General features: G+C 72.9%; 56 protein-coding genes (2 of these 56 only partly in view). 13 read left to right on the top strand and 43 right to left on the bottom strand.

Annotation, left to right across the window (positions count from 1 at the left end):
- The 4 genes in view from AB0H12_RS28405 to rpe are tightly spaced (at most 14 nt apart) and all read right to left on the bottom strand, a layout consistent with a single transcriptional unit that may run on beyond the window.
- Nucleotides 1-1,093 carry the 5' portion of a bifunctional 3,4-dihydroxy-2-butanone-4-phosphate synthase/GTP cyclohydrolase II gene (locus AB0H12_RS28405; protein WP_499626856.1) on the bottom strand. It extends 182 nt beyond the left edge of the window, so the window shows 1,093 of its 1,275 coding nt (coding positions 1-1,093); it begins with the start codon at nucleotides 1,091-1,093; the stop codon falls past the left edge of the window.
- Nucleotides 1,090-1,728, bottom strand: coding sequence for a riboflavin synthase (locus tag AB0H12_RS28400; protein ID WP_230569176.1), 639 nt, complete (start codon nucleotides 1,726-1,728; stop codon nucleotides 1,090-1,092). The genes AB0H12_RS28405 and AB0H12_RS28400 overlap by 4 nt, the downstream gene beginning before the upstream one ends.
- Before the next feature lie 9 nt (nucleotides 1,729-1,737).
- On the bottom strand, nucleotides 1,738-2,733 hold the full coding sequence (gene ribD, locus AB0H12_RS28395; protein ID WP_499626961.1) for a bifunctional diaminohydroxyphosphoribosylaminopyrimidine deaminase/5-amino-6-(5-phosphoribosylamino)uracil reductase RibD: 996 nt from the start codon (nucleotides 2,731-2,733) through the stop codon (nucleotides 1,738-1,740).
- Nucleotides 2,734-2,747: 14 nt separating this feature from the next.
- Nucleotides 2,748-3,398, bottom strand: coding sequence for a ribulose-phosphate 3-epimerase (rpe, locus tag AB0H12_RS28390; protein ID WP_499626960.1), 651 nt, complete (start codon nucleotides 3,396-3,398; stop codon nucleotides 2,748-2,750).
- A 167-nt stretch (nucleotides 3,399-3,565) separates the two neighbouring features.
- Between rpe and AB0H12_RS28385 the strand changes: the two genes are divergently transcribed.
- Nucleotides 3,566-4,204, top strand: coding sequence for an SDR family NAD(P)-dependent oxidoreductase (locus tag AB0H12_RS28385; protein WP_499626854.1), 639 nt, complete (start codon nucleotides 3,566-3,568; stop codon nucleotides 4,202-4,204).
- Between the two features lie 172 nt (nucleotides 4,205-4,376).
- Here the strand turns inward: AB0H12_RS28385 and AB0H12_RS28380 are convergent, their stop codons facing one another.
- The 6 genes from AB0H12_RS28380 to AB0H12_RS28355 all read right to left on the bottom strand — a co-directional run bounded on the left by AB0H12_RS28380 (nucleotide 4,377) and on the right by AB0H12_RS28355 (nucleotide 10,932).
- Nucleotides 4,377-6,848 (bottom strand): helix-turn-helix transcriptional regulator, encoded by a 2,472-nt coding sequence (locus tag AB0H12_RS28380; RefSeq protein WP_499626852.1) that lies wholly within the window; start codon nucleotides 6,846-6,848, stop codon nucleotides 4,377-4,379.
- A 150-nt stretch (nucleotides 6,849-6,998) separates the two neighbouring features.
- Nucleotides 6,999-7,535 (bottom strand): flavoprotein, encoded by a 537-nt coding sequence (locus AB0H12_RS28375; protein WP_499626850.1) that lies wholly within the window; start codon nucleotides 7,533-7,535, stop codon nucleotides 6,999-7,001.
- 131 nt (nucleotides 7,536-7,666) lie between these two features.
- Entirely contained in the window at nucleotides 7,667-9,094 is a 1,428-nt protein-coding gene (locus tag AB0H12_RS28370) for an RsmB/NOP family class I SAM-dependent RNA methyltransferase (protein ID WP_499626848.1), read from the bottom strand.
- Nucleotides 9,091-10,020: a methionyl-tRNA formyltransferase gene (fmt, locus tag AB0H12_RS28365; RefSeq protein WP_499626846.1), complete on the bottom strand. Its 930-nt coding sequence runs from the start codon at nucleotides 10,018-10,020 to the stop codon at nucleotides 9,091-9,093. The genes AB0H12_RS28370 and fmt overlap by 4 nt, the downstream gene beginning before the upstream one ends.
- A gap of 167 nt (nucleotides 10,021-10,187) precedes the next feature.
- Nucleotides 10,188-10,730: a peptide deformylase gene (def, locus tag AB0H12_RS28360; protein WP_499626844.1), complete on the bottom strand. Its 543-nt coding sequence runs from the start codon at nucleotides 10,728-10,730 to the stop codon at nucleotides 10,188-10,190.
- 46 nt (nucleotides 10,731-10,776) lie between these two features.
- Nucleotides 10,777-10,932: a hypothetical protein gene (locus tag AB0H12_RS28355; protein ID WP_499626842.1), complete on the bottom strand. Its 156-nt coding sequence runs from the start codon at nucleotides 10,930-10,932 to the stop codon at nucleotides 10,777-10,779.
- Nucleotides 10,933-11,079: 147 nt separating this feature from the next.
- On the opposite strand from AB0H12_RS28355, the gene AB0H12_RS28350 reads away from it, so the two are divergent.
- Complete coding sequence (locus AB0H12_RS28350; protein ID WP_499626840.1) at nucleotides 11,080-11,655, top strand: RNA polymerase sigma factor; 576 nt, start codon at nucleotides 11,080-11,082, stop codon at nucleotides 11,653-11,655.
- Nucleotides 11,652-12,851, top strand: a complete 1,200-nt coding sequence (locus AB0H12_RS28345) for a hypothetical protein (protein WP_499626838.1) — start codon at nucleotides 11,652-11,654, stop codon at nucleotides 12,849-12,851. The genes AB0H12_RS28350 and AB0H12_RS28345 overlap by 4 nt, the downstream gene beginning before the upstream one ends.
- A 51-nt stretch (nucleotides 12,852-12,902) precedes the next feature.
- On the opposite strand, the gene ggt is transcribed toward AB0H12_RS28345, so the two are convergent.
- From ggt to pyrR, 15 genes are all read right to left on the bottom strand, one after another.
- Nucleotides 12,903-14,684 carry a gamma-glutamyltransferase gene (gene ggt, locus AB0H12_RS28340; protein ID WP_499626836.1) on the bottom strand — a complete coding sequence of 594 codons (1,782 nt, stop codon included), beginning with the start codon at nucleotides 14,682-14,684 and terminating at the stop codon, nucleotides 12,903-12,905.
- A gap of 97 nt (nucleotides 14,685-14,781) precedes the next feature.
- Nucleotides 14,782-16,767, bottom strand: a complete 1,986-nt coding sequence (locus AB0H12_RS28335) for a primosomal protein N' (protein ID WP_499626834.1) — start codon at nucleotides 16,765-16,767, stop codon at nucleotides 14,782-14,784.
- Nucleotides 16,768-16,874: 107 nt separating this feature from the next.
- Nucleotides 16,875-18,344: an alkaline phosphatase family protein gene (locus tag AB0H12_RS28330; protein WP_499626832.1), complete on the bottom strand. Its 1,470-nt coding sequence runs from the start codon at nucleotides 18,342-18,344 to the stop codon at nucleotides 16,875-16,877.
- 198 nt (nucleotides 18,345-18,542) lie between these two features.
- Nucleotides 18,543-19,745: a methionine adenosyltransferase gene (gene metK / locus AB0H12_RS28325; protein ID WP_230569190.1), complete on the bottom strand. Its 1,203-nt coding sequence runs from the start codon at nucleotides 19,743-19,745 to the stop codon at nucleotides 18,543-18,545.
- A 39-nt stretch (nucleotides 19,746-19,784) separates the two neighbouring features.
- Nucleotides 19,785-21,044 carry a bifunctional phosphopantothenoylcysteine decarboxylase/phosphopantothenate--cysteine ligase CoaBC gene (coaBC, locus tag AB0H12_RS28320; protein ID WP_499626830.1) on the bottom strand — a complete coding sequence of 420 codons (1,260 nt, stop codon included), beginning with the start codon at nucleotides 21,042-21,044 and terminating at the stop codon, nucleotides 19,785-19,787.
- A complete protein-coding gene (gene rpoZ, locus AB0H12_RS28315) occupies nucleotides 21,041-21,319 on the bottom strand; it encodes a DNA-directed RNA polymerase subunit omega (RefSeq protein WP_053721631.1) in 279 nt (92 codons plus the stop codon). The genes coaBC and rpoZ overlap by 4 nt, the downstream gene beginning before the upstream one ends.
- A gap of 83 nt (nucleotides 21,320-21,402) precedes the next feature.
- A complete protein-coding gene (gene gmk / locus AB0H12_RS28310) occupies nucleotides 21,403-22,002 on the bottom strand; it encodes a guanylate kinase (protein WP_499626829.1) in 600 nt (199 codons plus the stop codon).
- Entirely contained in the window at nucleotides 21,999-22,316 is a 318-nt protein-coding gene (gene mihF, locus AB0H12_RS28305) for an integration host factor, actinobacterial type (protein WP_077005726.1), read from the bottom strand. The genes gmk and mihF overlap by 4 nt, the downstream gene beginning before the upstream one ends.
- Before the next feature lie 301 nt (nucleotides 22,317-22,617).
- Complete coding sequence (gene pyrF / locus AB0H12_RS28300) at nucleotides 22,618-23,448, bottom strand: orotidine-5'-phosphate decarboxylase (RefSeq protein WP_499626827.1); 831 nt, start codon at nucleotides 23,446-23,448, stop codon at nucleotides 22,618-22,620.
- The gene (gene carB / locus AB0H12_RS28295; RefSeq protein ID WP_499626825.1) at nucleotides 23,448-26,747 is read right to left on the bottom strand and encodes a carbamoyl-phosphate synthase large subunit; all 3,300 of its coding nucleotides are present in this window, start codon (nucleotides 26,745-26,747) and stop codon (nucleotides 23,448-23,450) included. The genes pyrF and carB overlap by 1 nt, the downstream gene beginning before the upstream one ends.
- A 2-nt stretch (nucleotides 26,748-26,749) precedes the next feature.
- On the bottom strand, nucleotides 26,750-27,862 hold the full coding sequence (gene carA, locus AB0H12_RS28290; RefSeq protein WP_499626823.1) for a glutamine-hydrolyzing carbamoyl-phosphate synthase small subunit: 1,113 nt from the start codon (nucleotides 27,860-27,862) through the stop codon (nucleotides 26,750-26,752).
- A complete protein-coding gene (locus tag AB0H12_RS28285; protein WP_499626821.1) occupies nucleotides 27,859-28,344 on the bottom strand; it encodes a PH-like domain-containing protein in 486 nt (161 codons plus the stop codon). Before AB0H12_RS28285 ends, carA begins: the two co-directional genes overlap by 4 nt.
- Complete coding sequence (locus AB0H12_RS28280) at nucleotides 28,341-29,624, bottom strand: dihydroorotase (protein ID WP_499626819.1); 1,284 nt, start codon at nucleotides 29,622-29,624, stop codon at nucleotides 28,341-28,343. Before AB0H12_RS28280 ends, AB0H12_RS28285 begins: the two co-directional genes overlap by 4 nt.
- Complete coding sequence (locus AB0H12_RS28275) at nucleotides 29,621-30,583, bottom strand: aspartate carbamoyltransferase catalytic subunit (protein ID WP_499626817.1); 963 nt, start codon at nucleotides 30,581-30,583, stop codon at nucleotides 29,621-29,623. Before AB0H12_RS28275 ends, AB0H12_RS28280 begins: the two co-directional genes overlap by 4 nt.
- Nucleotides 30,580-31,152: a bifunctional pyr operon transcriptional regulator/uracil phosphoribosyltransferase PyrR gene (gene pyrR / locus AB0H12_RS28270; protein ID WP_308257257.1), complete on the bottom strand. Its 573-nt coding sequence runs from the start codon at nucleotides 31,150-31,152 to the stop codon at nucleotides 30,580-30,582. Before pyrR ends, AB0H12_RS28275 begins: the two co-directional genes overlap by 4 nt.
- A gap of 258 nt (nucleotides 31,153-31,410) precedes the next feature.
- Between pyrR and bldD the strand changes: the two genes are divergently transcribed.
- Nucleotides 31,411-31,899, top strand: coding sequence for a transcriptional regulator BldD (bldD, locus tag AB0H12_RS28265; RefSeq protein WP_015103676.1), 489 nt, complete (start codon nucleotides 31,411-31,413; stop codon nucleotides 31,897-31,899).
- Nucleotides 31,900-32,003: 104 nt separating this feature from the next.
- On the opposite strand, the gene nusB is transcribed toward bldD, so the two are convergent.
- From nusB to AB0H12_RS28250, 3 genes are all read right to left on the bottom strand, one after another.
- Nucleotides 32,004-32,423: a transcription antitermination factor NusB gene (gene nusB, locus AB0H12_RS28260; protein ID WP_053721638.1), complete on the bottom strand. Its 420-nt coding sequence runs from the start codon at nucleotides 32,421-32,423 to the stop codon at nucleotides 32,004-32,006.
- 1 nt (nucleotide 32,424) lies between these two features.
- On the bottom strand, nucleotides 32,425-32,988 hold the full coding sequence (gene efp / locus AB0H12_RS28255) for an elongation factor P (protein ID WP_498779860.1): 564 nt from the start codon (nucleotides 32,986-32,988) through the stop codon (nucleotides 32,425-32,427).
- A 77-nt stretch (nucleotides 32,989-33,065) separates the two neighbouring features.
- Nucleotides 33,066-34,151, bottom strand: a complete 1,086-nt coding sequence (locus AB0H12_RS28250) for a M24 family metallopeptidase (RefSeq protein ID WP_499626815.1) — start codon at nucleotides 34,149-34,151, stop codon at nucleotides 33,066-33,068.
- Between the two features lie 144 nt (nucleotides 34,152-34,295).
- Here AB0H12_RS28250 and AB0H12_RS28245 point away from each other — a divergent pair, with 144 nt between their 5' ends.
- Complete coding sequence (locus AB0H12_RS28245; protein ID WP_499626813.1) at nucleotides 34,296-34,715, top strand: B-4DMT family transporter; 420 nt, start codon at nucleotides 34,296-34,298, stop codon at nucleotides 34,713-34,715.
- 63 nt (nucleotides 34,716-34,778) lie between these two features.
- On the opposite strand, the gene AB0H12_RS28240 is transcribed toward AB0H12_RS28245, so the two are convergent.
- The 9 genes from AB0H12_RS28240 to AB0H12_RS28200 all read right to left on the bottom strand — a co-directional run bounded on the left by AB0H12_RS28240 (nucleotide 34,779) and on the right by AB0H12_RS28200 (nucleotide 43,120).
- Nucleotides 34,779-36,314 carry a glycoside hydrolase family protein gene (locus tag AB0H12_RS28240; protein WP_499626812.1) on the bottom strand — a complete coding sequence of 512 codons (1,536 nt, stop codon included), beginning with the start codon at nucleotides 36,312-36,314 and terminating at the stop codon, nucleotides 34,779-34,781.
- Between the two features lie 99 nt (nucleotides 36,315-36,413).
- On the bottom strand, nucleotides 36,414-36,791 hold the full coding sequence (locus AB0H12_RS28235; RefSeq protein ID WP_499626959.1) for a VOC family protein: 378 nt from the start codon (nucleotides 36,789-36,791) through the stop codon (nucleotides 36,414-36,416).
- A 339-nt stretch (nucleotides 36,792-37,130) separates the two neighbouring features.
- Nucleotides 37,131-38,237, bottom strand: coding sequence for a 3-dehydroquinate synthase (aroB, locus tag AB0H12_RS28230; protein WP_499626811.1), 1,107 nt, complete (start codon nucleotides 38,235-38,237; stop codon nucleotides 37,131-37,133).
- A gap of 19 nt (nucleotides 38,238-38,256) precedes the next feature.
- Complete coding sequence (locus tag AB0H12_RS28225) at nucleotides 38,257-39,285, bottom strand: DNA glycosylase AlkZ-like family protein (RefSeq protein ID WP_499626810.1); 1,029 nt, start codon at nucleotides 39,283-39,285, stop codon at nucleotides 38,257-38,259.
- Nucleotides 39,286-39,804, bottom strand: a complete 519-nt coding sequence (locus AB0H12_RS28220) for a shikimate kinase (RefSeq protein ID WP_499626808.1) — start codon at nucleotides 39,802-39,804, stop codon at nucleotides 39,286-39,288.
- Nucleotides 39,801-41,000, bottom strand: coding sequence for a chorismate synthase (aroC, locus tag AB0H12_RS28215; protein ID WP_499626806.1), 1,200 nt, complete (start codon nucleotides 40,998-41,000; stop codon nucleotides 39,801-39,803). Before aroC ends, AB0H12_RS28220 begins: the two co-directional genes overlap by 4 nt.
- A 780-nt stretch (nucleotides 41,001-41,780) precedes the next feature.
- Entirely contained in the window at nucleotides 41,781-42,338 is a 558-nt protein-coding gene (locus AB0H12_RS28210; RefSeq protein ID WP_499626804.1) for a prepilin peptidase, read from the bottom strand.
- A gap of 96 nt (nucleotides 42,339-42,434) precedes the next feature.
- Nucleotides 42,435-42,887 (bottom strand): PTS sugar transporter subunit IIA, encoded by a 453-nt coding sequence (locus AB0H12_RS28205; protein WP_499626802.1) that lies wholly within the window; start codon nucleotides 42,885-42,887, stop codon nucleotides 42,435-42,437.
- Entirely contained in the window at nucleotides 42,884-43,120 is a 237-nt protein-coding gene (locus AB0H12_RS28200) for a PTS sugar transporter subunit IIB (RefSeq protein ID WP_230569212.1), read from the bottom strand. The genes AB0H12_RS28205 and AB0H12_RS28200 overlap by 4 nt, the downstream gene beginning before the upstream one ends.
- A 166-nt stretch (nucleotides 43,121-43,286) precedes the next feature.
- Here AB0H12_RS28200 and AB0H12_RS28195 point away from each other — a divergent pair, with 166 nt between their 5' ends.
- From AB0H12_RS28195 to AB0H12_RS28185, 3 genes are read left to right on the top strand one after another with little or no spacing between them, the layout of a single operon-like run.
- Nucleotides 43,287-44,057 carry a GntR family transcriptional regulator gene (locus AB0H12_RS28195; RefSeq protein ID WP_499626801.1) on the top strand — a complete coding sequence of 257 codons (771 nt, stop codon included), beginning with the start codon at nucleotides 43,287-43,289 and terminating at the stop codon, nucleotides 44,055-44,057.
- Nucleotides 44,054-45,358: a PTS transporter subunit EIIC gene (locus tag AB0H12_RS28190; protein ID WP_499626799.1), complete on the top strand. Its 1,305-nt coding sequence runs from the start codon at nucleotides 44,054-44,056 to the stop codon at nucleotides 45,356-45,358. Before AB0H12_RS28195 ends, AB0H12_RS28190 begins: the two co-directional genes overlap by 4 nt.
- A gap of 30 nt (nucleotides 45,359-45,388) precedes the next feature.
- The gene (locus AB0H12_RS28185) at nucleotides 45,389-45,658 is read left to right on the top strand and encodes an HPr family phosphocarrier protein (protein ID WP_499626797.1); all 270 of its coding nucleotides are present in this window, start codon (nucleotides 45,389-45,391) and stop codon (nucleotides 45,656-45,658) included.
- A 128-nt stretch (nucleotides 45,659-45,786) separates the two neighbouring features.
- Here AB0H12_RS28185 and AB0H12_RS28180 read toward each other — a convergent pair whose 3' ends face one another.
- From AB0H12_RS28180 to AB0H12_RS28155, 6 genes are read right to left on the bottom strand one after another with little or no spacing between them, the layout of a single operon-like run.
- On the bottom strand, nucleotides 45,787-46,638 hold the full coding sequence (locus AB0H12_RS28180; RefSeq protein ID WP_499626957.1) for a shikimate dehydrogenase: 852 nt from the start codon (nucleotides 46,636-46,638) through the stop codon (nucleotides 45,787-45,789).
- The gene (gene mltG, locus AB0H12_RS28175; RefSeq protein WP_499626795.1) at nucleotides 46,635-47,855 is read right to left on the bottom strand and encodes an endolytic transglycosylase MltG; all 1,221 of its coding nucleotides are present in this window, start codon (nucleotides 47,853-47,855) and stop codon (nucleotides 46,635-46,637) included. Before mltG ends, AB0H12_RS28180 begins: the two co-directional genes overlap by 4 nt.
- Entirely contained in the window at nucleotides 47,852-48,364 is a 513-nt protein-coding gene (gene ruvX / locus AB0H12_RS28170; protein WP_499626793.1) for a Holliday junction resolvase RuvX, read from the bottom strand. Before ruvX ends, mltG begins: the two co-directional genes overlap by 4 nt.
- On the bottom strand, nucleotides 48,351-51,023 hold the full coding sequence (gene alaS / locus AB0H12_RS28165) for an alanine--tRNA ligase (protein ID WP_499626792.1): 2,673 nt from the start codon (nucleotides 51,021-51,023) through the stop codon (nucleotides 48,351-48,353). The genes ruvX and alaS overlap by 14 nt, the downstream gene beginning before the upstream one ends.
- Before the next feature lie 53 nt (nucleotides 51,024-51,076).
- Nucleotides 51,077-51,346 (bottom strand): hypothetical protein, encoded by a 270-nt coding sequence (locus AB0H12_RS28160; RefSeq protein WP_499626790.1) that lies wholly within the window; start codon nucleotides 51,344-51,346, stop codon nucleotides 51,077-51,079.
- Nucleotides 51,343-51,738 (bottom strand): DUF948 domain-containing protein, encoded by a 396-nt coding sequence (locus AB0H12_RS28155; RefSeq protein WP_053721663.1) that lies wholly within the window; start codon nucleotides 51,736-51,738, stop codon nucleotides 51,343-51,345. The genes AB0H12_RS28160 and AB0H12_RS28155 overlap by 4 nt, the downstream gene beginning before the upstream one ends.
- Before the next feature lie 269 nt (nucleotides 51,739-52,007).
- On the opposite strand from AB0H12_RS28155, the gene AB0H12_RS28150 reads away from it, so the two are divergent.
- The 5 genes from AB0H12_RS28150 to AB0H12_RS28130 all read left to right on the top strand — a co-directional run.
- The gene (locus AB0H12_RS28150) at nucleotides 52,008-53,390 is read left to right on the top strand and encodes a pyridoxal phosphate-dependent decarboxylase family protein (RefSeq protein WP_499626788.1); all 1,383 of its coding nucleotides are present in this window, start codon (nucleotides 52,008-52,010) and stop codon (nucleotides 53,388-53,390) included.
- 156 nt (nucleotides 53,391-53,546) lie between these two features.
- Nucleotides 53,547-53,768: a hypothetical protein gene (locus AB0H12_RS28145; protein ID WP_499626786.1), complete on the top strand. Its 222-nt coding sequence runs from the start codon at nucleotides 53,547-53,549 to the stop codon at nucleotides 53,766-53,768.
- Between the two features lie 31 nt (nucleotides 53,769-53,799).
- Nucleotides 53,800-55,449, top strand: coding sequence for an IucA/IucC family protein (locus tag AB0H12_RS28140; protein WP_499626784.1), 1,650 nt, complete (start codon nucleotides 53,800-53,802; stop codon nucleotides 55,447-55,449).
- Nucleotides 55,446-56,024, top strand: a complete 579-nt coding sequence (locus AB0H12_RS28135; RefSeq protein WP_499626782.1) for a GNAT family N-acetyltransferase — start codon at nucleotides 55,446-55,448, stop codon at nucleotides 56,022-56,024. The genes AB0H12_RS28140 and AB0H12_RS28135 overlap by 4 nt, the downstream gene beginning before the upstream one ends.
- On the top strand, nucleotides 56,021-56,494 hold the 5' end (the start) of the coding sequence (locus AB0H12_RS28130) for a lysine N(6)-hydroxylase/L-ornithine N(5)-oxygenase family protein (protein WP_499626781.1). Its footprint extends 828 nt past the window's final position; the window shows 474 of its 1,302 coding nt (coding positions 1-474); it begins with the start codon at nucleotides 56,021-56,023; the stop codon falls past the right edge of the window. Before AB0H12_RS28135 ends, AB0H12_RS28130 begins: the two co-directional genes overlap by 4 nt.

The following is a 56,494-nucleotide window of genomic DNA, read 5'->3' as shown; positions in this document are numbered from 1 at the left end:
GCCCCACCCGCTTGGCCGGGTTGTTGGTCAGCAGCCGCATCGACTTGATCCCCAGCGAGGACAGGATCTGCGCGCCGGTGCCGTAGTCGCGCGCGTCGGCGGGCAGCCCGAGCCCGAGGTTCGCGTCCACCGTGTCCGCGCCCCGGTCCTGCAGCTGGTACGCCTGCAGCTTGTGCATCAGGCCGATGCCGCGGCCCTCGTGCCCGCGCATGTAGAGCACGACGCCGCGCCCCTGCGCGGCCACCGCCTCCAGCGCCGCGTCCAGCTGCGGGCCGCAGTCACAGCGCAGCGAGCCGAACACGTCGCCGGTCAGGCACTCCGAGTGCACCCGGACCAGCACGTCCTCGCCGTCGCCGATCTCGCCGTAGACCATCGCGATGTGCTCGATGCCGTCGAGCTTGCTGTCGTAGCCGACCGCCGTGAACGTGCCGTGCGCGGTCGGGATGCGCGCCTCGGCGACCCGCTCGACCTGGACCTCCATCCGCCGCCGGTAGGCGATCAGGTCGGCGATCGTGACGAGCGCCAGGTCGTGGTCGGAGGCGAACACCGCCAGCTCGTCGCGGCGGGCCATGTCGCCCTCGTCCTTCTGCGACACGATCTCGCAGAGCACGCCCACGGGCGACAGCCCGGCCATCCGGGCCAGGTCGACGGCGGCCTCGGTGTGCCCGGCACGGCGCAGCACGCCACCGTCACGCGCGCGCAGCGGCACCACGTGACCCGGCCGGTTGAAGTCCTTGGCCGTGGCGTCCGGGTCGGCCAGCAACCGGATCGTGTGCGCCCGGTCCGCCGCCGAGATGCCGGTGGAGATGCCCTCCCGGGCGTCCACGGTCACGGTGTACGCGGTGCCGCGCTGGTCCTGGTTCGTGTGGTACATCGGCGGCAGGTCCAGCCGGTCGCAGTCGCTCTCGGTCAGCGACACGCACACGTACCCGGACGTGTAGCGGACCATGAACGCCAGCAGCTCCGGCGTGGCCTTCTCCGCCGCGAAGATGAGGTCGCCCTCGTTCTCGCGGTCCTCGTCGTCCACGACGACGACGGGCCTGCCCGCGGCCATGTCCGCGATGGCCCGCTCGATGTCGGCGAAGTCGTTCACCGGGCCTCCTCGGCGCGCAGGTGGGGCAGCGCGAGCCGCTCGACGTACTTCGCGATCACGTCCACCTCCAGGTTGACGTGGTCGCCCGGCGCCCGCCGGCCGAGGGTGGTGAGCTCCAACGTGGTCGGGATCAGGCTCACCGTGAACTCGTGGCTGAACCCGGCGGTCGCCTCGTCGACGGCGGAGACCGACACCACGGTCAGCGACACGCCGTCGACGGTGATCGAGCCCTTCTCCACCACGTAGCGGGCCAGGGCGGGCGGCAGGCCGATGTGCACGACCTCCCAGTGCTCGGCCTTCTCCCTGGCCAGCACCACCCCGGTGCCGTCGACGTGGCCCTGCACGATGTGGCCGCCCAGGCGCTGGCCGACGGCGGCGGCGCGCTCCAGGTTGACCCGGTCGCCCCCGGCGATCTTGGCCAGGCTGCTGCGGGTCAGCGTCTCGCGCATCACGTCCGCGGTGAACGCGCCGTCGGCGACGTCCACCACGGTGAGGCACACACCGTTGACCGCTATCGAATCGCCGTGCTTCGCGTCGCTGGTCACCAACGGACCCGCGATGGTGACGCGGGCCGCGTCCGGCAGGTCGGCGACGGCGACGACCTCACCCAACTCCTCGACGATCCCGGTGAACACCGTTCCTCCTCAACGCGCGGGGACTGCGGAGACCCGCACGTCCGGCCCGCACATACTGACCTGCTCCACGACCAATCCCACAGCGTCGGTGACGGTCGACACCCCCGCGTCCCGCAGCGCCTGCGGACCGTCGCCCAGGAACTTCGGGGCGAGGTAGGCGAGCACGCGGTCGACGCGGTCGGCCGCCACGAACGCACCCGCCAGCGTAGGCCCGCCCTCCAGCAGCACGTCGACCACGCCCCGCGCTGCCAACGCGCCGAGCACAACGTCCGGGTCGTGCGTCCGCAGGTGCATCGTCTCCGCCTCGTCGTCCAGCACACGGGCCCCCGGCGGCAGGTCGCCCTTCCCGACGACGACCCGCAACGGCTGCCCGACCCCATCCTGCCCCGGACGCGCGGTCCGCGCGGTCAATCTCGGGTCATCGGTGCGGACCGTGCCGGTACCCACCACGATCGCGTCCACCACCGCCCGGAACTCGTGCACCTCGGCCCGCGACTCCGCCGAGCTGATCCACCGGCTCGTGCCGTCGCCGGCCGCCACCCGGCCATCGAGACTGGCGGCGTACTTCCAGGTCACGTGGGGTCGCCCGGTCCGCGCGTAGTGCAACCAGGCCCGCAACGGCCCCCGCCGCACGGCCTCGCCGGCCACCCCCTCCTCGACCCGGACCCCCGCCTCCCGCAGCACGGCGGCCCCACCGGCCGCCTTCGGATTGGGATCCGCCACCGCGAACACCACCCGCGCCACCCCGGCCGCGAGCAACGCCCCGGTGCACGGCGGCGTCCGCCCGTGGTGAGCGCACGGCTCCAACGTCACCACCGCCGTGCCGCCACGGGCCGACTCACCCGCCTCCGCCAACGCCACCACCTCGGCGTGCGCGCCACCCGGCGGCCGGGTGGCGCCGACGCCGACCACCTGCCCGTCCGCGTCCAAGATCACACAACCCACCGGCGGGTTCGGACTGGTCGTGCCCCGCACCCGCTCGCTCGCCGCGACGGCCAGCGCCATCGCCTCGTCCACGTTCACCGTGCGCGCGCCGCCTGCTCGCGCAGCCGCTCCAGCGCCGCACCGGGATCGGCCGCGTCGTACACCGCCGACCCGGCCACGAAGCAGTCCACGCCGGCCTCGGCCGCCTGCTCGATGGTGTCGGCGTTGATGCCACCGTCGATCTCGACCACCAACCGGAGGTGCCCGGTGTCGACCAACCGGCGCGCCACGCGCACCTTGTCCAACACCTCACCCATGAACGACTGCCCGCCGAACCCCGGCTCCACCGACATGATCAGCAACGTGTCGTAGTGCTTCAGCACGTCCACCCACGGCTCCAGCGCCGTGCCCGGCTTCAACGACAACCCGGCCTTCGCACCCGCCGCACGCAGGTCCTTCGCCAACGCCACCGGATCACCGGCCGCCTCCACGTGCACGGTCACGTTGTACGCGCCCGCCTCCGCGTACCCGATGGCCCAGCGATCCGGGTCGTCGATCATCAGGTGGCAGTCGAGCGGCAGGTCGGTCGCCCTGCGCAACGACTTCACCACCGGCAGCCCGATGGTCAGGTTGGGCACGAAGTGCGCGTCCATGACGTCCACGTGCAGCCAGTCGGCCGACGGCACGGCGGCGGCCTCGTCGGCGAGTCGGGCGAAATCGGCGGACAGGATGCTCGGGGCGATCATCGGCTGGTGGACCACGGGTGCCGAGTCTAGGCTTCCGCGATTGCCCGGACCTGGCCGGGAGCCGCATTTCACCCTCCGCTTTTCCGACTACTCACGCGGGTAGTTCCCTAGCCGCTGTGCCTGCCATAACGTGCACACCGGGGGGCAGCAACTGGGGAGCACTGGGGATGAATGCCGAATTCCGACACAAGATCGCACTGATCACCGGGGCCTGTTCACCGCTCGGCGCCGAGGTGATCGAGTCGCTGGCCAGGCAGGGCGCGCTGGTCGCGGCCGTCGACAGCGACGGCGCGAGACTCGCCGACCTGGTCGAACGCCTCCACGCACAGGGCCTGCGAATCGCCGGCAGGCAGATCGACGTCACGTCCAGCGCGGCCGTGGACGCCCTCGTCGACCAGGTGGAACGGGAGTTCGGCGCCATCGACGCCCTGGTCGCCACGGCGGGCGCGCTGCGCCCCGGCCCGGCCCTCTCGATCACCGACGACGACTGGTCGCACTGCTTCGCGGTCAACGTGGACGGCGTGTTCAACGTCTCTCGCGCCGTCGCCACCAGAATGGTCGACCGGGGCCGGGGAACGATCATCATGGTCCCCGCCCACGTGATCGCCGTGCCGAGATCGGGCATCGCCGCCTACGCCGCGTCACGCGCCGCAGCCATCGCCTACACAGAGTGCCTGGCCGTGGAAGTAGCACCACACGGCGTCCACTGCGCGGTAGTCGCCCCCGCCGACGTCCGCCGAGTCGCCGACGAAGTCAGGTTCCTCCTCGCCGACCCCTCCCCCATCTCCAACGCCGTCGGCGCCTGACCAGACCCAACCCACCCCAACCCACCACCCCCAACGGACCCGGAACCGACCACCGGGGCCCGATTCGACATGGGTCCGGGTGCTTGAAGGCCGGCCCGGGCCCCGTGTCACATCGAGCCGGGCTTGACCGAGCCTCCCCACCCACCGAGCGCCTCCCCACCGACCCGGAACCTCACACCACCGTCGACGTCTCCGCACTCGCCTGCTCGTGCGCCAACCGAGCCAACTCCACCCGCGAACTGATCCCGAGCTTCCTGAAGATCCCCCGCAGGTGGTAGTTCACCGTGTGAGGCGACACGAACAACTGCTTCGCCACCTGCCGGTTCGTCAACCCCGCCCCCACCAACCGCGCTATGTCCCTCTCCGCCCCGGACAACAACCTCCACTCCTCCACCCCACCCCCAACACCCCCACCGGAACCACCCACACCTCCACCACCCGCACGCCCACCCCCGCGTAACCGGGCCAACTCACCATCCGCCCCCATCCGCTCGAAGATCCGCGACGCCACCGTCGTGTGCGCCGAAGCCCGAACCACCTCGCCGGCCTCGACCAGCACCTCCGCGAGATCCGCGTTCGCGTTCGCCCGCGCCCACGGGTGCCGATGCCGCTCCGCCGCCTCCCGCAACCGCTCCACGTCCCGCTCCACCAACGCCCGCGCGTGCCCTGCCGCGACCGACACCGTCGCGAACCCGGGGTTCTCGGCCGCCAACCGCTCGGCCGCGCCGACCACCTCCCCCGCCAGCCCGCTGTCCCCCACCGCCGAAGCCTGCCGCACCAACCACGGCGCGGCCCCCGGCTCCTCGACCAGCATCCGCCGCGCCCCCGCGGGATCGTCCATCCGCTCACGCGCCAACTCCGCAGCCCGCTCCGCCCCACCCCGGGCGTGCGCCAACAACAACTCCACCCAGTCGTACTGCCCCGAGTGCAACACCGCCTCACCCGCCGCCAGCTCCGCCCGGTACCGGCGCACGTGCTCGGTCGCCGCCACGACGTCCCCCCGGTACAACGCCACCGTCGCCAACACGGTCGACGCGAGCGGCACCAGGATCCGCAGCCCGCGGTCCCGCGCGCTCGACAGCCCACGCCGCGCCGCCGCCAGCGCCCGCTCCAACTCCCCCGCCTGGACCAGCACCCTGGCCCGCGCGATCGTCCGGGCGGTCGGCGCACCCGCGTTCACCGCCTCGTCGACGCAAGCCGCCCCGTCACAAGCCACCCCGCCACACCCCGCCCCGCCACAAGCCACGTCGCAGTCCACCCCGTCGCGCACCCACTTCTCCGCCTGCTCGAACTCGCCCAAGGCCGAGAGCTTCAACGCGAACGACACCGCCGACTGCGACTGCCACCACGCCGTGGGCCGGTCGAGCTCCCAGCGGGTCGACTCACGCCCCCAGTACATGGCCTCGGCGAGCTTCCCGGCGTTCCACTCCAGGCACGAGTGGACCGTCGCCGCCATCACCACGTCCGCGTCCGCCGGCTCCCGGTCCCGCGTCGTCAACACCGACAACGCGTGCGCGCCCGCCCTGCTCCCCGTGGCGAAGTACAGCGACAGCAACCGCCCGGCCTCCGCCAGCCGCCGCAACGGCGCGCGCACACCCGGCGTGGTCAGCACGTGCTCCATCTCGGACACCGCGTCGGCGGGCCGGCCGTCCGCCAGCAGGATCCCCGCCAGCACCAGGTGCAGCTCCGCCGCGGCGCCGGCGGGCACCCCACCGGTCAGGCTCTGCCTCGCCAACGCGATGGCGGAGGCGAGCTTGCCGTTGGCGGCCAACGACCGCACGCCGCTCACCACGACCGCGCCCTGCGCCTCGTCCTCCTCGCTCCACTTCCCGGGAGCCCCACCCACCTCGGCCGACCGCGTGCGCAGCGCCTCCGCGTCGTGCCGCAGGGCGTGCCGCACCGACCCGGGCATCGAGTCGACCACCGCCCGCCACACGAGGTCGGACGCGAACTCCAGCCGCTCGTCGACGCACGCCACCAGCCCCGAGGCCAGCACCTCGTCCACCGCGAGGAGCAACGCGCCGGTGGTCTCGTCCATCATCGCGGCCACGTCCTGGAGCAGGAACGACTTGCCGATCACGGCCGCGACCCGCATCACCTGGCCGGCCTTGGCCGACATCACGTCGACCTGACCGCGCACCACGGCCCCGACCCGGCGCGGCAGCCACCCGCCACGCGGCCGGGCCACGCCGTCGCGCACGTCGAGCCTGCCCTCCTCCCTCAAGCCCTCCACGAGTTCGGCGACCAGGCGCGGGTTGCCGCCCGCGCCCGCGGTGAACGAGGCCAGGTCGGGGTGCGGCGCCGCGTCCACCAGGTCGGTGACCATCCGCTCGACCGCGTCGTCGTCGAGCGGCGCGAGCGGGAGCACCTCCCCGTGCCGGCTCAGCGCGTCCCGGATCTCCGCGGCGTCGCCGCACAACGCCGCCAACACCGACACGGATCCGTCCCCGCCCGCCGCCTGCGCCACCTCCAGCAACGCCGCCGGGTCTTCGTGCGCCTCGTCCACCGCGATCAGCACCGGCACCCGATCGCGTTCCACCCGATCGAGTGCCGCCGTCACGTCGGCCGACGCCGCCAACCGGCCACCCGAAACGGGCACCACGGCGTAACCCCGGTCGCGGGCGGCGGCGACCGCCTCACGCAACAGGGACGTCTTTCCGGAGCACGGCGGGCCGTCGATGACCAGCAGGCCACCGGACGTGGACAGGAAGCGGAGAACCGAAGCCCATTCACGATCCCGGCCGTACAATTTCGACACAATCAAGACTGCTACGCATCTCGACTGGCTGTCAATTCAGCCGGTGGCGGCGTTACCGGCGTTTTCACCTAATGCGACGAGCGGCGCCACCCGATCCAGTTCACGCATCACCGACTCGGGATCGGTCGCGAGCACCACTCCGGCGGAACGCAACACGGCCATGTGGCCCTCGAACGCGGGGTGGGCCGCTTGATCGTCGGACACCTGCGGCAGCACGACCATCGGCTTGCGGCTGCCCAACGCCTCGCACAACACCGTGAGCGCCTGGTTGTCCGCGATCCCCACCGCGAGCTTGACCAGCGAGTTCGCCGTCGCCGGCGCGAACACGAACGCGTCCGGCGCCGGGTGGGGCTTGGGCTCCCACGGCAGGCGGGACGTCCACCGCACCGGCAACCCGGTCAACGCCCGGAGCGAATCGGACCGGGGCTCCAGCCACCGGGCCGCGGTAGGCGTGAACGTGATGGCCAACCGCCACCCCTTGGCGGCCAGGGGCCGAGCGAGCCCGTCCACGAACCACTGCTCGACCCCGCCGCCCGCCGACGCCACGACGCCGAGCACCGCCGCACCGCTCACCAGAGCACCACTCACCAGAGCAGACCACCATTCACCGGACGCGGCTCACCGGACCCGCTCACCGACCACCGGTCATCACATCACCGATTCACCTATTCACCGGTCGTCGAGTCACCGGATCAACCCACCACTCACACCGGTCGCCGCAGAATCGCGCAGAACATCGCGTCCGTCCCGTGCTTGTGCGGCCACAACTGCACCTGCGGCCCGTCGCCCAGGTCCGGCACGTCCGGGAAGAACTCCCGCGCGTCCAACCACTCCGCCCCGGTCCGGCGCGCCACGTCGCCCACCACGCCCACCGTCTCCGACAGGTGTGGCGAGCACACCACGTACGCCACCACACCGCCCGGCCTGACCAGTGACAACGCCGCCGTCAGCAGCTCGCGCTGCAACCTCGCCAACGGCGCGACGTCCGACGGCTGCCGCCGCCACCGCGCCTCCGGCCGCCGCCGCAACGCGCCCAACCCCGTGCACGGCGCGTCCACCAGCACCCGGTCGAACCCGCCTTCCTCGAGCCCGGACTCCCGGCCGTCGGCCACGTGCACCGTGATCGGCAGGTCACCCATGGCCTTGCGGATCAGCTCGGCCCGGTGCGGCGCCTTCTCGACGGCGTCCATCGACGCGCCCGACAACCGGGCCAGCGAACCCAGCAGCACGGCCTTCCCGCCGGGCCCCGCGCACAGGTCCAGCCACCGCTCGTCACGGCCCTCGACCGGCACCCGCGTCAACGCCACGGCGCACAGCTGGCTGCCCTCGTCCTGCACGGCCGCCAGCCGCTCACGCACCGCGTCGAGGTCGCCCGGGTCGCCCGCACCCGCGTCGAGATGCACCCCGTACGGCGAGTACGGCGCCACCTCGCCGCCGGTCATCGCGGCCAACTCCTCCGCGCTGCACTCACCGGGCCTGGCCGCCAGGTGCACCGCAGGCCGCATGTCGTCGGCGACCAACGCCTCCCGCAACGGCTCGCCGCGACTGCCGAGCGCCTCCGCGAACGCTTGCGCGATCCACCGGGGGTGCGCGTTGGCCATGGCCACGTACCCGACCGGGTCGGTGTCCTCGTCCGGCGCGACCTCCTCGACCCAGGCCGCCTCGTCCTGCCCGGTCACCCGCCGCAGCACGGCGTTCGCGAACCCGGCCGCGCCCGAACCCCGGTCGGCGCGCACCAGGTCCACCGTCGAGGCCACCGCCGCGTGCGCCGGGATGCGCGTGCGCAGCAACTGGTAGGCGCCCAGCCGCAACGCGTCGAGCACCGCACCGTCCACTTCGGACAACGGCCGGTCGGTGCAGGCCGCCAGCACCGCGTCCAGCAGCCCCTGCGCGCGCAGCGACCCGTACGTCAACTCGGTCGCCAGGGCCGCGTCACGCCCGGTGATCCGACGTTCCCGCAGGATGCCCGGCAGCACCAGGTTCGCGTAGGCGTCGCGCTGCCGAACGGCGCGCAACGTGTCCAGCGCGGCCTGCCGCGCCGGGTCCTCCACGGGTGGCCGCTCCGGACCGGTGCGACCGCGCGGCGGGTGCGCCCGCCGGGGGCGGGATGGACGCGAAGACCTCTGGGTCATGAAATCCGTTCCCCCGCTTCGATCCGGGCGCCGCGCGCCCAGTCGGTCGCCGACATCCGCTTCTTGCCCTGCGCCTGCACCTCGCCCAACGCCACCGGGTCGGTGGCCGTGCCGACGAGCACGCGCTTGCGCTCCACCCGGATCTCGCCGGGCGCGAGCGGCTCGTCCGCCTCGACCGGGAGCACCGGGCCGAGCTTGAGCCGCTCGCCGCGGAACTCCGCCCACGCGCCGGGGTCGGGCGTCACCGCGCGAGCCACCCGGTCGATCGCGACCGCGGGCGTGCCGAAGTCGAGCCGCGCGTCGTCGACGGTCACCTTCGGCGCGTAGCTCACGCCCTCCTCGGGCTGGTCCACCGGTCGCAGCGTGCCGTCCGCGATACCGTCCACAGTGGACAGCAGCAGTCGCGCGCCGGACTCGGCGAGCCTGCCGAGCAGGTCACCGGCCGTGTCCCGGTCGCGCACCCGCTCGGTCACCACGCCGTACACCGGGCCCGCGTCCAACTCCTTGACGATGCGGAACGTGGTCGCGCCGGTGATGTCGTCGCCGTGCCGCACGGACGCCTGCACGGGCGCCGCGCCGCGCCAGGACGGCAGCACGGAGAAGTGCAGGTTCACCCAACCGTGGCGAGGGATCACCAGGGCGGACTCGGGCAGCAGCGCGCCGTAGGCCACCACCGGGCACAGGTCCGGCTCCAGCTCCTTCAACTGCGCCTGGAACACCGGGTCGCCCGCCTTGGCCGGCGCCAGCACCTCGATGCCGCGTTCGTCGGCCAGCGCCGCGACCGGGGAGCGCTCCACCCGGCGGCCACGACCGGCGGGCGCGTCCGGGCGCGTCACCACGGCCACGACCTCGTGCCGGCCGGACTCCAGCAGCGCCCGCAGCGACGGCAGCGCGACCTCGGGCGTGCCCGCGAAGACCAGCCGCATGTCAGACCCCTCCGCAACGCACGTCGGGACTGGGACGGGACGGCCTGGTGTGGTGGACGAACACGCACTCTCCTCGCATCTTCCTGCGACACCGCAGACCGCAAGTCTAGAAGAGCGCCTTCCACCCAGCTCGACGCGACGTCGCCGCCGTCTGCGAGCAGCGGCCGTCAAACACCGAACAGCGGGTGGGGCGACTGCTTGATCGTCGGCACCCCGCCGTCGAACCACGACTGCTGCCGGATCGCCCGCATGGCCTCCTTGCGGGTGCCCTCGTCCAGCCGGTCGAGGAACAGCACGCCGTCCAGGTGGTCGGTCTCGTGCTGGATGCAGCGGGCCAGCAGGTCCGTGCCCTCGACCTCGATCGGCTCGCCGTGCATGTTCCAGCCCCTGGCCACCACGTGCCGGTGCCGGCGGCAGTCCCACGACAGGCCGGGGATCGACAGGCAGCCCTCCGGGCCGTCCTGCTCCTCCTCGCCGACCACCTCGAACGCCGGGTTGACCAGGTGACCGGCGAAGCCGTCGCAGTGGTAGGTGAACACCCGCAGGCCGACGCCGAGCTGCGGCGCGGCCAACCCGGCGCCGCCCGCCTCGCTCATGGTGTCCCACAGGTCCTTGACCAGCTTGCGCAGCTCCGCGTCGAAGTCGGTGACCTCGACGGCGGGCGTCCGCAGCACCGGGTCGCCGAACAGCCGGATCGGTTGAACGGTCACGCGCACTCCTCGAAGCCTGGGGAGGTTCCAGTCTACGAAAGCACGCTCAGTGCTCCAGGTCACGGCCGAGGAAGGCGACGCCGACCAGCGCGGCGAGGAAGTGCCCGACGAACCGGGCCGCCGTCGTGACCACCGGCTTCACCGCGTCGGCGGCCGGGCGGCTGACAGCGCTCGGCGTGGGTGTCATGGTCATCGTGGTCATGTCGGCTCCTCTGTTCCCGGCTCCTCGCGGGCTCCCAGCGTGCGCCCCGGCGCCGTCGGCGGGCGTCCGCTCGGAGTAGCGGGACGCCGTCATCCCCGGGGATGAGATCGGCTGCAACGCCGGGGGCGGTTGCGGCTACCTACCGGCATGACTGCTGCGACATCGGGCCGGCAGGGGGCAGCACGGGTGACCGACACCGACGCGGAGCTGTGGGCGCGCGGCGACCAGGAGGCGTTCGGCGCGCTGTTCGACCGGCACGCCGAGGCGGTGTGGAACCACGCCTACCGGCTGACGGCGTCGTGGTCGCTCGCCGAGGACCTGACCTCCGCCACGTTCCTGGCCGCGTGGCGGCGCCGGTCCGAGATCACCCTGGTCCGGGACAGCGCCCTGCCGTGGCTCTACACCGTGGCGGGCAACCTGGCGCGCACCGAGTTCCGCCGCCTCGGCCGGTTCCGGCGGGCGTTACGCCGGGTTCCCGACGACGACGTGGTGCCCGACCACGCCGAGCGCGTCATCGCCTCGGTGGACGACGACCGCGCGTTGCGCCGGGTCCTGGCCGTGGTGGCGACCATGCCCAAAGCCGAACGGGAGGCCGTGGAGCTGGTCCTGCTGGGCGAGCTGTCCACGGCCGAGGCCGCCGAGGTGCTCGGCGTCGCCGAGGTGAGCGTGCGCTCGCGGATCTCGCGGGCCCGTGCCCGACTGCGTGCTGTGGAGGAGCGATGAGCCAGCCGGGGATCAACCTGCCGCCGCGCCGCCCCCTGCCACCTGACGTGCGCAAACGGCTGCGCCGCCGGGTCGTGGGCGGTGGGGCCGTGCGCGCGCCGCTCGCCGCCGCGGCGGCCGTCGTGGTGCTCGCCGCGGGCGGTGCGGTCATCGCCCGGTCCACCGGGGGTGACGATCGCACCGCCGTCACGCCGCCGTCCACCACCTCCTCGGCGGCCGGGTCGCAGCCCCCTCCGGTCACCGGCGTCTCGCCCGGGGCGACCACGACCGACGCGGCGCGGTGCGGGCTCGGCGACGCCGACGTGCGGTTCACCCTCCTCCTCGCGGGCCGCCGGATCCTCGTGACGCGGGACGACCGGTTCTGCGAGCTCACGCACACGACGATCTCGACCAACAGCCCCGCGGTCGGCCCGGTCCCGCTCGCGGACGGCGCGGCGGCGGTGTTGTGGCGCAGTGGCAGCGGCGTGCTGATCGGGCGCGTGCCGGCCGGGACCAGGCACGTCGAGCTGGACTCCGGGGACCCGACCGGCACCGGACCCGTCCCGGTCTCGCTGGTGGAGGACCTGTTCGTGACCCCGTACACCATGGTGGGCTTGTCGGCGCGCTTCACCACGCCGTCGAGCGCGGTCTTCGCGGGGATCGACGTCGTGGCGCTGCCCACCGCGGAGGTGTGGGCGGCGCCGCGGGAGGAACTGCCACCGGGCGACCCGGACGTGGCCCGGTGCCTGGACCGGGCCCTGCGGGACGCGGCACGGTGGGTGGGCGACCCGCTGCGGTGGCGACCCGGAGCGATCTCGGGCCACCTGCCCGATGCCCGACTGGTGCTCCACGACCAGGCCGGGAAGACCGCCTACTGCGAGTTCAGGCTGGGGCGGCCGTTCCTCGTGCACGAGGAGAACGCGTCACGGCAGGGTGGCGAGTGGTTCGAGGTCCGCTACGTGACCAGTCAGCAGACCGGCCCCGGACCCGGCGACGGGCACGTCCTGCTGGCCGGCACGGTCGACGCGACGCGCGTGGGCGGCCTGGAGATCACCGACCCCCAAGGTCGAACGGTGCCGGCCACCCTCGGGGACGGCACGTTCATCGCCCGGTTCGACCAGCGGCACCTGTCCGCGACCGACGCCGTGCTCGAAGGCTTCCAGGTGCGCGTGCTCGACCACGGCGACCAGCCGGTCGAGACCGTGACGCTGGGCTGAGACCGGTGTGGTCCCACCTGGTCGAGGGGTGGGTGGGACCACACCACCACGTCATCGCGTCGGCCACACCGCCCGGGCCGCGCCGCCGCCGCGCCGGGACGTCTCCGCCGCCGCGCGCCACCGGCCGTCGGGCAGGCGTTCGACCGCCGTGACCGCGCCGATCTCGGCGGTCGACGTGAACCGGTGGCCCAACGCGCGCAGCGCCGCGGCTTCCGCGCCCGCCAGGAACGCGGGCTCGGCCTGGGTGTTGGCGGCGTTGCGCTGGGACGCGCGCGGCGCGGCGATGGCCTCGACCAGCGGCGTGCCGCGGTCCAGCCGCCGGGTCAGCACCTGCAGGACGGTGGTGATGATGGTCGCGCCGCCGGGCGAGCCGAGCGCCAGCACCGGCTTGCCGTGCTCCAGCACGATCGTCGGCGTCATGGACGAGCGCGGGCGCTTGCCGGGCCCGGGGAGGTTCGGGTCCGGCACGCCCGGCGTCACCGGCGTGAACGAGAAGTCGGTCAGCTCGTTGTTGAGCAGGAACCCGCGACCGGGCACCACGATGCCGCTGCCGCCCTCCTGCTCGATGGTCAGCGTGTAGGCGACCACGTTGCCCCAGCGGTCGGCGACCGTCAGGTGCGTGGTGTCCGTGCCCTCGTACGGCGTGGCGGCCGGCTCGCCGCTGGTACCGCACGGCGTCGGGTTGCGCGGATCACCGGGTGCGACCGCGCCGGACATGGCCGCCGTCGGCGAGATCAGGCACGCCCGGCTGTCGGCGAAGCGCTGCGACAGCAGCTCCCTCGTCGGCACGTCGCTGAACGCCGGGTCGCCGACCCAGCGGTTGCGGTCGGCGAACGACAGCCGGCTGGCCTCCAGGAACCGGTGCAGGTACTGGAGCGGGTCCTCCGCGGCCAGGTCCGTGGTCTCCAGGATGTTCAACGCCTCACCGGCGGTCGTGCCGCCGGACGACGGCGGGGCCATGCCGAACACGTCGTAGTCGCGGTAGCGGACGCGGGTCGGCTCGCGCAGCGGCGCCTCGTACCCGGCGAGGTCCACCGCCGTCATGTCACCGGCCCGGACCTTGCGGGTGGAGCCCGCCACCACCGGCGGCTGCCGGACCGCCGCCACCAGGTCGCGCCCCACCTCGCCGCGGTAGAACGCCGACATGCCGTCCTTGCGCAGCGCGCGGTAGGTGTCGGCCAGGTCGGGGTTGCGGAACGTGCTGCCGATCGCCGGCGGTGCGCCGCCCGGCAGGTACAGGGCGCTGGTCGAACTGAAGTCCGCGAAGCGGGCGGCGTTGTCGGTGACCTGCCGGTGGAACGTGGCGTCGACGGTGAAGCCGCGCCGGGCCAGCTCCTCCGCCGGCCGCACGGCCTGGTCGAGCGACCACGTGCCCCAGTGCCGCAGCGCCTGCTGCCAGGTGCGCGGCGTGCCGGGCACGCCCACCGACAACCCGCTGGTCGTGGCCTCGGCGAACGGGAGCGCGACGCCGTTCTCCACGAACAGGTCCGCGTCGGCGGAGGCGGGCGCGGTCTCCCGCCCGTCCACTGTGGACACGCGGTGCGTGCGGGCGTCGTAGTGCACGAAGAACCCGCCGCCGCCGATGCCGGCCGAGAACGGGTCGGTGACGCCCAGCGCGGCGGCGACGGCGACGGCGGCGTCCACCGCGTTGCCGCCGCGGCGCAGGACGTCGACGCCGATCTGCGAGGCGTCGGGGTCGACGCTCGAGACCACGCCGCCGAAGCCGACCGCTTCGGGCACGCGTGGTGGATCGGCGACCGCGGTGGCGGTGGCGGGCAGGAGGGGTACGACGAGGAGTGATGCGAGGACGCTGGCGACAGTCGACCGGAGCATCGTTCCCTTCTACTCCACCCCGGCCGAAAGCAGAACCACCCGGACGTCGCCGTGTCGGGTACCGCGCCAGAGGACTTCGTGCCACCAGGGGGCTTCGTCAGAGGACTTCGAGCGGGTCGAGCTTGACCCGCACCACGTCCGGTTCCTTCCGGGCGCTGCGCACGGCCAGCACGTCGGCCAGCAGCGTGGCCAGCGCGCGGCCCTCCGTCCTGGACACCCGGACCAGGGCGCGTTCCTTGTCCTCCGACAGCGGCACCGGGCCGAGGATCTCGCCCGTCGGCGGCAGGTCGAGCTCCTCCAGGACGCCGGCCAGCGCGTCCGGCGCGCCGTCCACGGTGGCCATCCGCACGGCGGGCGGGAAGCCCAGCTCGGCCCGCGCCGCCAGCTCCTGCCGCGCGTGCCACACCGGATCCCACCGGACCAGGGCCTGGACCGGCGCCAACGACGAGTCCGCGACCACGACCACCCGCCCGGCCGCGTGGACCAGCGCCGCGGCCGTCATCCACCGCCGCAGCGCCTCCTCCGCGGCGCGCAGGTCGGCCCGGCCGAGCAGCGCCCAGCCGTCCAGCAGCAGGGCCGCGCCGTAACCGCCCTCGGTGAACGGCTCCGCGCCCGGCGTGGCCACCACCAGGGACCGGCCGCCCGGCACCTCGGCCAGCACCTCGTCGCCGCCCGACGTGCGGACCGGCACACCGCTGAACGCGCGCCCCAGCTCCTCGGCCGTGCGGCGGGCGCCGATGACCTGGCCGCGCAGCCTGCGCGAACCGCAGGTCGGGCAGCGGTAGGCCGCCTCCGTCGCGCCGCACCACCGGCAGTACGCGGGCCTCGGCACGCCGTCCTGGGTGCCGCCCGGCAGCGCCAACGGGCCCGCGCACCGGCGGCACCGGGCAGGCGACCGGCACTGACCGCAGGCCAACGCGGGCACGTACCCGCGCCGGGGCACCTGGATGAGCACCGGCGTGTCCGCCGCCAGCGCGGCCCGCGCCGCGTCGAAGGCGATCGACGGCAGCCTGGCCGACCTCGCCGCCGCGTCCTTCACCTCCTGCCACTCGCTCTCGCCCACCGCCGCGACCCTCGGCGCCACGGCCCGCAGCGTGTCGCGGGCCGCGACCACCTCGTGCGCCCAGCCGCTGTCCACCAGCAGCTGCGCCTCCGCGGTCCGGGCGAAGCCCCCGACCAGCAGCGACGCGCCGGTCAGGTGCGAGCGCTGGACCAGCACGTCGCGCACGTTCGGGTAGGGCATCCTCGGCTCGGCGTGCAGGTCGTCGCCGTCGTCCCAGACCGCGACCAGCCCGAGGTCCCGCACCGGCGCGAAGGCCGCGCCACGCGTGCCCAGCACCACCCGCACCGCACCCCGCCGCACGGCCAGCCACCGCTTGTACCGCTCGGACGGCCCGAGGTCGGCCGACAGCGTCACCACGCCCGCCTCGCCCACCAGCGCCGCGCACGCCCGCTGGAGCCGGGCCAGGTCGCGGTGGTCAGGCACGACCACCAGCGCGCCCTTGCCCGTGCTCGCCACCGACGCCGCCGCCTCGGCCAGCCGGGCGGGCCAGTCCTCGGCGGGCAGCGCCTGCCACACCGCCCGCGCGGCGCGGCCGGACCGCAGCGCGTCCAGCAGGTTCGGCCCGAACGGGTAGCGCGCCCACCCCTCGTCCGACGGCGCCTCGGGCACCGGCGCGGGCTCGCCGGAGGGCTTGGCCTCGGCCCGCGCGTGCCGGGGCGGGATCGCCATCCGCAGCACGTCGATCAACGACCCCGCGTACCGGTCCGCGATCGCGCGCGCCAGCTCCGCCACCTCCGGCGACAGCACCGGCTCCGGCGAGATCACCCGGTCCAGGAACGTCAGCTTCCGCCCGTACTCCGACGACTCCGCCCGCTCCAGCAGGTAGCCGTCCACCAACTGGCCGGCGAACCGCACCCGCACCCGGCAGCCGGGCACGGCGTCCGCGTCCTGCTCGGTCGACACCTGGTAGTCGAACGGCCGGTCGAGGTGCGCCAGCGGCACGTCCACGCACACGCGGGCGACCGGCAGCGAGGCGGCGGGAACCCGCTCGCCGCGCCTGGTCGTCGCCTTGCCCGCCACGGGTGGAGGTCTACCAGAGACCGGGGTGGACGCCCGCAACCCGGGGCCGAACCGCGAACCGTGCAGTCATGACCCCAGTATCGAACAAACGTTCGAGCCAAGCAAGATCACGACCGGGTGATCGTCGGCGACACGCTCTCCCGCCCGTTCTCCAGGTGCCCCGCCAGCCTGCGGTGGAACCCGCCGTCCGACGTGATCGTCACGTCGTACCAGCCGTGCCGGAACGCGGTCAGCCACGGCACCAGCCGCCGCCTGCCCGGCCGCACCGGCACCGTGAAGTCCCGCCCGTCCCCCACCACGGCGAACGTCACGTCCGACGTGCCGGAGTTCGCCAACGTGATCGACACCATGCGGCTGTGCGCCGACGACTCCACCGCCGCCGACTCGCCCCGAACGCCCGCGAACTCGCGCCGGAACCCGTTCGGCCCGACCACGGTGAACCGGTACCGGTCCTCGAACGGCACCACGACGTCCACCGAGGACCGCACGTCGAAGTGCGCCGGGCCCTCGAACTCGCCCGCGTGCGGGTACAGCGCCAGGTGCACGCTCTCGTGACCCGAGTTCCGCAGCTCCAGCCGCACCTCGCCGCCGACCGCCGCGCCGGACGCGTCCGGCTGGTAGGGCAGCGGGCGGGCGGGCCGCGCCCCCGGTTCCTGCCGGTCGACGGGCGGCCCCTGCTCCACCACCACCGGCCGCCGCGCCCGCCGGCTGAAGTCGAACGCCGAGGTCAGGTCGCCGCACGCGGTCCGCCGCCACGGGTCGATCCCCGGCGCCGACACGCCGAGCCACCGTTCCAGGAACCGGATCGTGGACGAGTGGTCGAACACCTGCGAGTCCACGTACCCGCCGACCGTCCACGGCGACACGACGACCATCGGCACGCGTGGACCCAGCGGGGGCCCGTCGCGCGGTGGGCACGGCGGCGGCACGTGGTCGAAGTGCCCGTCGGCCTCGTCGTGGGTGACGAACAACGCGGTCGAGTCCCACACCTCCGGCGTGGACGCCACCGCGTCCAGCACCTGGTAGGTCAGCGTGGGGTCGGGGTGCTCGCAGGCCATGAGGAACGACACCCGGGGCAGCCGGCCCGCCACCACGTCGGCCCGGAACGCGTCGAGCGCGTCGAGGTCGGGGAACACCCCCGGCAGGGCTTTGCGCGCGAACCGGGCGGAGAACGGGTCCGGGCGGTCGCCCCACCCCCGGTAGACGCGCCATGACGTGTTGGCGGCTTGCAGGCGTTCGGCGTAGTCCGCCCACTGCGCCTCGGCGTGGGGCGTGCCGTGGTAGGCGTCGCAGACCGTGAACGTGTCCGCCAGTTCGTAGTCGAACGGCAGGTCCCGCCGGTCGTGGGCGGTGGCGGTGCGCGCGTCGTCGATCGCGTTGCGGTCGGCGAGGCCGCGCACCCCGCGCAGCGTGCCGTAGCAGTGGTCGAACGACCGGCTCTCCCGGACGAGCAGCACGACGTGCTCGATGGCGGACAACCCGCCCGGCCGGGGCTCCCGGGCCAACACCTCGTGCACCGACGGCGGCAGCGAGGAGCCTGCCGCGGCGGTGGGCGGCGTGCGACGCGTGGCGGGCATGACCGTGTCTAACGCGCGCCGGTGAACTCAGGAGGTCCTGCGGACCACACCCGTGCGACCCGCGGCGGACATCGACGCGGAACCGTCAGACCCCGCCGGCAAAATAAAAAGCAGGGGTCCCCTGGGCGGGGACCCCTGCGGAGCATCAGGCGACCATGCGTCAGGCAGCCGTCAGGCGGCCGGTGACGTCTCGGGCCGTCAGGCGCCCGCGGCGGCGCGGAGGGCGTCGGCGCGGTCCGTGCTCTCCCACGGCAGCTCGACGTCGGTGCGGCCGAAGTGGCCGTACGCGGCGGTCGGGGCGTAGATCGGGCGCAGCAGGTCCAGGTCGCGGATGATCGCGGCCGGGCGGAGGTCGAAGACCTCGCCGATCGCCTGCTGGATCTTGGTCGGGTCGACCGTCTCGGTGCCGAAGGTCTCCACGAACAGACCGACCGGCGCGGCCTTGCCGATGGCGTACGCCACCTGCACCTCGATGCGCGTGGCCAGACCGGCGGCCACCGCGTTCTTCGCCACCCAGCGCATCGCGTACGCCGCGGACCGGTCCACCTTCGACGGGTCCTTGCCGGAGAACGCGCCGCCGCCGTGGCGGGCCATGCCGCCGTAGGTGTCGACGATGATCTTGCGACCGGTCAGGCCGGCGTCACCCATCGGGCCGCCGATGACGAACCGGCCGGTCGGGTTGACCAGCAGCCGCACGTCGGAGGTGTCCAGGCCGAGCGCGTCGACCTCGGGGGCCACGACGTGCCGGCGGATGTCGACGCCGAGCAGCTTCTCCAGGTCGATGCCGTCCGCGTGCTGCGTGGACACCACGACGGTGTCCAGCCGCACCGGCTGGTCGCCCGCGTACTCGATGGTGACCTGGGTCTTGCCGTCGGGACGCAGGTACGGCACCGTGCCGTCCTTGCGGACCGCGGTCAGCCGCCGCGACAGCCGGTGCGCCAGCGCGATCGGCAGCGGCATCAGCTCGGGCGTGTCGGTGCAGGCGTAGCCGAACATGAGGCCCTGGTCGCCCGCGCCCTGCTTGGCGATCTCGTCCTCGGTGCCCTCGACCCGCTTCTCGAACGCGGTGTCCACGCCCTGCGCGATGTCGGGCGACTGCGAGCCGATGGCCACGTTCACGCCGCACGAGTAGCCGTCGAAGCCCTTGGCCGACGAGTCGTAGCCGATCTCGACGATCTTGTCCCGCACGATCGACGGGATGTCGGCGTAGGCCTCGGTGGTGACCTCGCCCGCCACGTGCACCTGGCCGGTGGTGACCATCGTCTCCACCGCGACGCGCGAGCGCGGGTCCTTCGCCAGCAGCGCGTCGAGGATCGAGTCGCTGATGGCGTCGCAGATCTTGTCCGGGTGCCCTTCGGTCACCGACTCACTGGTGAACAGCCTGCTGCTGTGCTGGCTCACGACACTCCCTAACTGTCCGATCTGCGAATGGTCTCAAGCTTACTGAGCGCTCGCGCGCGAAGGGTCCCGTTCGACGGCCGGGGCCACGGCGTCCCACAATGCGGACGCCAGCCGCGCCTTCGAGCCGTGCGGGATCGGGGTCTCCGCGCCGTCGGCGGACAGCAGCCAGCCGGCGTTGTCCTCGACCTCGAACGCGCGCCCGTCGCCGACGGCGTTGACGACGAGCCAGTCGCAGCCCTTGCGCTTGAGCTTCGCGCGACCGTACTCGAGCACGCCCGTCCCGGCGTCCCCCGTCTCGGCCGCGAACCCCACGACGACCTGGCCCGGCCGCCGCGCGGCGACCAGTTCGGCCAGGATGTCCGGGTTGCGGGTGAGCGCGACCGGGTCGGGGTCGCGCCCGGTCTTCTTGATCTTGTGCTGGACCAGGTCGACCGGCCGGAAGTCGGCGACGGCCGCGGCCATCACCACGACGTCGGCGGTGGCGGCGACGGTGTGCATCGCGTCACGCAGCTCCAACGCCGAGCCGACGCGCACGACGTCCACCCCGGCGGGCGCGGCCAGGTCCGCGGTGTGCGCGGCGACCAGCGTCACCCGCGCGCCGCGCTGGGCGGCGACCCTGGCCAGCGCGAAGCCCTGCCGGCCGGACGAGCGGTTGCCCAGGAAGCGCACCGGGTCGAGCGGCTCGCGCGTGCCGCCCGCCGACACGGCGACGTGCACGCCCTCCAGGTCGCGCGGCAGCGCGTCGGGGCGCGCCAGCAGCAACCGGGCCAGGTCGACGATCTCGGCGGGCTCGGGCAGCCTGCCCTTGCCGGTGTCCTTGCCGGTCAGCCTGCCGCTGGCCGGTTCGGCGACGATCACGCCGCGCGAGCGCAGCAGCGCGACGTTCGCCCGGGTCGCGGGGTGCTCCCACATCTCGGTGTGCATCGCCGGCACGAGCAGGACGGGGCAGCGGGCGGTCAGCAGCGTGTTGGTGAGCAGGTCGTCGGCCAGGCCGTGGGCGGCCTTCGCGATCAGGTTCGCCGTGGCGGGCGCGACGACGACCAGGTCGGCGTTCTGCCCCAGCTTCACGTGCGGCACCGACGGCACGTCCTCGAACACCCCGGTCTGCACGGGTTGACCGGACAGCGCCTCGAACGTGGCCGCGCCGACGAACTTCAGCGCGCCGTCCGTCGGCACGACGCGCACGGCGTGGCCGGACTCGGTGAGCCGGCGCAGCACCTCGCACGCCTTGTACGCGGCGATGCCCCCGCCCACCCCCAGGATGACGCTGGGGCGGTCGGGGGCGACGGCCTCGGTCACTCGCCCTCGGTGTGCTCGAGGAGACCCGCGTGGATCTCCCGGAGCGCGATCGACAGCGGCTTCTCGCGCGGGCCCGGCTCGACCAGCGGGCCGACGTACTCGAGCAGGCCCTCGCCGAGCTGCGCGTAGTAGTCGTTGATCTGGCGCGCGCGCTTGGCGGCGTAGATCACCAGCGCGTACTTCGAGCTGACCTGCTCCAGGAGGTCGTCGATCGGGGGGTTGGTGATGCCCTCCGGAGTACCCGAGAGCGGGCCCAGCTCGGTGTGCGTGGTCACTCGTCAACGCTCCTGCGGTTCAGGGGTGGGTCTGTGTCGTCATCGTGTCGAGACAACCGTCCCGTGCCTCGCGACGCGCGTGCTCACGCGTCGGGCACCGGGCCGACCACCAAGTTTAGCAAGCTCGCGGCGGCCGACTTCACGTCGTCGTTCACCACGACCTCGTCGAACTCCGGCTCGGCCGCCAGTTCCTCCCTGGCGATCTCCAGCCGGCGGGCGACCACGGCGGGGTCCTCGGTGCCGCGGCCGGTGAGCCGGCCGACCAGGTCCTCCCACGACGGCGGGGCCAGCATGACCAGCTGGGCCTCCGGCATCGCGACCCGGACCTGCCGGGCGCCCTGCAACTCGATCTCCAGCAGGGACGGCGTGCCGGCCGCCAGGGCCCGCTCGACCGGCTCCTTGGGCGTGCCGTAGCAGTTGCCCGCGAACTCGGCGTGCTCCAGGAGCTCGCCCCTGGCGACCATGTCGCGGAACTCGGCGCCGTCGACGAAGTGGTAGTGCACCCCGTCGACCTCGCCCGGCCTCGGCTTCCGCGTGGTCACCGAGACGCTGAAGTGGATCTCCGGTCCCATCCGGCGGAGCTCGGCCAGCACGCTGGACTTGCCCACGCCGGACGGGCCGGACAGAACGGTGAGGCGGGGCCGGGCGCGTGCGCCCGACCCCACCCCGGTGCCATCACTCACTCGCCGCTGAACTCGGTGAGCAGCGCCTTGCGCTGCCGCTCACCCAGGCCGCGCAGCCGACGGGACGGAGCGATCTCAAGGCGCTCCATGATCTGCTGCGCACGCACCTTGCCGACGCCCGGAAGCGCCTCGAGCAGCGCGGACACCTTCATCTTGCCAAGGACCTCGTCGCTCTCGGCGGCCTTCAGCACGTCGGTCAGGTTCGTGCCGCCACGCTTGAGGCGCTCCTTGAGCTCAGCCCGAGTGCGACGAGCGGCAGCAGCCTTCTCCAGCGCTGCGGCCCGCTGCTCCTCGGTAAGCTGGGGAAGGGCCACGATTTCCTCCGTGGTGTGGGAATTTCAATTCTGGATCGGTGCCGCGACCGTACCGAGCGCAATTGCCTGGGTACAACGTGGGTCCCAGTCAGGTGAATCTTTCAGCGCTGGAGTGGTTGCGGCGGGTGGTAGTAGTACCAACACCCACCAACAAGCCCATCACCGCCACCGGTAACGCCTTGCGCACGCCGTGTGTGGTATGCGCTCGATGGGTGATGGACCCGTCGGTGGCCAGGACCGTACCAGGGAACGTTTGCGCAGGTGAGCGGACCACGTGAAGCGTGTCGCGATTTGATCGTGATCACATCTCCAGGGAGCGCCGCACGGCGTCCGCCGCCGACCGCAACTTTGCGGCTTCGGGGCCGTGCCTGAGCACGTCCCGGGAGGACGTCGGGAGCACTCCGCGCAGCTCCGCGCCGAAGAGCGCGCGCAGGTCGGCGACCGTTGCGCCCTGAGCCCCGAAACCCGGCGCGAGGACGTATCCGTGCAGGTCAGAGAGGTCCAACCGGTGATCGCCGACGGTCGCGCCGACCACCAGGCCGACGTCGCCGAGCGGCTCGACACCGGCGTTCGCGCGGGCCGCGGCGTCCACGATCGACTGCGCCACGGAACGCCCGTCGGGCCCCACCGCGCGCTGCACGGAGGCCCCCTCCGGATTCGAAGTCAACGCGAGCACGAATATTCCGCGACCGCTCGCGGCGGCGGCTTCCAGCGCCGGGCCGAGCGATCCGAAGCCGAGGTACGGCGACGCGGTGACCGCGTCGCCGGCCAACGGGGAGCCCTCGGTGAGGTAGGCCGCGGCGTACGCGGCCATGGTGGAGCCGATGTCGCCGCGCTTCGCGTCCACCAGCACCAGCGTGCCGCTGTCCCTGAGGTCCGCCACGACGCGTTCCAGCACCGCCACGCCCCGTGACCCGTGCGCCTCGAAGAAGGCCGCCTGCGGCTTCACCAGCGCCACGTGGCCGCCGAACGCCTCCACGCACGTCAGCGCGAACCGCTCCAGCCCCGCGGCGTCCTGGGAGAGGCCCCAGGACGCCAGCAGGCCGGGGTGCGGGTCGATGCCCACGCACAGGGGGCCGTGCTCGGCGACGGCCTTCGCCATCCGTGCCCCGAACCGCTGGGTCTCCCCCATCACGCGTCCCCCCTCAGGGCCGCTTGGAGGGCCTGGAGGGGCCGCACGCCGATGTCGCCGCGGATGGCGGCCTCGATGCCGTGCACGGCCGCCGCCGCGCCCTGGATCGTGGTCACGCACGGGATGTCCTTGGCCACGGCGGCGGTGCGGATCTCGTAGCCGTCGACGCGCGGCCCGTTGTTGCCGTACGGGGTGTTGATGATCATGTCGACGGTGCCCGCGAGGATGGCGTCCACGATGTTGTCGGCGCCCTCGAAGTGCTTGCGCACGATCGTGCAGGGAATGCCGTTGCGGCGCAGCACCTCGGCCGTCCCGGCGGTGGCCAGCACCTCGAAGCCCAGGTCGGCGAGCCTCTTGACCGGGAAGATCATGGCCCGCTTGTCCCGGTTGGCCACCGACACGAACACCCGGCCCGACGTGGGCAGGGAGCCGTAGGAGGCGGTCTGGGACTTGGCGTAGGCCATGCCGAACGACACGTCGATGCCCATGACCTCGCCGGTCGACTTCATCTCCGGGCCGAGCAGCGAGTCGACGCCCTTGCCCTCCGGCGTGCGGAACCGGTGGAACGGGAGCACGGCTTCCTTGACCGCGACCGGGGCGTGCGGCGGCAGCTTCGCGCCGTCGCCCGTCTTGGGCAGCATCCCCTCGGCCCGCAGCTGGGCCACGGTGGCGCCGAGCATGATCCGGGCCGCGGCCTTGGCCAGCGGCACGGCCGTGGCCTTGGAGACGAACGGCACGGTGCGCGAGGCGCGCGGGTTGGCCTCCAGGACGTACAGCACGTCGTCCTTCAGCGCGTACTGCACGTTGAGCAGGCCGCGCACGCCGATGCCCTCGGCGATGGCCAGCGTGGACCGCCGGACCGCCTCGACGTCGGACTCGCCGAGCGTGATCGGGGGCAGGGCGCACGCCGAGTCGCCGGAGTGCACGCCGGCCTCCTCGATGTGTTCCATCACACCCCCGATGAACACCTCGTTGCCGTCGTAGAGGGCGTCCACGTCGATCTCGATGGCGTCGTCGAGGAACCGGTCGACCAGCACCGGGTGCTCCGGGCTGACCTCGGTGGCGCGCTGGATGTAGCCCTGGAGGGTCTCCTCGTCGTAGACGATCTCCATGCCACGACCGCCGAGCACGTACGAGGGCCGCACCAGCACCGGGTAGCCGATCTCGTCGGCGATGGCCTTGGCCTGCGCGAACGAGGTGGCCATGCCGTACTTCGGCGCGGGCAGGCCGGCGTCGGCGAGGACCTGGCCGAACGCGCCGCGCTCCTCGGCGAGGTGGATGGCGTGCGGCGGGGTGCCCACGACCGGCACGCCCGCGTCCGCGAGCCGCTGCGCGAGGCCGAGCGGGGTCTGGCCGCCGAGCTGCACGATGACGCCCACGACCGTGCCGGAGCGCTGCTCGGAGTGGAACACCTCCAGCACGTCCTCGAACGTCAGCGGCTCGAAGTACAGCCGGTCCGAGGTGTCGTAGTCGGTGGAGACCGTCTCCGGGTTGCAGTTGACCATCACCGTCTCGTACCCGGCCTCGCGCAGCGCCATGGCCGCGTGCACGCACGAGTAGTCGAACTCGATGCCCTGCCCGATCCGGTTCGGGCCCGAGCCGAGGATCAGCACCTTCGGCTTGTCCGGCTGCCCGGTCACCTCGGTCTCGGCGTCGGGGTCCAGCTCGTAGGCCGAGTAGTGGTACGGCGTCCTGGCGGCGAACTCGGCGGCGCACGTGTCGACCGTCTTGAACACCGGCCGCACCGCCAGCCGGTGGCGCAGCGAGCGGACGCCGTCCTCGCCGGCCAGCTCCGGGCGCAGCGCGGCGACCTGCCGGTCCGACAGGCCCGCCCGCTTGGCCTTGCGCAGCAGGCGCTCGTCCAGCACCGGCGCGTCCTCGATCTCGGCACGCAGGTCGACCAGCCAGGCCAGCTGCTCGATGAACCACGGGTCGATCCGCGACGCCTCGTGGACCTGCTCGATCGTCGCGCCGAGGCGCAGCGCGCGATCCACCGTGTACAGGCGGCCGTCGTGGCCCTTGCGCAGGGCGTCCAGAGTGGACTCCAGCGAGTCGGCGGGGTCCGGCACCGTCCAGAAGCCGCCGGCCTTGGTCTCCATGGAGCGCAACGCCTTGCCGAGCGCCTCGATGAAGCTGCGGCCGATGGACATCGCCTCGCCCACCGACTTCATGGTCGTGGTGAGCGTGCTGTCCGCGCCCGGGAACTTCTCGAACGCGAACCTCGGCACCTTCACCACGACGTAGTCCAGCGTCGGTTCGAAACTGGCCGGCGTTTCCCCGGTGATGTCGTTCTGGATCTCGTCCAGCGTGTAGCCGATGGCGAGTTTCGCGGCGATCTTGGCGATCGGGAAACCGGTCGCTTTCGACGCCAGAGCCGACGAACGGGACACGCGCGGGTTCATTTCGATGACGACCATGCGGCCGTTGCCGGGGTGGATGGCGAACTGGATGTTGCAGCCGCCGGTGTCCACCCCGACCTCGCGGATGACCGCGATGCCGACGTCGCGCATGTGCTGGTACTCGCGGTCGGTGAGCGTCATCGCCGGCGCCACGGTCACCGAGTCACCGGTGTGCACGCCCATCGGGTCGATGTTCTCGATGGAGCAGACGACGACCACGTTGTCGTTGCGGTCGCGCATCAGCTCGAGCTCGTACTCCTTCCAGCCGAGCACGCTCTCCTCGATCAGCACCTCGGTGACCGGGGACTCGGCCAGGCCGCTCGCGGCCAGCCGCTCCAGCTCCTCGGGGGTGTGCGCCATGCCCGAGCCGAGGCCGCCCATGGTGAACGACGGCCGGATGACGACCGGCAGGCCCAGGTCGGCCACGGTCGCGCGGACGTCCTCCATGGTCTTGCAGACCGCGCTGCGCGGCACGTCCGCGCCGATCTTGCGGACCAGGTCCTTGAAGATCTGCCGGTCCTCGCCGCGCTCGATGGCGTCGATGTCCGCGCCGATCAGCTCGACGTTGTACTTCTCCAGCACACCGCGCTCGTGCAGCGCGATGGCGGTGTTCAGCGCGGTCTGGCCGCCCAGCGTGGCCAGGATGGCGTCCGGCCGCTCGGCCGCGATGACCTTCTCGACGAACTCCGGGGTGATCGGCTCGACGTAGGTGGCGTCGGCGAACTCGGGGTCCGTCATGATCGTCGCCGGGTTCGAGTTGACGAGGGAGACCCGCAGGCCCTCCTCGCGCAGCACCCGGCACGCCTGGGTGCCCGAGTAGTCGAACTCGCAGGCCTGGCCGATGACGATCGGGCCGGAGCCGATGACCAGCACGTGCTTGAGATCAGTCCTCTTCGGCATGGTCAGCGGCCCTCGCTCATCATCGTCACGAACTCGTCGAACAGCGGGGCGGCGTCGTGCGGACCCGCCGCCGCCTCCGGGTGGTACTGCACGCTGAACGCGGGCACTTCCAGGGCGCGGACGCCTTCGACCGTGCCGTCGTTGGGGCAGTAGTGGCTCAGCAGCACGCGCCCGAAGTCGGAGGCGAACTCCTCGCCCGGCTCGCCCTCCAGCGCGAACCCGTGGTTCTGCGCGGTGATCGCCACCTTGCCGGTCGCCACGTCGATCACCGGGATGTTGATGCCCCGGTGGCCGTAGCGCATCTTGTAGGTGTCGCGGCCGAGCGCGCGGCCGAGGATCTGGTTGCCGAAGCAGATGCCGAACAGCGGGATCCGCCGGTCCAGCACGCCGCGGGTCAGCTCGACCGCGTGCGCCTGGGTCGCCGGGTCGCCGGGGCCGTTGGACAGGAACACGCCGTCGGGCTTGACCGCGACCAGGTCGTCCACGGTCGAGGTGAGCGGCAGGACGTGCACCTCGATGCCGCGGGCGGCCATCATCCGCGGCGTGTTGGACTTGATGCCCAGGTCCAGCGCGGCCACGGTGAAGCGGCGCTCGCCGACGGCATCGACCACGTACGGCTCGGGCGTGGTCACGTCGCCCGCGAGGTCCGCGCCCACCATGGGCGGCGCGCTGCGGACCCGCTCCAGCATCTCCTCGACGCTGCCGAGGTCGTCGCCGGAGAACACGCCCGCACGCATCGCGCCCTGTTCGCGCAGGTGGCGGGTCAGCATCCGGGTGTCGATGCCCGAGACGCCGACGACGCCCTGGTCGACCAGCGCGTCGTCCAGGCTGCGCGTGGAGCGCCAGTTGGACGGCACGCGGGCCGGGTCGCGCACCACGTAGCCGGAGACCCAGATGCGGCTCGACTCGTCGTCCTCGTCGTTCCAGCCGGTGTTGCCGATCTGCGGCGCCGTCTGCACCACGATCTGGCGGTGGTAGGACGGGTCGGTCAGGGTCTCCTGGTAGCCGGTCATGCCGGTGGAGAACACCACCTCGCCGAGGCTCGCCCCGACCGCGCCGTAGGCCTCACCGCGGAACACGCGGCCGTCTTCCAGCACCAGTGCCGCGTTCGTCATGAGTCGCCTCCCAGCGCTTGCACCCACTGCTCGTACACGTCCTTGTCGTCCCCCCGGAACCCGGTGTCGAACACCCGGTCGCCGAGGTGCCAGCGCACGACCAGCAGGCCGTCCGCCGTCATCACCTTGCCCGCGAGGCCGCGCGCCGTGCGGGCCCCGTCCACCCGTTCCACCGGGATCCACAGCGCGCTCGCGCCGGAGCGCTCCACCAGCACGCCGTTCTCGGTGAGCTTGAGGGTCGCCTCGGCGCGGTGGCCGATGTCGCCGACCGCGACCCGGTCCTGCCAGTCGTCGCCGATGGTGGTGCCGACGTACACGCCGGTCGTCTCCAGCATCGTCGCGCCGGTCTCGGCGGGCGGCCGAGGGAACTCCGGCAGCACCTCGGCCTGCCGGCGGGCGCGGCGCTGCCAGCCGCGCCACATGCCGTACAGGCACAGCAGGAAGATCGCCAGCACGGCCAGCGACAGCAGCACGCGAGTCATTCCGCGATCCTTCCGCCGAGCGCCGTCACGCGCCCGCGCAGCAGCGTCGCCACCACCGCGCCGGGCAGCTCCATGCCCTCGAACGGCGTGTTGGCCGCGATGCTGGCGAACTCCGCGCCGCGCACCGTCCAGGTGGCGTCCGGGTCGACCAGGGCGAGGTTGGCGGGCTCGCCGACCTCGATCGGCCGGCCCTGGTCGGGCAGGCCCGCGATCTCGGCGGGCCGCTCGCTCATCACCCGCGCCACGCCGCGCCAGTCCAGCAGCCCGGTCCTGACCATGGTCTCCACCACGATCGACAGCGCGGTCTGCAGGCCGAGCATGCCGGGCCGGGCGGCGGACCACTCGGTGTCCTTGTCCTGCACGGCGTGCGGCGCGTGGTCGGTGGCCACGCAGTCGATGACGCCCTCGGCCAGCGCCTCGCGCAGCACCCGCACGTCGGCCGCGGTGCGCAGCGGCGGGTTGACCTTGTTCACCGGGTCGTAGGTCGCCAGCCGCTCGTCGGTCAGCAGCAGGTGGTGCGGCGTGACCTCGGCGGAGACCTCCGTGCCCCGGGCCTTGGCCCACCTGAGCACGTCGGCCGTGCCGGTGGTGGAGACGTGACAGACGTGCAGCCGGGCGCCCGCGTGCAGCGCCAGCAGGCAGTCCCGGGCCACGATCGACTCCTCGGCGGCGGCCGGCCAGCCCGGCAACCCCAGCCGCGACGCCTGCTCGCCCTCGTGCGCCTGCGCGCCCACGGTCAGCCGGGGCTCCTCCGCGTGCTGCGCGACGACCACGTCCAGCGCCTTGCTGTACTCCAGCGCGCGTCGCATGATCAGCGGGTCGTGCACGCAGTGGCCGTCGTCGGAGAACACCCGGACGCCCGCCTTCGCCATCGTGCCCAGCTCGGCGAGCTTCACGCCCTCCAGGCCGACGGTGACCGCGCCGACCGGGTGCACGTCGACCAGGCCGACCTCGCGCCCGCGCCGGGCGACGTGCTGGACGACGACCTCGTTGTCCGCGACCGGGCTCGTGTTGGCCATGGCGAACACCGCCGTGTAGCCGCCCAGCGCGGCGGCGGCCGAGCCGGTGGCGATGGTCTCGGTGTCCTCGCGGCCGGGTTCGCGCAGGTGGGTGTGCAGGTCGACGAAGCCGGGCAGCAGGATCGCGCCGTCGCCCTCGACCACTTCCGCGTCTTCTGCTTCGACGGACCCGATCGCGGCGATCACGCCGTCGCGGACCAGCACGTCAACCGGGTCACCTTCGCCGTACGGTCGTACTCCCTTGAGGATCAAGGGCTTCACGCGGTCTCCTCCTCGTGGGCAAGCAGGTGGTAGAGCACGGCCATGCGCACGTGCACGCCGTTGCGCACCTGGTCGGTGATCGCCGCGCGGGGCGAGTCGGCGACCGCCGAGGCGATCTCCATGCCGCGCAGCATCGGGCCGGGGTGCAGCACGACGGCGTGCTCGGGCAGCAGCTTGAGCCGCCGCTCGCTCAGGCCGTAGGCGATCGAGTACTCGCGGGCCGACGGGAAGAACCCCCCGTGCATGCGCTCGGCCTGGACCCTCAGCAGCATCACGGCGTCGAGGCTGGGCAGCTCGGCGTCCAGCTCGTGCGAGACGGTGAGTGCGCCTCCGCCGCCGGCGGGCGAGGGAACCCCCCAGTTCGCCACCCCGACCGGCAGCAGGGTCGGCGGCGCGACGAGCGTCACGTCCGCGCCCAGCGCGGTGAGCAGGTGCACGTTGGACCGGGCGACCCGGCTGTGCAGCACGTCGCCGACGATGGCGATCCGGCGGTCGCGCAGGTCGCCGAGCCGTTCCCGCAGGGTGGCCGCGTCGAGCAGGGCCTGGGTGGGGTGCTCGTGCATGCCGTCGCCCGCGTTGACCACCGACGTGCCCGCCTCGCGCAGCCAGCCCGCCAGCCGGTGCGCCGCGCCGGACGCCGGGTGCCGCACGATGACGCAGTCCGCGCCGGCCGCGGCCAGGGTCAGCGCGGTGTCGCGCAACGACTCGCCCTTGCCCACGCTGGAGCCCGACGACGAGACGTTCACCACATCCGCGCTCATCCACTTGCCCGCGATCTCGAAGCTGACGCGCGTGCGGGTGGAGTTCTCGTAGAACATCGTGATGACCGTGCGACCGCGCAGCGTCGGCAGTTTGCGCACTTCACGGCCTTCGAGGGCCTGCTTGAGGTTCGCCGCGGTGTCCAGGATGGCGGTCGCCTGCGCCGGGTCGATGCCCTCGGTGGTGAGCAGGTGCTTCACCGCAGCACCACCCCGTCGCGCTGGTCGAACTCCTCCAGCAGCACGTGGACCTCCTCGGTGCGGGCCGTGGGCACGTTCTTGCCCACGTAGTCCGCGCGGATCGGCAGCTCGCGGTGGCCCCGGTCGACCAGCACGGCCAGCTGCACGGCGCGCGGGCGGCCGTGGTCGCGCAGGGCGTCGAGCGCGGCGCGGATCGTGCGACCGGAGAACAGCACGTCGTCCACCAGGACCACGAGCTTGTCGTCGACGCCGCCCTCGGGCAGCTTGGTCGCCTCCAGCGGGCGGGTGGGCCCTCGGCGCAGGTCGTCCCGGTAGAGGGTCACGTCCAGCGTGCCGGTGGGCACCTCGACGCCCGAGAACTCGGCGATCCGCACGGCCAGCCGGCGGGCCAGCGGCGCTCCCCGGCTCGGAATCCCCATCAGGACTACCGCGGGTGCGCTCGGTGCATCAAGAGCGGTCTTCTCGATGATCTGATGGGCCATTCGGGCGACGGTGCGCGCGACGTCGCCGGCCGACAGGAGCTCTCGCTCCCCGGCCGGGTCCGTCGCGCCACGTTGACGTGGCGCCACGGTTGGACCTCCTTCCCCGCCTCGCTGGACGGGTCCTTAAAGGACGTCGGACACCCGGCTGCGACCGGGCTGACCAGCACCGTATCAGGCGAGCGCGGTCAATCTTCCGGGTGGTGTGCGTGGTCTCGCCCACCTGTCCCAACGAGATCAGCTTGACCTGGTGACCACGGAGAGCAATCATTACTCTGCGTATTGATCTAAGCCTCCCCGCGGCAGTCCCCTACCGGCTGACGGGGCGAATGAACGGAGAACCGCCACATGGGCGACTACGCCAAGGCGCTGGGGGCAAAGCTCCGCGCGATCCGCCAGCAGCAGGGCTTGTCTTTGCACGGCGTCGAGCAGAAGTCCGGCGGTCGCTGGAAGGCCGTGGTCGTCGGCTCGTACGAACGCGGCGACCGCGCCGTGACCGTGCAGAAGCTCGCCGAGCTGGCCGACTTCTACGGCGTCCCGGTGGCCGAGCTGCTGCCGGAAGGTCGGGTGCCGTCCGGCGCGGAACCCGCCACGAAGATCGTCATCAACCTGGAACGGCTGCAACAGCTGCCGGCGGAGAAGGTCGGGCCGCTCGCGCGGTACGCGGCCACCATCCAGAGCCAGCGCGGCGACTACAACGGCAAGGTGCTGTCCATCCGGACCGAGGACCTGCGCTCGCTGGCGATCATCTACGACATGACGCCCGGCGAGCTGACCGAGCAGCTCATCGACTGGGGCGTGCTGCCTCCCGAGGCCCGTCCGGCCAAGGAGGACTGAGCACGCGGAAAAGGGCCACCCGGCGGTTCGCCAACGGGTGGCCCTTCCGGCCTGCTCGGCGGCAGGCACTGGGACGTGCGGTGTGGCTGGAGCGCCGCGGGTGGCTAGAGCACGGCCCGGAGCTGGTCGGCGATGACCGCGATCCGGCCGAGCACGCCGTTGACGAACCGCGGCGAGTCGTCCGTGGACAGGCCCTTGGCCAGCTCGACCGCCTCGTCGATCGCGACCGCGTCCGGCACGTCGGCGGCCCACAGCAGCTCGTAGAGCCCGATCCGCAGCACCGCGCGGTCGACCGCCGGCATGCGCTGCAGCGTCCAGCCCTCCGCGTGCTCGGAGATCAGGTCGTCGATGCGCGCGCGGTGCGCCGTGACGCCTTCCACCAGGACGATCGTGTAGTCGTTCACCGGCGGCACGTCCGTCGAACCGACCCGGTCCGCGAGCAGCGTGACCGGGTCGGCGCCCCGCAGGTCGGCCTCGTAGAGGACGTCCAGCGCGCGTTTGCGGGCCTTGCTCCGTGCGCCCATCTCAGCCGTTCACGCGGCCCAGGTAACGGCCGTCGCGGGTGTCGACCTTGATCTTCTCGCCGGTCGTGACGAACAGCGGCACCTGGATCTCCGCGCCGGTCTCCAGCGTGGCGGGCTTGGTGCCGCCGGTGGAGCGGTCGCCCTGCAGGCCCGGGTCGGTGTGCTGGATCACGAGCTCGACCGAGGTCGGGAGCTCGACGTAGAGCGCGACGCCCTCGTGCATGGCGACGACCGCTTCCTGGTTCTCCAGCATGTAGTTCGCCGCGTCGCCGACCGTCTCGGCCGGGATGCTGATCTGGTCGTAGGTGTCGCCGTCCATGAAGACGAAGTCGGCGCCGTCCTTGTACAGGTAGGTCATGCCGCGCTTGTCGACGGTGGCCGTCTCGACCTTGGTGCCCGCGTTGAAGGTCTTGTCCACGACCTTGCCGGACAGGACGTGCTTCAACGTGGTGCGCACGAAGGCGCCGCCCTTGCCCGGCTTCACGTGCTGGAACGCGGTGACGGTCCACAGCTGGCCGTCGAGGTTCAGCACCAGGCCGTTCTTCAGGTCGTTGGTGGTGGCCACGGTGGTGGGCTCTCCTGTTGCGTGAGTGGAGGACGACGTCGGCTCGGCCGACGAATCCGATTCCAGGCGATCCGACTTCAGATGACCACGAGCTCCTTCGTGGTCAGGGTGAGGAGCTCCGGGGCGCCTTCGCGCACCACGAGCGTGTCCTCGATGCGGACACCACCCTTCCCGGCCAGGTACACACCGGGCTCGACGGTGACCGCCATACCGGGCAGAAGTGTACCGTCACCCGCCTTCGACAGCGCTGGAGCCTCGTGGATCTGCAGGCCGACGCCGTGGCCGAGGCCGTGCAGGAACTCGTCGCCGTGCCCCGCCTCCTCGATCACGCCGCGCGCCGCCGCGTCCACGTCCGCGAACGGCGTGCCGACCGCCAGCGCGGCCCGGCCCGCCGCCTGCGAGGCCGCGACCAGGTGGTACAGCTCGCGCTGCCAGTCCGCGGCCCGGCCGACGACCAGGGTGCGGGTCATGTCGGAGTGGTAGCCGTCGACCAGCGCGCCGAAGTCCAGCTTCACGAAGTCGCCGTCGCGGACCAGGGCGTCGGTCGGCCGGTGGTGCGGCACGGCCGAGTTGGCGCCCGTCGCCACGATCGACTCGAATGACGGGCCCGCCGCGCCGTGGTCGAGCATGCGGCTCTCCAGCTCGCGGGCGATCTCCCTCTCGCTGCGGCCCGGCCGCAGGCCACCGTGCTCGACGAGGCCGGCCAGCGCTCGGTCGGCCGCCGCGCACGCCATCCGCAGGGCCTCGACCTCGGCGTCGTCCTTGACCAGCCGCAGTCGTTCGACCAGGTCGGCGGCGGGCGCCAGCTCGGCGCCGTCGGCCGCGGCCGTGAGCTGGTCCAGGCCGTCCACGGTCACGTGGCGGCTCTCGAACCCGACCCGGCCCGCGCCCGCCTTCGCCGCCCGCTCGACCAGCACCGCGTCGCACGGCCGGTCGATGACCCGCTCCAGGTCCGGCACCTGCGCGGCGGCCTGGGTGAGGTACCGGCCGTCGGTGCAGAACACCGTCGCGTCCTCGGAGTCGGCGTGCACGAGCAGCGCCGCGTTCGAGCCCGTGAACCCGGTGAGGTAGCGGACGTTGAGCAGGTTCGTCACCAGCAGCGCGTCGAGCTCCCGGTCCCGGAGCGTGGCGCGCAGGGCGGCGCGGCGAGTGGAGTGCGGCATGTCAGCAGCGTAAGGCCCGGTGGACCACCTCACCGTGCCACTCGATCGGGTGAACCGTGCTGAATCGTGCGACAGTCGTGTGACGGACAGTGCGGGCCCGGTGGGTGCTATGACGGGCTGTCGGTCCGACTTAGGGTGGGACGCATGCGCGCGTGGCTGGTCCGAGGGTTCTGGCTGGGTCTGTTCCACGGCGGGGTGCAGACCGGCACCTCGGCGGTGAGCGTCCACAGCCCGGAGGCCGCCTCGTCCACCCGGTACATCGCGATCGGGCTGGTGGTCGTGATCGGGGTGTTGTGGGGCGCGTTGGACGCGTGGCGGCAGCTCGAGGGGCGCGGCATGGTGTGGTTCGTCGCGGCGCTGGTGGCCGGGCCGCTGGCCGGGGTCGCGGGGGTGGCCGGGCGGTCGCTGGTCGACCAGACGGGGCTCGAATCGCTCGGGGCGGCGCTGACCGGGGGCGCGGCGTTCACCGCGTTGCTGGTGATGGCGACGGCGGCGGTCGGGATGGGCCTCGGCAACGCCATGCCCCAGCCGGACGGCTCGCGGCAGGCCGACGGGTCGCGCTAGCCCGGCGGGTCTCAGCTGATCAAGGCTCGCGGGAGCCCAGCGTTCGCGGCGGTTCGGCGGGCGTCAGCGGCGCAGTTCGCCCGCCTGCTGGTACGACTCCCACTCCTTCTTCGTGACCGACGTGAGCTGCGACGAGTTCAGCGTGACGATCTCGAGCGCGGCCTCGCCCGCGCCGAGCGCCCACAGCCGGTCCTTCACCAGCAGCCCGATCCGGCCGTCGGGCGCGCGCACCGCCTTCGCGCCGGCCGGGATCTCCGCCGCGACGGGCAGGTCGTCCACGACCGGCGGACGGCGGTCGAGCACCCTGGTGGCGAGCCGGTCGGTCACCGAACGGCGCTCCAGCCGCACCACCTCGCCGTCCAGCACGAGGTCCGTGGTGTTCGCGGGCGACGGCACGGCGTAGCCGCGCAGCAACGCCGCCGAGTCCTCACCCGCGCAGCCCGGCACGTTCGCGAGGTCGAGCCCGAACTGGCCGAGGTCGGTCGGCGCGGCCGCCGCGCCGTCCACGGTCGCGCGGACCACGTCCACCGCGATCCGGCCGCACGGGTCGTCGGCGGTCACCGGCGCGTGCCCGAGGGGTGTGCGGACCAAGCCGGGGCCCTCCCGCCAGGGGCCGGGGATGTGCACCTGGGGGTGGGGGTTCGCGGTGAACTCCTTGTTCCAGAACGTCAACGTCGTGCCGTGCTCGGTCTCGTGGGCGATGACGAACGCGCGCAGCGCGGCGACGTACATCCAGTCGGCGCTGAACGCGTCGACCACCGAGCGGGTCCGCTTCGAACGCGTGTCGGGCACCTGCTGGAAGCCCGCCGGCCCGAGCGCCTGCACGCCGGAGGCGAACGTCGGGTCCTTGGACCGCAGCACGAACTGGCCCGCGCCGTTCCACCCGGCCGCCTCGCCGGTGGTGTCGGTGAACATGAGGTGGAACCAGCCGTCGACGACCAGCACCGACGGTTGGCCGGCGCCGTAGGTGTTGTCCCTGGTCTTGTCGTAGGACGGGCTCACGATCGGCTTGCCGCCCGCGGCGCGCGTCCACGAGGTGCCGTCCGGGCTCGTGGCGACCCCGATGGCGTTGCCGTTGGCGTGATCACCCGCCGCGCCCGTGTAGTAGAGGTAGTAGGTGTCGCCGAGCCTGATCACCGACGGGTCGCAGGTGTGCACGCCGTCGAAGCCGGTGACGCTGCCGGACAGCACCGGCACGGCGGGCATGCCGTTGGGCGCGGCGAAGGGGCCGGCCGCCGAGGCGCTCTCCGCGTAGAGCAGGTCGTCGCCGGGTGGCGCGGCCACCATGAGCTGGCTGCACCACCACATGCGGTGCCGGCCGCCCTCCAGCAGGATCGTCGGCCCGTAGTTGTACGGCGCGTCGCCGCCGTGCGCGACCACGCCACCGCTCTGCCTGCCCCGGTCGGCGGCCAGCGGCACCGGCTCCGGCTTCGGCGGCTCCGCGGCCGTGCTGCTGCTCGGCGGGCTCGACGTGGGCGCGGCGCTGCTCGGGGCGGGTGCCGACGCCGGGTCGGCGGCGCTCGGGGCGCAGGCCGTCACCAGCACGACGGTCATCGCGGACCCGAGGAGCCTCACCGCTCCCGCATCGGACCTGGACATGGCGGGGCCGATCTCCACTTCTGCCGGCGTTCTGACACCGGGACCACGGCGGCGCACCCGGTTCGGTTCAGTGTAGAGATCCACTCCGTCTGTCGAGTGTCAACCGGACGAGGCCACGAGCTCCACTTCGAAGCCGTCCGTGTTCTCCAGATAGGCGGCGTAGTGATCGGGACCACCCGCGTGGGGATATTTGTCCGCGAACAACGGTGCCCAGCCGTGTCCGGTCGCGGCGCCGGCCAACCGATCGACCTCCCGCCGACCGCCGACGTGGAACGCCAGGTGGTTCAGCCCCGTGCCGAGCCGGTGGTGTGCGTCCAGGGCGGGCGAGTGCTCGACCACGAGGTAGGTGGGGCCGAGTCGCCAGCTCACACCCGCCGACCAGCGCTGGTACTCGACCCAGCCCAGCTCGCCGAGCAGCCAGCCGATGCTGTGCTCCGCACGGGCCAGGTCGGGCACCCACAGCTCGACGTGGTGCAGGTGCCCACCGCCCTCCGCCCTCCCTCAACGCACGCTCAATCGCACGGCCGTCATTCAGGCCGCCGTCATCGGCGCACGATGATCACCCGAAAGTGGCACCGGCTTCGGGGATGAACGGTAATCCCTCATTTGTTGCCGGAAAAAAGAAGGTGTGGCGCCCGGCCCCTGTGTCTGCGGCGGGCTGTGTCTGGTCTGCGGCGGCTTGGCTCGGGGGTGTCCGCCACCCCGCGCCAGCCCGCCGCAGAGTCGACTTGGCCCTCCGGGGTGTGCGTCCGCCGGGCGCGGGGTGTGCGTCGGCGCGACTCGGGATGGCTGGGCGGGATCGATGGCTGGGCGGGGTCAGAGCAGGACGCCGCCGCCCGACTTCGGCTCGGACGCGACCGCGGAGTAGGCCGCCGCGATGAGCGCCGGGTCCGGTCCCTCCAGCCGACCGGGCTTGGCCAGGCCGTCGAGCACCACGAACCGCAGCACGCCCGAGCGGGTCTTCTTGTCCGACCGCATGCCCTCCAGGAGCTGGCCGAGAGCGTCCGGGTCGTAGCCTGTCGGCAGGCCGAGCGAGGTGAGGATCGAGCGGTGGCGGTCGGCGGTGGCGTCGTCCAGCCTGCCCGCCAGGCGGGCCAGTTCGGCGGCGAACACCAGGCCGACGCTGACCGCCGCGCCGTGCCGCCAGCGGTAGCGCTCGCGGCGCTCGATGGCGTGCGCGAGGGTGTGGCCGTAGTTCAGGATCTCGCGCAGGTCCGATTCGCGCAGGTCGGTCGACACCACGTCGGCCTTGACCTGGATCTTGCGCCGGACCAGCTCCTCGATCACGTCGCCGGACGGGTCGAGCGCGGCCTCCGGGTCGGCCTCGATCAGGTCGAGGATCACCGGGTCGGCGATGAAACCGCCCTTGACCACCTCGGCCATACCGGCGACGAGTTCGTTGCGGGGCAACGTCTCCAGCGTGGTCAGGTCGACCAGGACGGCGTCCGGCTCGTAGAACGTGCCGACGAGGTTCTTGCCGGCGTCGGTGTTGATGCCGGTCTTGCCGCCGACCGCGGCGTCCACCATGGCCAGCAGCGTGGTGGGCACGTGGACCAGCTTCACGCCGCGCATCCAGGTGGAGGCGACGAATCCGGCCAGATCGGTCACCGCTCCGCCGCCGAGGCTGACCACGACGTCCGTGCGGCCGAGACCGATGCGACCGAACACGTCCCAGCAGTACCCGGCGACCCGCAGGTCCTTGCCGTCCTCGGCGTCGGGCACCTCGACGCGGTGCGCGTCGATCCCGGCGGCCTCCAGCTCGCCGCGGACCGCCTCGGCGGTCTCGGCCAGCGTCGGTGTGTGGACGATCGCCGCCCGCGCCGTGCCCTTCAGGGTCTCGACCAGGTCGCCGAGCAGGCCGCGGCCCACCACCACGTCGTACGGTCGTTCCGCGGCCACGCGGATCCGCACCGGCTCGCCCATCACCACTCCCCTCGTCGGGTCACCATTCGACCACGTCCGCTCCCAGCGCGTTGCCGCCCCACACCCCGGCGAGCACCTCCGCCTGGTCCTTGATCGCGCGCCGCGCCGTGCCCCTGACCTTCGACCAGCCGGTGACCTGGAACGTCACCGTGCGACCGTGGAACTCGTGCCGCCACGCGCCCGCCACCCGGCCGTGCAGCACGAGCGCGCCGGGGCTGCCGACGGGCCGCCAGACCCGCTTGGCCACGTCCGGGTCGGCGACCAGGTGACGCGGGCCGAGCAGGTAGGGGTCGCGCGGGAACAGCAGCAGGCCGGCCGGCGGGTCGGGCGCTTCGGCGACGTCCTCGTGCGCCAGCAGCCGCGTGCCGTCGACCCGAACCGGGCGCAGGTCGGGCCAGCGGTCCTGCGGGCCGGCACCGAGCCACTTCTCGGCGTCGGCCTTGGCGAACGGGCCGACGAGCCGCGCGTAGTCGCGCAGCAGGGTCGGCTCACCGGGGTCCTCGACGTCCGGTTTCACGGTCGGGCGGCGGAAGACGAGCTGCTTGCCGAGGTGGTCCAGCTCGATGCCGGCGAGGAGCGCGCCGAGGCGGAACACGTTCTCGATGACGTGGTCGACCCGGCAGGTCGGGCAGTGCGGGGTGACGACGGCGGGCAGCAGCGGGCTGATCGCCGCGGACAGCTCGCCCTTGGTGGCCGTCTCGCCGGGGAACTCGCGGTGCAGGAGGTCGACGACCAGGTCGACGTGCTCCAGGTCGGGCGTCGGGTGCGCACCGCACCAGGCCGCCAGCTGCCGCGGGGTGCGCGGCCGGAGCTGGCGGCGCAGCGCGGGCAGGTCCTCGCGGCGGTGCAGGTGCGGCGCGCCGCGCAGGCTCAGCACGCGGACCAGGTCGTCGGTGGGTTCGCGGCGACCGCGCACGCCCAACGCCGCCGCGCCCGTCTTGGGCGGGCTGTCCACCACGCCCAGGGGCAGCACCGCGTCGGGGTCGTCGCCGTGCAGGCCCTGCACCGCGGCGCGGTGCGCGAGGACCTGCGCCCCGGTCAGGTCCACTCAGGTCCCTTGCGCCGGCCCCGTCGGGCGGAGCACCGCGTCGACCACCTGCTCCGGGGTGAGGTCGTCGGTGGTCACCTCGATCGTGGCGACCTCCCGGTACAGCGGCAGGCGCGCGTCCAGCAGGGACTTGAAGGTCGCTCGCGGGTTCACGCCCGCGAGCAGCGGCCGGGCGCTGGACATGCCGGTGCGCCGCACGCCCTCGGCCATGCCGACGTTCAGGAAGACGACCGTGTGCCCGGCGAGCCGGCCGCGGGTGGTCGCGGACAGCACCGCGCCGCCGCCCAGCGCCAGCACGCCGTCGTGGATCTTGAGGCCCTCGGCGACGGCTTCTTCCTCCATGGCGCGGAACGCGGGCTCGCCGTCGTCGGTGAAGATGTCGGAGATCGGCTTGCCGGCGGTGGCGACGATGTCGTCGTCGGTGTCGCGGAAGGCGACGCCGAGGCGTTCGGCGAGCAGCAGGCCGACCGTCGTCTTCCCGGCTCCGGGCGGGCCGAGGACGACGAAGCGGGGGCTCACAGACCCTCCCAGCGGGCTTCCAGCGCTTCCAGGTAGGAGGCGACGTTGCGCTTGGTCTCGGCGATCGAGTCGCCGCCGAACTTCTCCAGCGCCGTCTCGGCCAGCACGAGCGCCACCACGGACTCCAGCACCACGCCCGCGCGCGGCACCGCGCACACGTCCGAGCGCTGGTGGATCGCCACGGCGGGTTCTCCGGTTCGGACGTCCACGGTGGACAGCGCGCGGGGCACCGTCGAGATCGGCTTCATGGCGACCCGGACGCGCAGCGGCTCGCCGTTGGTGATGCCGCCCTCCAGGCCGCCCGCCCGGTTCGAGCGCCGCGTGACGCCCTTCGGTCCCGGGCCGCGGTCGATCTCGTCGTGGGCCTCGCTGCCCCAGCGCTCGGCGGTGGTGAAGCCGTCGCCGATCTCCACGCCCTTCATCGCCTGCACGCCCATCAGCGCGCCGGCCAGCCGCGCGTCGAGGCGCCGGTCCCAGTGGACGTGCGAGCCGAGGCCCGGCGGCAGTCCGTAGACGATGACCTCGATCACGCCGCCGACCGTGTCACCTGCCTCCTTCACCGCCTCGACCTCGGCCACCATCGCCTCGGTGCCCCGTGCGTCGAAGGCCCGCACGGGGCTCGCGTCGACGGCGGCCAGGTCGTCCGGGCCGGGCACGGGCGCGTCGGCGGGGGTCTTCGCCTTGCCGATGGAGACGACGTGGCTGATCACGTCCGCGTCGAAGACCTGCTTGAGGAAGTGGCGGGCGACCGTGCCGAGCGCGGTGCGGGCCGCGGTCTCCCGGGCGCTGGCGCGTTCCAGCACGGGGCGGGCCTCGTCGAAGCCGAACTTCTGCATGCCGGGCAGGTCGGCGTGGCCGGGGCGTGGCCTGGTCAGCGCCTCGTTGCGGCCGGTCGGCTTGAGCTCGGACGGGTCGACCGGGTCGGCGGACATCACCTTCTGCCACTTGGGCCACTCGGTGTTGCCGATCCGGACCGCGACCGGGCCGCCCTGCGTGAGGCCGTGGCGGACACCGCCGAGGATCTCGACCTCGTCCGCCTCGAAGCCCATGCGCGGGCTCCGGCCGAAGCCGAGACGGCGGCGCTCCAGTTGAGCGGTCAGGTCGGCAGTGGTGACCTCGACCCCGGCGACCATGCCTTCCAGCACGGCGACGAGGGCCGGTCCATGGGACTCCCCAGCGGTGATCCAGCGCAGCACGCCGCGAATCCTTCCACAGCGGCGGCAGGAGCCTGGGCGCAGGTCAGCGCAGGTCTCCGCAGTCCCGCCAGGTGGACGGCCCAGCCGGTCGCGACGGCGGCCCGCAGCGCTCCGCCACGCGTCCGCCTCGATGTCGAGGGACAGCCGCGACGAGTTCGCCAGGTCGGCTCGGCCAGGTCGGCTCGGCCAGGTCGGCTCGGCCAGGTCGGCTCGGCCAGGTCGGCTCGGCCAGGTCGGCTCGGCCAGGTCGGCTCGGCCAGGTCGAGCCGGAGCGGCTCGCCGGGCCTGTCGAGCACCACGGCCGGCTCCCACGCCGGTGAAGCGGGCGCCGGGGCGGCAGCCAGTCGGCGGGCAGGGCGCAGGGTGAGGCGAACGCGTCGACCACCTCGCCGCCGGTCGGCAGGTGACCACGCGGCGGTCGGGCTGGGACGGCACGCGGGCCGGGACGGCAAGCGGGCCGGTCGGCGGGCAGCACGAGGTCGGTGGGCAGGTCGTTCTGCGGCAGCTGTCTGTCGTGGACCAGTCGCAACACCGCCTTCAGTTGGTTGGTCGGTTCGAGGCCGCGGCCGGCCGTCGTCCGGGGCGCTTGTGGGACGGCGGCGGTGTTCGGGCGGCGCGGCGGTGATGACGGGTGTGGCAGTGGCGGCAGGGCCCGCATCCCGGAGCGCAGCGAGTTCGGTTTCCTGGTCGGACCCCTCCGGCTCGGTGATCACAGCGTTCGTGAGCGCCGCGTCCGTGAGCGCGGTCGTGCTGTGGCCGCGTCGGCGGAAGGTGGTGCCGTCAGCCGGGTGAGAGCGCGACCAGCCACGTCGCCGCCAAGAGGCCGGGGCCGTGAGGGAGGCCGTCACCAGGCCATCTCAAGCCCAACGCGAGGGTGAACGCGCTGGCCAGCAGTGCACCGATCGGTAGTGCGAGCCACGAGACCGAGGCCAGCACCGCGCCCAGCGAGCCCGCCAGCTTCACGTCTCCCCCGCCCATCGCCGACGGCGCCAGCAGGCGGACCAGCAGGTGGAAGCCGCCGAACAGCAGGCAGCCCGCCAGCGCCCGCCACAGGTCCGCGCCGCACAGCCACAGCGTGACGCCGACCGCCGGGTACGCGGGCAGCGTCAACGCGTCCGGCAGGCGGCGGTGGCGCAGGTCGGTCACGGTCAGCAGCACGCCGAGCCACGCCACCAGCAGCGGCACGGGCAGCCAGCGCGGCGGGGCCAAGGCCCAGGCGACGAACCACAACACCGCCGTCGGCACAGCGCACCACAGCAGACCGACGTGCGCCCCGCGCGGGAGGCGGCGCAGCAACCCGGCGCCCGCGGCGCCGGCCAGGAATCCCGAGATGACCATGGGTTCAGGGTCGTCCCGGGGATGCCGGGGGTGCAACGAGAAGTGCGGGTGAACGGTCCATTCACCCGCACTCGTCCGTCAGCCGTGAACCACCGATCAGCGCTGCCAGGAGAACAACGCGTCACCCGCCGCCACCGGACCACCGGCCTGGTCCAGCAACACCTCAGGGGCCGCGTCCAGCGCGATCACCGGGCAGATCGGCGCGAAACCCGCCGCCTCGACCTCGGCCGGGTCCCACGTCACCACGGGCTGCCCCGCGCGCACCGCCTCGCCCTTCACCACGTGCACGGTGAAGCCCTCGCCCTTGCGCTTCACCGTGTCGATCCCGAGGTGCACCAACACCGCCGCACCCTCCGAAGTGGCCACGACGAACGCGTGCGGGTGCAGCGTCACCACGGTCCCGTCCACCGGGGACACCACGTCCGCACGCACCCGCTCCGGCTCGACCGCCACCCCGGGACCCACCATGGCCTGCGCGAACACCGGGTCCGGCACCTCGGTCAACGGCACCACGCGCCCGGCGACCGGGCTCGTCACGCGCAGCGTCACAGCAGGTCCTCGATGTCGCTGGCGATCGTGTCGGCCTCGGGCCCGACCACCACCTGCACGACGTTGCCCGAACGCATCACGCCGTGCGCGCCCAGGCCCTTCAAAGCCTTCTCGTCCACCAGGGAACCGTCTTCCAGCTCACAGCGCAGGCGCGTGATGCACGGCTCGATCTCCACGATGTTGTCCGCGCCGCCGAGCGCGGCGAGAATCCCGGCCGCCTTGTCGTCCGCCACTTCGAAGTCCTCTCTCGACACCTGCCCTGAGGGTGCCACCGCTCGGGCACGGTCCCGTAACGGCGGTTGACACCCGGTTGGCGCGCGGAGCATCCTCCCCGCACCAACTGGTCTAGACCGGAAAGTACCAATGCCCGTATGGGGACGCGAGCGCCGGGGAGGTGTCATGAGCCGCAACCAGATCGTCGACGGACCCAAGCCCAAGCACGCCCAGCTGCGCGACATCCTGCGGCGCATGGCCGAGCAGGAACTCTCGCCGGGCTCGCCCATCCCGTCCGAGCGCGACCTCGCCGAGCAGTACGGTGTGTCCCGCATCACAGTACGCGCCGCCGTGGGTCAGCTCGTCGCCGAGGGCCTGCTGACCAGGGCGAAGGGCCGGGGCACGTTCACCGCCCGGCGGCGCATGGACGTCCAGCTGTACCTGGAGTCGTTCACCGACGACATGCGCAGGCGTGGCCTGACCCCCGCGACCGAGGTCCTGGCCTGCGCCGAAGAGGCGCCGTCGCCCGAGGCGACCGCCGCGCTCGGCCTGCTGCCGCACGAACCGGCGTGCCGGCTCGTCCGCCTGCGCCGGGCGGACGGCGTGCCGCTGGCCGTCGAACGGGGTTGGTACAACCCGCGGGTCGTGCCGGACCTCGACCAGCACGACCTCACCGCCTCGCTCTACACCCTCATCGCCGACACGTACGGGGTCCAGCTCGACCACGCGGGCCAGACCGTGTGGGCCGAGGGCGCCGACCCCGAGACCGCGAAGCTGCTGGCCGTCCGGCCGGGCAGCCCGCTGCTCGTCTTCCGCCGGGTCTCGAGCTCACGAGGCAGACCCGTCGAGGACATGACGTCCTGGTACCGGGGCGATCTCTACCAGGTGACCATGCAATTGGACCGGACCGTCCCGGAATCCGGCCCACACCACTCCGCCAAGGGAGGTACCCCATGAGCGCCAGCGCCCCACAGGCGACCGGCGGTCGTGAGATCAAGGGTCTGGCCGGGCTACAGCGATTCGGCCGCAGCCTCATGCTGCCGATCGCCGCACTGCCCGTAGCCGCGCTCCTGCTACGACTCGGCCAGGACGACATCCTCGGCAAGGACTGGCTGGGCTGGAACGCGGTGGCCGGCGTCATCGGCGGGGCGGGCAACGCCCTGTTCGCCAACCTGCCGCTGCTGTTCGCCGTCGGTGTGGCCATCGGCTTCGCCAGGCGTGGCGACGGTTCCACCGCGCTGGCCGCCGTGGTCGGCTTCGTGGTGACCGAGGCGGTGTTCAAGGCGATGTCGCCGCTCGTGCTGCCGCTGCCGGACGACGCGGCGGCGGACGCCAAGCAGGAGCTGATCAACTACTCGGTGCTGACCGGCATCGTGGTCGGCTTGATCACCGCGGTGCTGTGGCAGAAATACCACCGCATCAAGCTGCCCGCCTACCTGGCCTTCTTCGGCGGCCGGCGGTTCGTGCCGATCCTGGTCGCGGGCGTGATGATCCCGGTCGCGGTCGTCATGGGCCTGATCTACCCGTGGTTCGACGCGGGCCTGACCTCGGTCGGCGAGGCGATCTCCAACAGCACGATCATCGGCGCGGGCGTCTACGGCACCATCAACCGCCTGCTGCTCCCGCTGGGCCTGCACCACATCCCGAACACGTTCATGTGGCAGGTCTTCGGCGAGTACGAGGGCAAGACCGGCGACATCCAGCGGTTCTTCGCGGGCGACCCGTCCGCGGGCACGTTCATGACCGGCTTCTTCCCGATCTTCATGTTCGCGCTGCCGGCGGCGGCGCTGGCCATCGTGCACACGGCGCGGCCGGCGCAGAAGAAGGTCATCGCGGGCATCATGGGCTCGGCGGCGCTGACCTCGTTCATCACGGGTGTGACCGAACCGCTCGAGTTCGCTTTCATGTTCGTGGCGTGGCCGCTGTACGTGATCCACGCGGTGCTCACCGGCACGTCGCTGGCGATCAGCAACGCGTTGGACATCCACAGCGGGTTCGGGTTCTCCGCGGGCGCCATCGACTACGCCCTCAACTTCAACATCTCGACCAAGCCCCTGCTGATCCTCGTGCTGGGCGTGATCTACGCGGCCATCTACTACTTCCTGTTCCGCTTCGTCATCACCAAGTGGAACCTGAGGACGCCGGGACGCAGCGAGGACGAGGACCCGGAAGCCGACCCGAGCGTGGTCGAGGGCGACAAGACCGCCACGGCCGCCAAGGGCGACAAGGAAGGCCGGTCGGACGCGACGGCGTCCTGACGGCGAGTCGAAGGAACGAGAGGACGGGTCATGCCTGAGCGACGGGTCACCGTGGCGAGCAAGGTCGGACTGCACGCGCGCCCTGCCGCACTGCTGGCGAAGGCGGCGGCCGGGCAACCGGTGACGGTCACCATCCGCAAGGACGACGGCCAACCGGTCGAGGCGGCGAGCGTGCTGGGTCTGATGACGCTCGGCGCGATGCACGGCGACGAGGTCGTCCTGGCCGCGGACGGCGACGGCGCGGACGCGGCGCTGGAGGCGATCGCGGAGATCATCGCCACCGACCTCGACGAGCGCTGATCCCCTCATCACGACCGACTGGGCCCTGCTCGCACCCGCGCGCGAGCAGGGTCCAGCGCGTTCTGAGCGTTGAATTCAGGTGTTCTGAACGTAGGACACGCGCGAGGTGAGCGTAGGACTCTCGCGGGTTAGAGCGGGAGGGGGAGGAGGTTGTCGGTGGCGGTGCGGAGGGCGGCGCGCATCGCCTCGCGGGGGGCGGGGTGGCCGGTGAACTGCTCCGACTGGCCGAAGGCCTGGTGCAGGAGCATGTCGAGGCCGGTGGCGAGGGTGCGGCCCCGCTTCTCCACGGCGTGGGCCAGCGGGGTGGGCCAGGGGTGGTAGATGACGTCCAGGACGCACGGCGCCTCGGCCAACGCCCGCGCGATCGGCTCGGTGGCGTCCGGTGGCACGGTGCTGACCAGGACGTCCGAGGCCGACGCCAGGGCGGCGAAGTCGGCGGCGTCCCAGGTCACGACGTCCAGGGCCAGGCCGAGGCGGGACGCGCACGACTCCGCCTCCGCCGCACGGCTCACCGAACGGACCACCAGCGTGACCGCCCGGACACCGACGGACGCCAGGGCCACCAGGGCCGCGGTGGCCGTGCCGCCCGCGCCCAGCAGCACCGCGCGGGATCCGGACGTGAAGCCGCACGACGCGCGCAGCGCCCCGAGCACGCCGTCCACGTCGGTGTTGTCCGCACGCCACCCGCCGTCGACCGGCACGAGGGTGTTCGCGGCGCCCACCTGCACGGCCCGGGACGTCGCGGTGGTCGCCACCGCCAGCGCGGCGCGCTTGTTCGGCATCGTCACCGACAAGCCCGCCCACGCCGAGTCCAAGCCCGTGACCAGGGACGACACCTCGTCGGCCACGCACTCGACGCGCGTGTACTCCCAGTCGGACAAGCCGAGTGCCGCGAACGCGGCGTTGTGCAGCACCGGTGACAACGAGTGGGCCACCGGCGAGCCGATGACCGCCGCACGGCGAGCCTGGCCCACGGTCAGAAGACGCCTTCCGCGCGGGCCTTGTCCGACACCACCCGGTGCTCGTCGTAGGTGTTCGTGAAGCACGACGTGCCGTCCTTCTGGCACTTCACGAAGTACATCCACGGCCCGGCCTCGGGCGTGATCGCGGCGGTGATCGCCTCACGGCCGGGCGAGCCGATCGGCGTCGGCGGCAACCCGTGCACCTTGTAGGTGTTGTACGGACCGGACTTCTCGCGGTCCGCGTCGCTGGTGGTGATGTGCGGCCGGTCCAGCTTGTAGTTGACCGTCGAGTCCAGCTCAAGCTTCTGCGGCAGCGCGAGCCGGCTGTAGACGACCCGCGAGATCTTGCCGAAGTCCTTGGTCACGCCTTCCTTCTCGATCAGGGAGGCGATGACCAGCACCTCGTACGGGCGGAAACCCGTCTTGCCCGAGCCGCTGGGGATGCCGTAGCCCTGCAACCGGCCCAGGGAGGTGGCGATCACGCCCTTGAGCAGCTCGGGCGCGTTCGCACCCGGCTTCACGTGGTACAGCCCCGGCGCGATGAGCCCTTCGAGCCGGTTCTCCTTCGGCGCGGCGGCGACGTCGGGCAGCGCCCACTCGGGGATGCCGAGGGCGGCCGGGTCGGCGTTCTCCGCCGCGTCGCGCAGCTGGTCGACCGGCACGCACTGCTTGACGCCGTCCAGCTCCACGCACGAGGCGTCGGACAGCCTCGACAGGATGCCCTTGGTGATGCTGCCGTCCTGCGCGGTGAGGTCGTGCAGGACGTTGCCGCCCTTGACCTCCAGCGGCACGATCTTGGACGCCTCGTCCACCATCCGCGCGACCGCGGCCTCGCCGGACATCTTGGTCTTCATCAGGTAGAACCCGGGCTGGATCGCGGTGACCCGCGAGTCGTTCGCGCCGGCCTCGGTGAACGCGCGCGCGCTGGCCACCACGCCCTGCTCCTTGAGCGTGGTCGCGATGGTCGTGACGAGGTCGCCGTCCTTGACCTCGACCACCACGTCCGCCTCGCCCGCGCCCGCGAAGTCGTCGTACGAGCCGATCCCGCTCAACGTGCGGTACCCGTAGTACGCGCCCACGCCGCCGCCGGTCAGCACCAGCGCCACGACGACCCACAGGATCGTCCGCTTGCGCCTGCGCTTCGCCCGACGGGCCGCGGCGTCGCTCCTGCCACGCGCGGCCCGCTCGTCGTGGCGGGTCTCTGGATCGGTGAACAACCCGAGGTCGTCGTTCACGAGCCGTCCTTAGCTCCGGGGGCCCGCTCCACGTCGGATCGAGCCACTTGTCGCGCCCGTGCGTCCAGCCAGGACTGCAGGATCTCGACCGCGGCAGCCTGGTCGACGACGGCGCGTTGCTTCTTGCCTCGCACCCCGCGTTCGGCGAGCACCCGGCTCGCCGTGACGGTGGTCAGCCGCTCATCGGTGAGCCGCACCGGAACCGGTGCGACTCGCTCGGCCAACGCCGCAGCGTACGCCGCCGCGGCCTCCGCCGCCGGCCCGTGCCTGCCGGCCAGCGTGCGGGGCAGGCCGACGACGACCTCCACCACGTCGTGCTCGGCGACCAGGCCGGCCAGGTCGCGCAGGTCCCGGCCGGTCTTCACGTCACGCGCCAGGGTGACCAGCGGCGTCGCGAGGAACGCGCCCGGGTCGCTCAACGCCACCCCGACGCGCACCGCGCCGACGTCGACGCCCAGCCTCCGACCGAGGCCGGGATCGTCGACGCCGGGGCGGTCAGCGCTGCTCAACGGCGCGGTCCACCTCGGTGCGCAGGGCGGTGACGGCGTCGTCGACACCGCCCGGGTTCGTGCCGCCGCCCTGGGCGAGGTCCGGCTTGCCGCCGCCTCGTCCGCCGACGGCCGGGGCGAAGGCCGGCACCAGCTTGCCGGCGGCGAGCCCCAGGTCACGGGCGGCGGACGTGGTGGCGACCACGAAGCTGACCTTGTCGCCGTCCGGGGCGAACAGGCCGACCACGCCAGGCTTGTCGCCGAGCCGGTTGCGCACCTCGCCGGCGATGGTCCGCACGTCGGCGCCCGACGTGCCCTCCGGCAGCCGGAGGGCCACCACGGACACCCCGCGCACGTCCAGGGCCTGCTCGGCCAGGGAGCCGGCGTTGGCCACGAGCTGGGCGGCCCTGACCTTCTCCAGCTCCTTCTCGGCCACCCGCAGCCGCTCCACCAGGGCCTCGACCCGGGCGGGCACCTCGGCGTCGGGCACCTTCAGCATGGCGGCGACGTTCTGCACCAGGGCCCGCTCCTGGGCCAGGTACTTGAAGGCCTCGATCCCGACGTAGGCCTCCAGGCGGCGCACGCCGGACCCGACGGACGACTCGCCGATCACCGTGATCGGGCCGATCTGGGACGAGTGCTCGACGTGCGTGCCACCGCACAGCTCGCGCGACCACGGCCCGCCGATCTCGACCACGCGCACGGTCTCGTCGTAGGTCTCGCCGAACAGGGCCACGGCGCCCATCTCCTGGGCGCCACCCATGTCGGTGTAGACCACCTTCACCGGGAGGTCCTTGCGGACGGCCAGGTTGGAGACCTCTTCGATCTCGCTGCGGGCCTCCTCGGACAGGCCGCCGGTCCAGGCGAAGTCCAGCCGCAGGTAGCCCGGCTTGTTGTACGAGCCGCTCTGCAGGGCCGACGGGCCGAGCACCTGCCGCAGGGCGGCGTGCACGACGTGCGTGCCCGAGTGGCCCTGGCGGGCGCCCACGCGCCACTCCGGGTCGACGCGGGCCTCGACGTGCTCGCCCTCGGCGACCTCGCCGCTGACCACGCGAACCTGGTGCACCCACAGCTTGCGGGCCACCTTCTGGACGTCCACGACCTCCAGCTCGGCGTTGGCCGTGACGATCGTGCCGGCGTCGCTCTCCTGGCCGCCGGACTCGGCGTACAGCGGCGTGCGGTCGAGCACGACCTCGACGATGTCGCCCTCACGAGCCGACTTGACCCGCTTGCCACCGCTGACGATGCCGCGCAGCGTGGCCTCGCTGGCCAGCTCGGTGTAGCCGGTGAACTCGGTGGCGCCGAGCTCCAGCAGCTCCCGGTACACGGTCTGGTCGCCGTGCCCGGTCTTCTTGCCGGCGGCGTCGGCCTTGGCGCGGGCGCGCTGCTCGGCCATCAGCTTGCGGAACCCGTCCTCGTCCACGGTCAGGCCGGCCTCGGCGGCCATCTCCAGGGTGAGGTCGAGCGGGAAGCCGTAGGTGTCGTGCAGCTGGAAGGCCTTGTCACCGGGCAGCGTGGCGCGGCCGTCGGACTTGACCTCGGCGGCGGCGTTCTCGAAGATCCGCGACCCGGCGTCCAGCGTGCGCAGGAACGTGTCCTCCTCGGCCTTGAGCACCTGCTCGATCCGGGCGAAGCCGGACACCAGCTCCGGGTAGGACGGGCCCATGGCGTCGCGGACGACCTCGGCGAACCGCACCAGCACCGGCTCGGTCACGCCGAGGAGCCTGGCCGAGCGGACGATGCGGCGCAGCAGGCGGCGCAGCACGTAGCCGCGGGCCTCGTTGCCGGGCGTCACGCCGTCGCCGACCAGCAGCACGCCGCTGCGGGCGTGGTCGGCGATGACGCGGAAGCGCACGTCGTCGGTCTGGTTGGCGCCGTACTCGCGGCCGGAGAGCTGCTCGGCCTTGGTGATCACCGTGCGGACGAGGTCGGTCTCGTAGACGTTGTCGACGTCCTGCAGCAGCATGGCGACGCGCTCGACGCCCATGCCGGTGTCGATGTTCTTGTCCGGCAGCTCGCCCAGGATCGGGTAGTCCTTCTTGGCGCCGCCCTCGCCGCGGACGTTCTGCATGAAGACCAGGTTCCAGATCTCCAGGTACCGGTCCTCGTCGACGACCGGGCCGCCCTCCTGCCCGTAGGCGGGGCCGCGGTCGTAGTAGATCTCCGAGCACGGGCCGCACGGGCCGGGCACGCCCATCGACCAGTAGTTGTCCTCGATGTCGCGGCGCTGGATGCGCTCGGGCGGCAGCCCGGCGACCTTCTGCCACAGGTCGGCGGCCTCGTCGTCGTCCAGGTAGACGGTCACCCAGATGCGCTCGGGGTCCAGGCCGTAGCCGCCGTCGGCCTGCGGCTTGGTGACGAGGTCCCAGGCCAGCCGGATGGCGTCTTCCTTGAAGTAGTCGCCGAAGGAGAAGTTGCCGGCCATCTGGAAGAACGTGTTGTGCCGGGTGGTCTTGCCGACCTCGTCGATGTCCGGCGTGCGCACGCACTTCTGGATGCTGGTCATGCGCGGGGCCGGCGGCGGGGCCTCGCCGAGGAAGTACGGCTTGAACGGCACCATGCCGGCGTTGACGAACAGCAGGTTCGGGTCGTCGAGCAGGAGCGAGGCGCTGGGCACGTACTTGTGGCCGGCGTTCTCGAAGTGCTCGCGGAAGCGCTTGATGATCTCGTGGGTCTGCACGTGAAGTCCTTCGGGAGTGTGGAAGTCAGGGCGCGGCGAGGCGAACGAACGACCTACCTGGCGTCGTTCGCCCCACGCGCTCGCCGACCCGGCGTGAAGCCCGTCTGACGTTCCACGGTGTCTTGCAACTCCTGTTCGCGCTCCGACATTCCGGCGCGCACCTCGGCGCCGAACGAGCCGAGGGCGCCCGCGAGCTCGCGCAGGCCCTGGCCGACGTTCTCGCCGATGCCCGCGGGCGTGGCGGCGTGCGCGGCCTGACCCGCCTTGCGGGCGGCGAACACGCCGGCGACGATGCCGAGCCCGAACCAGAACAGCCGCCTCATCGCCTGCCCCTGCGTCGAGTGTGCTTGCTGGGAGCCTCCTTGGCCGCGCGCCGGGCGCGGATGGCCTTGCTCACGCCGTAGGACAGCGCGGCGGCCTTGACCAGCGGCCCGCCCAGCGTGGCGGTGAACAGGGAGGTGAGCGCGGAGACGTTGCCGGTGACCGCGCGGGCGTTGGCGGTGATCCCGTCCACCCGTTCCAGCTGCGTGTTCACGTGCGTGATCGTCGTGTTCGCGCCGGTGAAGATCGGGTCGCTGTTCTGGTGCGCCTTGCGGATGGCGATCGTGGCCTCGTCCAGCGTCCGGCCGAGCTTGATCAACGGGATCGCCAGCAGGAGCACAAGCAGCACGAACGCGCCGGCGGCGACCAGCGCGGCGATCTGCCCTGGCGACACGGATCCTCCTGGTGGATTGCACGGCTCAAGGTGGTGGCCAAGGTTACCGCGACCGCGTCGGGGCCTCCGAACGACATCAGGGCACGGCTGTGCCACGTGGTGGGACGCCGCCGCCAAGACCCCCCATTTGGCGTCGATTCGATCGTCATCGCGGCGGCTAGCGTGGTGTCGCGAGTGATCGTCACACCACGGATGGTCACCGCGGGCCTTGACACGCACCAGCCGAGTAGATGAGGTAAGCCTAACCTTAGTCGATCGTCGGAGGTGCCGTGTTCGCCGTCAGTCCCTCCGGGCGACCGATCCCGCCGGGCAGGCCCGCCGACGTGCTGGCCAGGGCACGCCGGGTGCTCGGCGAGGTGCCCGAGCACGGCATCGGCGCGGACGCCGCGCTGGCCCGCGTCACGACCGTGCTCACCGAGGGCGGCATCGACCTGACCAGCCCGTTCGCCGCCGCCCACCTCCAACCGCCACCGCTGGCCATCGCCGTCACGGCGGACGCGCTGGCCGGCGCGGGCAACGCCTCCCTGGACACCTACGACTCCGGCCCCGCCGCCCTCGCCGTGGAGCGGTGGGTCGTCGCGGCCCTCGCCCGGCTGGCCGGGTTCGACGCCGACGCGGACGGTGTGTTCACCCCCGGCGGCACGCTGTCGAACCTGACCGCGCTGCTGCTGGCCCGGGACGCGGCGGCGGCCCGGCTCGGCCTGGACGTGCGGGCCGACGGGGTGGCCGGGCTGCCAGACCCGGCGGTGTTCTGCTCGGAGCTCGCCCACTTCTCGGTGGCGCGGGCGTGCGCGGCGCTGGGCCTCGGCGAGGACGCGGTGCGCACGGTGCCGGTGGACTCGCGCCGGCGGATGCGGCCCGACGCGCTGGCGGCGATGCTGCGCGCGGGCGGCACGCCGGTGGCCGTCGTGGCGACCGCGGGCACCACGGACTTCGGCTCGGTGGACCCGTTGCCGGAGCTGGCGGGGATCGCCCGCGAGCACGGCGCGTGGCTGCACGTGGACGCCGCCTACGGCTTCGGCGCGCTGTTCTCGGCGAAGCTGGCCGGGCTGGTGGACGGGCTGGCGCTGGCCGACTCGGTGACCGCCGACCTGCACAAGATCGGCTGGCAGCCCGCCGCGGCGAGCGTGCTGCTGGTGCGTTCGGCGTCGTTGTTCGGGCCGCTGGAGCGCTCGGTGGCCTACCTGAACCCGGAGGACGACCGGGCCGAGGGCTACGACGGCGCGCTCGGCCGGTCGTTGCAGACCACGCGCCGGCCGGACGCGGTGAAGGTGGCCGCGACGCTGCTCGCGCTGGGCCGCGCCGGGCTGGGCGCGCTGGTGGACCGGTGCCACGAGCTGGCCGGGCACGCCGCCGCGCTGATCGCCGCCGACCCGTCGTTCGAGCTGGTCGGCGGCGCGACGTTGACCACGGTGGTGTTCCGGTACCGGCCGGCCGACGAGGCGCTGGCCGACGAGGTGAACGCGCGGCTGCGGCGGGCGTTGCTGCGGGCCGGCGCGGCGCTGATCGGCCGCACCGAGGTGGACAAGGTGACGTGCCTGAAGTTGACCCTGCTCAACCCGAACGCCCGGGAGGCGGACCTGGTCGCGCTGCTGACCCTGGTCCGCGAGGCGGGTTCGGCCGCCGAACGACTGCTGGAGGGAGCGGCTTGACTCCTCTCCCACTTCAGGCGGGAGTACGCCGGGCTCACGCCCGACAGTTCCTGCTCCTGCTCCCTGGAGGGAGGTTGCGGCAGGTGCCTCGCCGACCGGCGCCGGGTCGGTCCCGCACCGTCTCCACAGGCGGACACCGCAGGCCCGGCGGCCGGGGTGTCGCGTGCCGCGTCGACGTCCCGGTCGTGGGTCGCGCCGCATCGGCACGTCCACTCCCGCACGTTCAGCGGCATCGAGGCGCCCGAAGCGAAGAAGTTCGTGAACGCGCTTCGCGGGTGCCGCGGGCACTGCCGCGACGGCACGCTGGAGACCTCGTCGAGGAAAGCCGACCCGTCGGCCCTCTTCCACCCGGTCGACGTCGCCGACGTCCCGGCGTAGCCCACGCGCCGTTCCCGCAGATTGGAGTCCGATGAGACCAGATCCGCTTGAGGGCGACCCCCGGTCGACCGCCGAGCACGCGCACTTGGAGGCGTTGCTGCGCTGTTGGGTGCGGGAGCGGCACGTGCCGGTGACCGACCGGGTGCGCATCGAGGTGCTCGGGGTGCCGTTGGAGGCGGACGTGCGGTACTGGTCCCCCACCGGGCGGCACCGGTTCGGGCCCGTGACGTTGGCGGGCAGGGCGGCGGATCCGGTGGTGGCGGTGGCGTTGGTCGGCGCCGAGTTGGGTGGTGAGACCGCGGACCTGGTGGAGCGCACGGCCGAGTCGGTGCGCCGGGTGGCGGAGTTCGTCGCCTACCGGCGGCGTGAGCCTGTCGGGCCGGCGGACCGGTTCCTGGACAGCGAGCAGCGGCTGATGCTCGGGCACCTCCACCACCCCGCGCCCAAGAGCCGGGACGGCCTGTCCGACGCCGACAACGCCCGGTACGCGCCGGAGCTGCGCGGGTCGTTCCCGCTGTTCTGGTTCTCGGCGGCGCGGGAGGTCGTGTCGCACGGCTCCGCGGCCGGTCCGGACGCGGTGACGCTGATGTCGACGCTGGCCGGGCGCAGCCCCGAGCCCGGCCGGGTGCTGGTGCCCGCGCACCCGTGGCAGGCGCACGACCTGCTGAGCAGGCCGCGGATCGCGTCGTTGATCTCGCGCGGGCTGCTGGAGCCGCTGGGCGAGTTCGGGCCCGCGTGGTCGCCGACCTCCAGCCTGCGCACGGTGTACCGGACCGGCGCGCCGGTGATGCTGAAGCTGTCGCTCGGCCTGCGGATCACGAACTCGCGGCGCGAGTCGACCTCCACCGAGCTGCGCCGCGGCTCGGAGGTGCACCTGCTGCTGGAGTCCGGCTACGCGGCCGGCACGGAGAAGGCGCACCCGGAGTTCAGCGTCGTGCGCGACCCGTCGTGGCTCGCGGTGGACGAGGGCGGCGACGTCACCGGGCTGGACGTGGCCGTCCGCGACGTGCCGGAGGGCCTCGGCGACTCGCGGTGCCTGGCCGGCATGGTCGCGCCGCGGCCGGGCATCGGGCGTTCCCTGCTGGGTGAGCTCGTGCTGCGGCTGGACGCGGCCGAGTGGGTCGCCGACTACACCGACCGCGTGCTGGTGCCGATGCTGCGGCTGTACGCGGAGACCGGCATCGGGCTGGAGGCGCACCAGCAGAACACGCTGGTGCGGCTGGACCCGGCGGGCCGGGTGGTCGGCGGGCGGTACCGGGACAACCAGGGCTACTACCTGGCGTCCTCGCACCTGCCGCGGGTGCTGGAGCGGCTGGGTGTCGAGGAGTCGACGCTGGCCGTGGTGGATGACGCGGTCGTGGACGACCGGCTCAGCTACTACCTGCTGCGCAACCAGGCGTTGGCGGTGATCGGCTGCATCGGGGTGGAGGGGCTGGCCGACGAACGCGACCTGCTCGGCGTGATGGCGGCACGGCTGGAGGCGGCGCTGCCCGCGCTGGCCGAGGCGGGCCCGGACGGCGACCGGCTGGCCCGGCGGTGGCTGGAGGCGGACGTGCTGCCGTGCAAGGCGAACCTGCTCACCCGGCTGGAGGGCATCGACGAGGTGCTCGCACCCCTGGACGCGCAGTCGGTGTACTTCGACGCGCCCAACCCGTTGCGGGAGGGCAGGTGCGCCCGGTGAGCCACCTCGACGCCTACCGGCCGACCGACGACCTGTCGGCCGTGCCCGGTCCCCCGCTGCCCGTGCTCGCGGGCGGCTGGCGGGCCCGCGCGGTCGACCCGGACACCCGCGACCTCGACCTGGTGCACCGCTGGATGCAGGCGCCGCACGTGGTCGCGTTCTGGCACCAGGCGTGGCCGCGCGAGCGGTGGGAGGAGGAGCTGCGGACGCAGCTGTCCGGGCGGCACTCGTTGCCGGTGCTGGTGAGCCGGGGCGAGGACCCGGTGATCTACCTGGAGGTGTACCGGGCGGCGCGGGACGTGGTCGCGCAGGTCTACCAGGCCCGGCCGCACGACCTCGGGCTGCACGTCGCCGTCGGCGAGCTGGCGATGACCGACCAGGGGCTGGTGCGCAAGCTGCTGCCGGAGGTGACGGCGGCGCTGTTCGACGCCGACCCGCGGTGCACCCGGGTGCTGCTGGAGCCGGACGTGCGCAACCGGCGGGCGATCGCGTCGTTCACCGCGGGCGGGTTCGCGCCGGTGGGCGAGGTGTTGTTGCCGGACAAGGTGGCCCTGCTGATGGTGCGCACGCGATGACGCACCACCGAGGGACGGTCACCGACGTGGTGGCGATCGGGTGCGGCCCGTTCAACCTGGGACTGGCCGCGTTGGCGTCCACTGTGGACGACCTGGACGTGGTGGTGCTGGAGGCGCGGCCGGAGCTGCGCTGGCACAGCGGGATGATGTTCGGCGACGCGGTGCTGCAGGTGAGCTTCCTGGCCGACCTGGTGACGTTGGTCGACCCGACGCACCCGCTGTCGTTCCTGGCCTACCTGCGTGACGCGGACCGGCTGTACCCGTTCTACGTGCGGGAGAGGTTCCACCCGACCCGGCGCGAGTACGAGGACTACCTGAGGTGGGCGGCGTCCCGCCTGCCGGTGCGGTTCTCGCACGCCGTGACGTCCGTGCGGTGGGAGGACGGCCGGTTCGCGGTGTCGGGGCCGGGGTTCTCGGTGGACGCGCGGCACCTGGTGCTCGGGGTGGGCACCACGCCGTCGGTGCCGCCC

It is taken from the genome of Actinosynnema sp. NPDC023794, from assembly GCF_040639675.1.
GTDB lineage: Bacteria > Actinomycetota > Actinomycetes > Mycobacteriales > Pseudonocardiaceae > Actinosynnema > Actinosynnema luteola.
Note: the sequence above shows the minus strand (reverse complement) of the source record. Positions and strands in the feature narration are given on the sequence as shown.

Excerpts from the sequence above, each read along its gene's own strand:
- ribD (WP_499626961.1), bottom strand. The coding sequence starts at position 2,733 with ATGGCGCTGGCCGTCGCGGCGAGCGAGCGGGTGCGGGGCACGACCAGT.
- rpe (WP_499626960.1), bottom strand. The coding sequence starts at position 3,398 with ATGATCGCCCCGAGCATCCTGTCCGCCGATTTCGCCCGACTCGCCGAC.
- AB0H12_RS28385 (WP_499626854.1), top strand. The coding sequence starts at position 3,566 with ATGAATGCCGAATTCCGACACAAGATCGCACTGATCACCGGGGCCTGT.
- AB0H12_RS28370 (WP_499626848.1), bottom strand. The coding sequence starts at position 9,094 with ATGACCCAGAGGTCTTCGCGTCCATCCCGCCCCCGGCGGGCGCACCCG.
- fmt (WP_499626846.1), bottom strand. The coding sequence starts at position 10,020 with ATGCGGCTGGTCTTCGCGGGCACGCCCGAGGTCGCGCTGCCGTCGCTG.
- AB0H12_RS28355 (WP_499626842.1), bottom strand. The coding sequence starts at position 10,932 with ATGACCACGATGACCATGACACCCACGCCGAGCGCTGTCAGCCGCCCG.
- AB0H12_RS28350 (WP_499626840.1), top strand. The coding sequence starts at position 11,080 with ATGACTGCTGCGACATCGGGCCGGCAGGGGGCAGCACGGGTGACCGAC.
- AB0H12_RS28345 (WP_499626838.1), top strand. The coding sequence starts at position 11,652 with ATGAGCCAGCCGGGGATCAACCTGCCGCCGCGCCGCCCCCTGCCACCT.
- ggt (WP_499626836.1), bottom strand. The coding sequence starts at position 14,684 with ATGCTCCGGTCGACTGTCGCCAGCGTCCTCGCATCACTCCTCGTCGTA.
- AB0H12_RS28330 (WP_499626832.1), bottom strand. The coding sequence starts at position 18,344 with ATGCCCGCCACGCGTCGCACGCCGCCCACCGCCGCGGCAGGCTCCTCG.
- pyrF (WP_499626827.1), bottom strand. The coding sequence starts at position 23,448 with ATGGGGGAGACCCAGCGGTTCGGGGCACGGATGGCGAAGGCCGTCGCC.
- carB (WP_499626825.1), bottom strand. The coding sequence starts at position 26,747 with ATGCCGAAGAGGACTGATCTCAAGCACGTGCTGGTCATCGGCTCCGGC.
- carA (WP_499626823.1), bottom strand. The coding sequence starts at position 27,862 with ATGACGAACGCGGCACTGGTGCTGGAAGACGGCCGCGTGTTCCGCGGT.
- AB0H12_RS28285 (WP_499626821.1), bottom strand. The coding sequence starts at position 28,344 with ATGACTCGCGTGCTGCTGTCGCTGGCCGTGCTGGCGATCTTCCTGCTG.
- bldD (WP_015103676.1), top strand. The coding sequence starts at position 31,411 with ATGGGCGACTACGCCAAGGCGCTGGGGGCAAAGCTCCGCGCGATCCGC.
- nusB (WP_053721638.1), bottom strand. The coding sequence starts at position 32,423 with ATGGGCGCACGGAGCAAGGCCCGCAAACGCGCGCTGGACGTCCTCTAC.
- AB0H12_RS28250 (WP_499626815.1), bottom strand. The coding sequence starts at position 34,151 with ATGCCGCACTCCACTCGCCGCGCCGCCCTGCGCGCCACGCTCCGGGAC.
- AB0H12_RS28245 (WP_499626813.1), top strand. The coding sequence starts at position 34,296 with ATGCGCGCGTGGCTGGTCCGAGGGTTCTGGCTGGGTCTGTTCCACGGC.
- AB0H12_RS28240 (WP_499626812.1), bottom strand. The coding sequence starts at position 36,314 with ATGTCCAGGTCCGATGCGGGAGCGGTGAGGCTCCTCGGGTCCGCGATG.
- aroB (WP_499626811.1), bottom strand. The coding sequence starts at position 38,237 with ATGGGCGAGCCGGTGCGGATCCGCGTGGCCGCGGAACGACCGTACGAC.
- AB0H12_RS28210 (WP_499626804.1), bottom strand. The coding sequence starts at position 42,338 with ATGGTCATCTCGGGATTCCTGGCCGGCGCCGCGGGCGCCGGGTTGCTG.
- AB0H12_RS28195 (WP_499626801.1), top strand. The coding sequence starts at position 43,287 with ATGAGCCGCAACCAGATCGTCGACGGACCCAAGCCCAAGCACGCCCAG.
- AB0H12_RS28190 (WP_499626799.1), top strand. The coding sequence starts at position 44,054 with ATGAGCGCCAGCGCCCCACAGGCGACCGGCGGTCGTGAGATCAAGGGT.
- AB0H12_RS28185 (WP_499626797.1), top strand. The coding sequence starts at position 45,389 with ATGCCTGAGCGACGGGTCACCGTGGCGAGCAAGGTCGGACTGCACGCG.
- AB0H12_RS28160 (WP_499626790.1), bottom strand. The coding sequence starts at position 51,346 with ATGAGGCGGCTGTTCTGGTTCGGGCTCGGCATCGTCGCCGGCGTGTTC.
- AB0H12_RS28140 (WP_499626784.1), top strand. The coding sequence starts at position 53,800 with ATGAGACCAGATCCGCTTGAGGGCGACCCCCGGTCGACCGCCGAGCAC.